The organism is Paenibacillus sp. FSL H8-0122, from assembly GCF_038005345.1.
GTDB lineage: Bacteria > Bacillota > Bacilli > Paenibacillales > Paenibacillaceae > Paenibacillus_AQ.
This window is the reverse complement of record NZ_JBBOTB010000001.1, coordinates 5,361,887-5,419,557: the sequence shown is the minus strand read 5'-3', so window position 1 is coordinate 5,419,557 and position 57,671 is coordinate 5,361,887. Positions and strand designations below refer to the sequence as shown.

The window sequence follows — 57,671 nt, the reverse complement described above, 5'->3', positions numbered from 1 at the left end:
TGGTTACGGATGGCTGTGTGCATATTCCGCGTGAACATCAGCATGAAGCTGAGGATGACAGCAGTAATCGGTTCCGCATGCACGCCGCTGGCGTTCGTCAGCTGAATTTCGCGTTCCTTCAGGGCTTCCAGCGGAAGCTTCTCTACTCCGGCGGACCAGGCTTGTACCCAGCGGAGCGGCGAGCCCTGGCGCAGCACGGTCTCCCGGATGCCTTTGCCCCAGCCGATAATAATCTCTGCGCCGGAGAGCAGCTCCAGATCAGGGTTCCTGGAATCTCCAAGGGTAAGGGTGTACTCTGGTGCAGCGGTGCGGATCAGCTCCTGTTGAGCAGAGGACAGCTGCTGCATACAAACGATGGATTTAGTCATGATGGTTCCCTCCTGTTCTACATTTCAGTAGAGAAATAGACGATAAGTATAGATAAGCATAACAAATCTGTCTGGAAAGGTGAAATTCGCATGAGCCAATTGGACCCGGAGCAAGAAGTGGAGCGCCTGTTCGTTGCGGTGCCGCTGCCTGATACGCTGCTTGAATATCTGAAGAATGAGTCTGCCCGTGTGTCGTCCGCACTTAAATTTGCCAGATGGACACATTTCAAAGATTTCCATATTACGCTTCAATTTCTTGGAGATACCCCCAGGGAAAATATTCCACCCCTATATGAGGCACTCCGGAAGGTTGCGCGTTCAAGTAAAGGCTTTCAATTAAAGCTCGGCGAATGGGGCACCTTCGGTCTTCCAGACTCGCCAAGAGTGCTCTGGACCGGGGTTTCCGGCGAATTGGAGCCGCTGAAGGAGCTGCAGCACAAGGTGGTTTCTGCGACCCTTCCCCTAGGCTACACTCCAGAGATGCGAACGTACAATCCCCATTTGACTGTAGCCCGCAAATATCGCGGAGAAGATCCGTTTACGCTGGAGCGGCTGGAAAATTTACGGATGGTGACCCCGCCTGCGGATCAATTACTTCCAGACATAGGCTGGACGGTAGATGCTTTTGTGGTGTATGCTACCAGGATGCATGCCATTCCTATGTATGAAATGACTGGAAAATTTTCATTTTTCTCAACATAAATCGACAAGAAAGTTTTCAAAGCTTCCATTTTCGGTTACATACAATAGGAATGTGCCGTAAAATAGGAGGTAAAACATGTTGATTTTCAAACAGAGCCGCTATATTGCGCTGCTGGTTGGTGTAATCCTAGTGTCTTTCTCAGCGATAAGTTTGATGAACCCCGAAGGAACTGCTGCTACCGGGGAGAATGTAATAGAAATGGGTAAGCTTAAGTCTGCAAGCCATCAATCGGTAGAGCAGCTTCTTCCGCAAGCCGCATCCGTCCTGCACAGGACAAGCCATTCAGCCGAAAATAGTACACCCATGCTATACACCACAGCTGCCAAACCGGTTCATACCTGGACCCGCACGGTGAGTGCAGGATGGTTAAGTCCCGAGAAGCTGCAGCGCAAGGACGCTGTCAAGCCTGCTTCTATTGTGACTAAGCCTAAGGTAACTGTGGTGAAAGCATCGCCGCCAGTGGCGCAAGCGCCCAAGATCGCGGCAACGGGGACGAAGAGTGTTAAACCAAGCAAGGCTGTAACTCAGCAACATCCCCCCGCAACATTGTTCTTCTCCCGGACCAAGCTACTACCCAAGGAGCAGCAAGCTGAAGCTACCTGGAGCTACGCCGTATCCGGAGAAGACCTGCATCTGCTGCAAAAAATCGTCATGGCAGAGGCAGAAGGCGAACCGTACAAGGGCAAGGTGGCAGTTGCCAACGTTGTTCTAAACCGGCTGCGGTCAGCCAATTTTCCCGACACAATCAGAGAAGTCATCTATCAGAAAAGGCAGTTCAGTCCTGTGGCCAACGGGCGTCTTAAACGCGTGAAGCCAAATGCGGACAGTATTAAGGCTGTAAACGCAGCACTTATGGGGGTCAAAGAGGTTACGGATGATACCTATTTCTTCCTGTCGCTGACGCTGGCGCAGGATCTGACCGTGCATCATTCACGGACACTCGCCAAGACCATCGGCAATCATACCTTTTATAAATAAAAGACCCGCTACACATCAGACGCTATACGTCTATTCTCTTACGGCCATATGTAATGCAAAAACCTCCAGCCCGCAGGATCTATGGGCTGGAGGTTCTTTGTGTTAGGGAATCAGGATAAGGGTTTAAGGTGTGACATAGACGGCTTCTTCGCTCCGTACCTTGGGCGGAGGGGCGCTCCACGCCTCAGAGAAGACCGCTTCCGCAGCTGGCTTGCCCAGCATCTTAAGAATGGTGGCGGCGCAGTGCTGCGGCTGCTGGAGGTCCGGAGAGGCCTTGCGCTTCTGAGGTCCTCCGAATCCGGCATATTCGCTCAGGAGCATGGAGAACCATTTGTCCACGACGCCCGGATTCAGCATCTCGGCCAGCCCCAGCTCGACGAAATACTGACTGTTCTTCTCTTCCTGGCCGGGGATGGCGTTATAGAACAGCATTGGAATGCCTTTGGCCTGACCTTCAGTGCAGGTCATTCCGCCAGGCTTCGTGATCAGCAGATCCGAGGCATCCATCAGCTTGTTAATCTCACTGCTGTAACCGAGAATCCTTACATTGGGATGGTTCAGCAGGGGGTTGGCCTTCATTTTGGCTATAGCCTTGTCGTTGCTGCCCATACAGAAGATCAGCTGGATCTCATTGATCCGGGCGGTGAGCGAGTTCATAATATCCTTGCCGAACATCAGGCCCCAGCCGCCGCCCATAATCAGCGCAGTCGGGATGTCGGCCAGCCCCAGCTCTTTGCGCAGCTTAGTCTTCCCCTGGGACTCCCAGAATTTCGGATGCACGGGAATCCCGGTCACCGTCACCAGCTCGGAGGGGACGCCGCGCCCCGTAAGAATGGATTTGACCCTTGAGGTCGATACCAGATATCGGTTGGCTTCCGCATTTACCCAGCTGCCGTGGGCATCATAATCTGTAATCAGCGTATAGAACGGTACATCAAGACCCTGGTGCTTCAGCCTGGAGATGACCGCAGCGGGAATCGGATGCGTGCAGATAATCAGATCCGGCCGCAGCTGTTCAATGACCTGAGAGGCATGCGTATAAAAAATCCGGTGAAGGGCCAGCTTGGTCAACCGGTTCAGTGATTTATGATATTGGGTCTTATACATCATGCCGACCAGCTTCGGCTGGCTGCTGACAGTTTTGCGGTAAGCGGAAAGAATCCAAGGAGCGACCGTAGGATTCAGGAATTTTCCGAGCTCGAAGACCCGGCACTGAACATCGGGGTTCAGCAGTCGTATTCCTTCAGCCAGAGCATAGGCTGCCCCTGTATGGCCCGTGCCGAAGCCTTCCGAAAACAGCAGTACTCTTTTCTTTCGCATAAGTTCACCTGCAACTTTCCATTATAGATAGGTTTGTTAGATAGCTTCATTAGTCCGTCTGCGGTTACTCGCGTAGATGCTTCTCCTAATATTATACTAGGGATTCTGCTTCTTTTCTCACATTATACAAATAAGACGTAAATAGAAAGTTAAAACACTGCAATAAAATAAAAAAATTTAGCAAAAGTATTGCAAAGGCATAGGCAAAGTGATAAAGTTGGTCTTGACCGAGTGACCGGATCAGTAAATTGGTCAGATCGGAAGTGGCAGACGATCCTTCAGGAAAGGGAGTGTATGAATGGCTGTGGTAGATCGAAGGCAGCAGGTGCTGCAGGCGGCGACGAAGTCTTTTTCATTATTCGGGTATAAGGCAACAACGATGGACCAGGTCGCCAAGATTGCCAATGTCGGCAAAGGGACGATTTACACCTTTTTTACGAACAAGGAACAGTTATTTGATGAAATCCTGCGGGACGTCATCATCGAGATGAAAATGATCGCCGAGCGGGAGATTAGGCGCGATAAGCCGTTTTTTGATAATCTGCACCGTGTGCTGGATGCCCTGCTGGAATTTCGAAGCGAACACGAGCTATTCATCAAGCTGTCTCAGGAGAGTCTGGACTTCGGAACGCCGCAGGCTGGTGAAGGACTCGACAAGATCGAGAGTGTGGTGCTTGAATATCTGGAACGGGAGGTGGAGCAGGCCATTCGTCAAGGGGAAATCAAACCCTGCGATCCCCAGATTGTGTCGGTGGTAATGTTCAGGCTATATATCGCGCTTACTGCTGAGCTGAGCAAGGTACATGTGCCGTTGACCAAAGAACAGATCAAGCATTATTTTCATCTGTTTTTGGCAGAAGGGCTGTCGCAGTAGAAGTTAAGTCCGGTATAGGGATGGCGTTTCACACTGCTGCGCTTTCCCTGATTGGGACCGGGCGGGCTGAGGCGGATGGTGCTGAGTTGGATCGTACTGAACAGGATAGACCCATTTTTTTTGCCTTTGATTGACCAAGTGGGGAAAACAGTCATTTGGTGTTACTGTAATATTCACGAAACTATCATTTCACAGCATGTCACCGTATTTTTCAAGAGAGAGCATATGATCATAAGGAGAGAACCAGAATGAAATCTTTATCCGTGTTTATGAAGGATCTTGGCGCGGTATTCAAGAATCCCAAGATGCGTATTTCCATGTTCGCCATTCTATTTATTCCTGTTCTGTACAGCGGATTGTTCCTGAAGGCATTCTGGGACCCTTACGGTAAAATGAACGAGCTTCCGGTAGCGGTTGTCAATCAGGATAAGGGTGCTGATTATGAAGGCACCAAGCTGACCGCCGGAGAGGATCTGGTCACGGAGCTGAAGAAGACGGACGGATTCAAGTGGAACTTCGTCAGCCGGGAGCAGGCGGAAGCCGGACTTGCGGATAATACCTATTATATGGCGATTGTGGTTCCGGAAGACTTCTCGGCCAAGGCAACTACACTGCTGGATGCAGATCCGCAGCCGGCCAAGATCATCTACGAGCCGAATGAAGGCTACAACTTCCTGGCAGGCCAGATTGGCGGCACGGCAGTGAAGGATATTAAGAGCAAGGTATCCGCCAAGATTACCGAAGCTTATACCAGTTCTGTATTTGATAAAATCACCAAAATCGCAAACGGTCTGGGCGAAGCCGGAGACGGTGCGACCAAGATCGCAGACGGCGCCACCAAGCTGGATGATGGCGCTCTGAAGCTGAAGGACAATCTGGTTGTCCTCACCGAAGGCACCGGCAAGCTGCTGGATGGTGTAGCGCCGCTTACGCAGGGCGTGAGTGATCTGAATAACGGTGCAGCCGCACTAAAAACCGGCAGCAGCACGCTGGCCGGAGGACTGCAGCAGTTATCCGCAGCGCATAAGCAGCTGCAGGAGGGTGTAACGCAGTCGGCAGCGGGCAGCAAGCAGCTGAATGCAGGGCTGCAGAAGACAGCAGCCGGAACGGCTTCGCTACAGGCCGGAACACAGTCGGCTGTAACCGGCACCGAGAAGCTGCAGACAGGTACGAAGGCTGTGGTGGACGGCAGCGCGAAGCTTGCGGCCGGATTAAGCTCCTCCGCCGAGGGCAGTGCGAAGCTTGAAGCCGGACTTACGGCTTCGAAGGACGGCAGTGCCAAGACAGCAGCCGGAGCCAAGGCTGTAGCTGACGGTCTGCAGGCGCTGGCGAAGTCGAATCCTCAGCTGGCGGCAAGCCCTGAGGTGCAGAAGCTGCTGGCAGCAAGCGCAGCAGTAGCTGCGGGCACGGCGCAGCTGGACCAGGGCCAGCAGCAGCTCCTTGACGGAGCTGCGGCCCTGAACAGCGGCCAGGAGCAGCTGCTGCAGGGAGCCAATCAGCTGCACAGCGGTTCACAGCAGCTGGATGCAGGTGTAGGCCAGCTGCATGACGGAGCGCAGAAGCTCTACGCAGGCAGTTCACAGCTGCTGGATGGCCAGAATCAGCTGGCAGCCGGAGCAGCTGCACTGGAGAACGGCGGCACGAAGCTGACAGCAGGCATGAAGCAGTTCGGCGCGAAGCTGGACGAAGCTGCAGCGGGCGGTGCGAAGCTGGCAGACGGCGGCCGGGCGCTTGAAGCCGGCACTACGAAGCTGCTGGCCGGAGCAGGCAAGCTGGGCAGCGGCCTTAGCTCGGTAGCCGATGGCTCGAAGAAGCTGAGTGACGGAGCAGGGCAGCTGAAGGATGGCCTGGATGAGCTGAAGACAGGCTCCGGTGAGCTGGCAAGCAAGCTGGGCGATGCGGCTTCACAGACCAAATCGGTGAACAAGACCGATGGGCTGGTATCCATGTTCGCCCAGCCGGTACAGATCGAAGAAGTGAAGGTGAACAAGGTGCCTAACTACGGCACCGGATTCGCTCCTTACTTCCTGTCCCTCGGATTGTTCGTAGGTGCTCTGATCTGTACGATTGTTATCCCTATGCGTGATTCCGAAGTCATTGGCGCCAGCCGGTTCAACCGGTTCATGAGCCGTACCCTTACGTTCTCCATGATGAGTGTGCTTCAGGCTCTGCTGGCTGTCCTGATTGTCTTGTATGGTCTGGGACTTGAAGTACAGAATGTACCTTTGTTCTACGCCTTCTCGTTCATTACCAGCCTGGCCTTCATGTGGATGATTCAAGCGATTGTTACCTGGCTGGATCAGCCGGGCCGCTTCGTAGTCATTCTGATTCTGATCTTCCAGTTGACTACAAGCGCAGGAACCTTCCCGCTGGAGCTGATTCCTAACTGGATGAAGTTCTTCAATCCGCTGCTGCCGATGACTTACAGTGTCAAAGGCTTCAAGGCAGTAATCTCTACGGGAGACTTCGGCTCCATGTGGGCCGATGCAGGAACGCTTGGTGCTTATGGAATAATATTCCTGGCGCTTACCTTCACCTACTTCATGACCCGTGACCGCGGCAATGAAGCGGTGCTGAAAAGTGAACAAGTTTTGACTGTATAAATCAACAATATTCTCTGTAAAACATACGAACCAAAAGCGCCCCCTCGGGGGCGCTTTTGGTTTATTCATAAATATAAATAGCTAAAGGAAGTGCCGTTTTCAGGGCGGGAAAATGATTGGAACGCTTTCAATGCATAAGCGCTTATTCGTCATTTATGCATAATTATGCATCATGCGGATTTTTTACGCTTTTATTCGCTAAAGCTGCACTGTAAAAGTATTTGTTAATCAAGCTCATAAAAAAGTTTAAATTGCGCTCATGTCAGCTCGATGATAAAATAATAACACCAATTCTGCCTGAATAATTATTAAGATTTTCCGCTGAAAAATTTTCCTGGAATTCCGTCTACTTTATAATAGAGAGGTTGCATGTGATGAGACACACTGAACTGCCCGGCAAACAGGGCCTGTATGATCCCCAGTTCGAAAAAGACGCTTGCGGCATGGGATTTGTCGCGCATATAAAAGGCAAGCCGTCCCATGATATTGTCAGCAATGCGCTGACTATGCTCTTCAATATGGAGCATCGGGGAGGCCAGGGAAGCGAGCCGAACTCTGGAGACGGAGCCGGTATTATGCTGCAGATTCCCCACCGTTTCTTCGCCGGCGAAGCTGCGAAGCTGGGCTTTGAGCTTCCGGAGCCGGGCCATTATGGCGTGGGCATGATCTTTCTGTCTCATAACGAGGAGATCCGCGCCCGCCACGAGGCGCTCCTGAGCGAGATTATCGCGGAAGAGGGTCAGCAGGTACTCGGTTACCGCGATGTCCCGACCTTTGACGAAATGCTCGGCAAGACGGCTAAGGCGGCTAAGCCTTATGTACGCCAGGTATTTATCGGCCGCTCGGAGGGAATCAAGGATGACCTGTCCTTCGAACGCAAGCTGTATGTGATCCGCAAACGGGCAGAGCTGGCGATCCGCTACGGCGGGGCAGAAGAGGGCGAATCCTTCTATGTGCCGAGTCTTTCCTGTAAGAAGATCGTATACAAAGGCATGCTCACTACCGTACAGGTCGGACAATTCTATCTCGACCTCCAGGAGGAGACGCTGGAATCAGCGATTGCGCTGGTCCACTCCCGCTTCAGCACCAACACCTTTCCGAGCTGGGAACGTGCCCACCCTTACCGCTTCATGATCCACAACGGTGAAATTAACACCCTTCGCGGCAATGTGAACTGGATGCATGCCCGCCAGTCGCTGTTCAAGAGCGAGAAGTTCGGAGAAGACATCAGCAAAGTTAAGCCGGTGGTAAATCCGGACGGCTCCGATACGGCCATGTTCGATAATACCTTTGAATTCCTCTACCTGAGCGGACGTTCCCTGCCCCACGTGGCGATGATGATGGTTCCTGAGCCTTGGAGCAATCATGACAGCATGGACGAGAAGAAGAAAGCCTTCTATGAATACCACAGCACCCTGATGGAACCGTGGGACGGGCCTGCCGCAATGGGCTTTACCGACGGTGTACAGATCGGGGCCATCCTCGACCGTAACGGCCTGCGTCCTGCGCGTTACTATGTTACCAAAGATGATCTGATTATTCTCTCCTCTGAAGCGGGTGTCCTCGACATTCCGGCAGAAGATGTTCTATACAAAGACCGGCTGAGACCGGGTCGCATGCTGCTCGTGGATACGAAGCAGGGCCGGATTATCTCGGACGAAGAGGTCAAGGCCGAGATCGCCTCCGAGCAGCCTTATCAAGAGTGGCTGGATGAGCATCTGATCGGTCTCGATCAGCTCCCGGATGCACCGGAGCTGCCGAATCCGAAGCATGATAATGTGCAGCAGCTGCAGCAGTCCTTCGGCTATACCTTCGAGGATCTGCGCAAGGTGCTGGAGCCTATGGCCTCCACAGGCGCCGAAGCTGTCGGCTCCATGGGTTACGATTCGCCGCTGGCCGTGTTATCAGACCGTCCACAGCGCCTGTACAATTACTTTAAGCAGATGTTCGCCCAGGTCACCAACCCGCCGATTGACGCCATCCGTGAAGAACTGGTAACGTCCACAGCGACTACGATCGGACCTGAACGCAACCTGCTGAAGGCAGAACCGGAGAGCTGCCGGCAGATCTCGCTGGATTCTCCAATTCTCTCGAACGAGGATTTCGCCAAAATCCGTCATGTCCGCCGTGCGGGCTTCAAGTCGATGTCCATTCCGATTCTCTTCCCGGCAGAGCTGGGGGCAGAGGGGCTGCGAATCGCGCTTGACCGGATGAATGAGGCGGCAGACCGCGTCATGGGCAAGGGCCATAATATCCTTATTCTGTCCGACCGGGGTGTAGACCGTGAGAATGCGGCAATTCCGGCGCTCCTGGCAGTCTCCAGCCTGCATCACCATCTAATCCGCTCCGGAACCCGTACCAAGGTCAGCATCCTGCTGGAATCCGGCGAACCGCGTGAAGTTCATCATTATGCGCTTCTGCTGGGTTATGGTGTAAGTGCGGTCAATCCTTACCTGGCCTTCGAGAGTCTCGATGACATGATCAGCCAAGGCCTGCTCCGCGGAATCTCGCATGAGAAGGCTGTGAAGAACTATATCAAGGCAGCTACGAAGAGCGTGGTCAAAATTCTGTCCAAAATGGGAATCTCCACGATTCAGTCCTATCGCGGGGCACAGATTTTTGAAGCAGTCGGGCTGAATTCCGAGTTCGTAGACCGTTACTTCACCTGGACGCCTTCGCGAATCGGCGGAATTGGCCTGGAGGAAGTGGCGCAAGAGGCGCTTGCCAGCCATTACCGCGCGTTCACCGACAAAGACGGCAACGATATGGTGCTGGATTCCGGCGGTGAATACCAGTGGCGCAGTGACGGGGAAGAGCATCTGTTCAACCCGCAGACCATTCATCTGCTTCAGCACTCCGTGCGCAGCGGTGATTATGAGATGTATAAGAAGTATGCAGCGCTCGTTCAGGGCGAAAGCGAGAAGCACCAGACGCTGCGCTCGATGCTGCAGTTCAAGAGCGTAGGTGCTCCGGTATCGCTGGACGAGGTAGAATCGGCTGAATCGATCATGAAACGCTTCAAGACCGGTGCCATGTCCTTCGGCTCGATCAGCAAGGAAGCACATGAGACGCTGGCTATTGCCATGAACCGTATCGGCGGCAAGAGCAACACCGGGGAAGGCGGAGAAGATCCGGCGCGCTTCCTTACGGACGCTAACGGCGATTCCCGCCGCAGTGCGATCAAGCAGGTGGCTTCGGGACGGTTCGGCGTTACCTCCAACTATCTGGTGAACGCCGACGAGATTCAGATCAAGATGGCGCAGGGCGCCAAGCCGGGTGAAGGCGGACAGCTTCCGGGCCGCAAGGTCTACCCTTGGGTTGCGGAGGTCCGCGGTTCAACGGCAGGCGTGGGACTGATCTCGCCGCCGCCGCATCACGATATCTATTCGATTGAGGATCTGGCAGAGTTGATCTATGATCTGAAGAATGCCAATCCGCGTGCCAGTATTAACGTGAAGCTCGTCTCTGAGGTTGGCGTGGGCACTATTGCCGCAGGTGTGGCGAAGGGCCGCGCTGATATTATCCTGATCAGTGGTTACGACGGCGGTACCGGCGCTTCGCCGATGAACTCCATCCGTCATGCCGGACTGCCTTGGGAGCTCGGCCTGGCGGAGACCCACCAGACGCTGATGCTGAACAATCTTCGCGACCGTGTCGTGCTGGAGACAGACGGCAAGATGCTCAGCGGGCGAGATCTCGCGGTAGCCGTTCTGCTGGGTGCTGAAGAATACGGCTTCGCTACTGCACCTCTGGTAGCCGTAGGCTGTATCATGATGCGTGTATGCCAGATGGACACCTGTCCGGTGGGCGTAGCGACCCAGAACCCTGAGCTTCGCAAGAACTTCATGGGTGATCCGCAGCATGTGGTGAACTTCATGACCTTCGTGGCACAGGATCTGCGTGAGATTATGGCCGAGCTGGGCTTCCGGACGATTGAAGAGATGGTCGGCCGTACCGATTGCCTGGATGCGGTTAAGGCATCTACACACTGGAAGAAGAAGGGCGTCGATCTGAGCAGCCTGCTGCACATTCCGGCCATGCCGGAAGGCAGTACACGCTTCCGCAGCAAGTTCCAGAACCACGGTCTGGAAGAGACCCTGGATATGACCCATCTGCTGGATATTGCTGCACCGGCGCTGGAATCCGGCACGGCAGTGGAAGCTTCCCTGCCGATCACGAACGTGAACCGTGCCGTGGGTACGATTCTCGGCAGTGAGCTGACGCGCAAATACGGCGCAGCCGGTCTACCGGACGATACAATTCGGCTGCATTTCACCGGATCGGCGGGACAGAGTCTGGGCGCCTTCGTGCCGAAGGGCATCACTATTACCGTTGAAGGCGACTCGAATGACTATGTCGGCAAAGGGCTGTCCGGCGGCAAGCTGATTATCCGGCCTTCGCGCAAGGCTACCTTCGCGGCAGAAGAGAATATCATCATCGGAAATACGGCGCTGTATGGAGCGACCGGCGGCGAAGCTTATGTGAGCGGCATTGCCGGCGAACGGTTCGCTGTCCGCAACTCCGGGGCGAATGTAGTCGTTGAAGGCGTGGGCGACCACGGCTGCGAATACATGACCGGCGGCCGTGTGGTTGTACTGGGTACAACAGGCCGTAACTTTGCAGCAGGGATGTCGGGCGGTATCGCTTATGTATACGACCCTGACAACACCTTCATCAAACGCTGTAACCTGGAGATGGTGCTGCTGGAGCGTGTAGAGGAAGCGGACGAAATCGCTGAGCTGCATGCTATGATCAGCCGTCATACCCAGCATACAGACAGTAATGCGGGCCGGGCAATTCTGGATTCATGGGATGAGGCCCTGCCGAGATTTGCCCGTGTCATTCCGAAGGATTACAAACGGATGCTGGAGCAGATCCGCAAGGTGGAGAGCAGCGGTTTGACCGGTGAAGCTGCACTGATGGCTGCTTTTGAAGCGAATATGCGTGAGCTTGCACGTGTTGGCGGTTAAGGTTTTACATTTCATAAGTGATGTGATTTGGCATTGACGGAGCATGTCGCTAATCAGGAGGCCACCTCTTTCCGTATGAGAAAGGGGTGGCCTCTTATGTTTTTCTTACAGGAAATTATGGTATCGTCTGAAGGTGATAAAGTATACATAGAATTGTGGAGGATACATGCTCCTTCATTTATCCGCAGGATGCTGGCGCTAGGGTGCTCGGGCCAATGTATGTGAAAAGCAGTATACATTGTGCTGACGAGAGGGTGAACGGAGCAAATGTATGCGAAAAACAGCATACATTGTGCTGGCGCGAGGGTGGACGGAGCAAATGTATGTGAAAAGCAGTATACATTGTGCTGATGCGAGGGTGAACGGGGGAAATGTATGTCAAAAACAGTATACATTGTGCTGACGCGAGGGTGGACGGAGCAAATGTATGCGAAAAACAGTACACATTCGGTACACGGGGCCCATGCTGGTCCAATGTAATCGGTTTTCCGATTACATTTCGCCCTCGCGCCCCGCGCTGCTCCAATGTAATCGGTTTTCCGATTACATTCCGCTCATACGCCCCGCGCTGGTCCAATGTAATCGGTTTTCCGATTACATACCGCCCTCGCGCCCCGTGCTGGTCCAATGTAATCGGTTTTCCGATTACATTTCGCCCTCGCGCCCCGTGCTGGTCCAATGTAATCGGTATTTCGATTACATTTCGCCCTCGCGCCCCGCGCTGGTCCAATGTAATCGGTTTTCCGATTACATTTCGCCCTCGCGCCTCGGGCTGGTCCAATGTAATCGGTATTTCGATTACATTTCGCCCTCGCGCCCCGCGCTGGTCCAATGTAATCGGTTTTCCGATTACATACCGCCCTCGCGCCCCGCGCTGGCCGATTATTGTGCTCTCACGAGGAGGATGGCCCGAATGTATGCCAAATACAGCATGCATGGCGCTATCCCGTTCATCCGGTAGGATAATTTCGTTTCAAATATAAGAATGTATATGTTTCACGCTACACATTATCCTTCTATTGCTCACCGAAACGATACCGTCCTTTAAAAGGACGGCAAAGCCGTCTCCACTTGCTTTCTATCCTTTCCCTGCATATCTTCCCTAATTTCAGGGAAAAGGGAAGGTGTGGTAAAATATATAAATGGTTGAAACAGGTTTTGGATTTAACAATAAAGTGTAAGTAACGAAGGTCCAAACATTTCCCGCAGTTACGATGGACACTTTAATTTTAATCTATACCCGTTTCACACCAAACCGACGAAAGGAAGTGAAGTTATGCCGAATACGGCAGAAGTGGTGAAGCCTGTAGCCAGCCTGATGGGGGTTACCAAAAAGATAGGCTCCAAAACGCTGATCAGCGACTTGACACTCGATATTCCACCCGGGCAAATCTTCGGATTCCTTGGGCCGAACGGAGCCGGTAAAACCACTACCATCCGTATGATGGTAGGACTGATCTCCATTAGCCGCGGGGATATCCTGATATGCGGCCGAAGCATCAAAGACCATTTTGAAGAGGCCATAGCCAACGTGGGGGCCATCGTAGAGAATCCTGAAATGTACAAGTTCCTAACCGGATACCAGAATCTTCGCCAGTACGCCCGCATGGTGCCCGGCGTGACCAAAGAGCGCATTAATGAAGTAGTGGAGCTGGTTGGCCTCAGCCAGCGGATTAATGACCGGGTCAAGACCTATTCCTTAGGGATGCGCCAGCGGCTCGGGGTGGCCCAGGCTCTGCTGCACCGGCCGAAGCTGCTGATTCTGGACGAGCCGACCAACGGACTGGACCCGCAGGGTATCCGCGAGCTGCGTGATTATCTGCGCAAGCTGTGTCAGAGCGAGGGGACAACCGTGTTTGTCTCCAGTCACCTTTTGTCCGAGATGGAGCTGATGTGCGATAGTGTGGCGATTATCCAGAACGGCCGCCTGATCGATGTGAAGCAGCTTAAGGCTGTCGGAGATGCAGCGGTACCGGTGAGCCAGACGTTCTTCGAGGTGGATAACCCTGAGGCTGCACTGGCTCAGATCGGCCAAGGTGTAATCATGGAAGGCGGAATTGCTGTGGATGCGGTGCGGGAGGAGATTGCCGAGCTGAATGCCAAGCTGGTAGCTGCCGGGATTAAGGTCTACAGCATCAAGGCGATGTCCCGTTCGCTTGAAGATCAATTCTTGGAAATTACAGGAGGTGAAGGCATTGGGTGAGTTCGCTTCTCTCATACATAATGAGAATATCAAAATATTCAGACGTCTGCGGACATGGATTATGCTGGTTCTTCTGGCACTGATGAGCGCGCTGTTTCCGGCGCTAATTCATTTCACCACGAACGGGAGTAATGTAGTCGGGCTATGGGACAGCTTCCGGACCACCGTAACCATCGCATTTTTCCTGAATACCATCTTCACAGCTCTGGTAGCTGCCGACTCCGTGGCGGGCGAATTCACCTGGGGAACGATTAAGCTGCTGCTGATCCGCCCATGGAGCCGCTCCAAGATTCTGCTCTCGAAATATATTTCGCTGGTTATCTTCAGCCTTGTCAGCACGGGAGTGCTAATCTTATTCGGCTATGGCTCCGCCTTCATTTTCTCTTCCGGGGCTGCAGGAATTACGGGGGACATGGTGATGGGCTGGGGGCAAGGGGAATATGTCTTCATGCTGATTCTGTGCAGCTACATTGAATTGTTCCTGACAGCAGCCATTGCCTTCATGATCTCCAGCGTATTCCGTTCCAGCGGCCTTGCGATTGTGCTGTCGCTGTCGATCATGTTCACCAAGGATATCTTTATCGCCATCTTCAACCCCGACCGGTATGAGTGGGCGAACTATCTGATTTTTGCCCATATGAATCTTAGCAATTATCTGGTGTCGGATACCGGTCCCGGGGGAGCGACGCTGGGGTTCGCGATTGCCGTCCTGGCTGTGTATTATGTTGTATTCATGGCGGTATCCTGGATTGTGTTCCGTAAAAGGGATGTAGCAGCGTAAGGCGCAAACTGGGGCTGGTCAATGCAGGCGTACAGGCTGAGCGCTTACGGCTCATGCACCCTCCAGCTTACTCTGCTTGCTCTCTCTGCGCTTGCCTGCAGTCTTCTTGGCAGTGACCGTATGCAGCCCGCCCGCTGTCTCAGGGGCGGGCTGTTCGGTCATGGCCACAGCTCCGTTCAGCAGGCTGCCTTCCGCAATGCTCAGAGAACCGGCGGCAATGTTACCATGCAGCTGTCCCGTTCCGGTGAGTATGAGCTTCCGCTGGGCGGTTACGTCTCCATAGACCTTTCCGGCGATAATGATCTCCTGCGCCTCGATGCTGGAGTGGACGGTGCCTTGCTCACCAACCGTCACAGTACCCTCACATAGAATCTCCCCGCTGAAATTCCCTTCAATCCGCAGGTTCGTATCGCAATGCACTTTCCCCTCAAGCGTGCCGCCATGTCCGATCAGCGAATCGGTTGACCTCAGCGAAGCACCCGGTTGACGTCTGTTCCACATTCCCGCATTCCTCCTTATAATCTTGAATCTATAAAGGCTTCACATAATTGAGCGGATTCACCGGCTTGTTCTGCTTCACGACCTGAAAATGCAGATGGGGTCCCGTGCTGCGCCCGGTGCTGCCCAGCATGCCGATCTGCTCCCCTTTGCCGACCCGCTCGCCGGGGGAGACCGTCATTTGGTTCAAATGCATGTACCAGGTCTCCAGTCCATTGTCATGCTTGATGATGATGTATTTGCCCCGGGCTCCCATTTGTTCTGCGGAGGTAACCACGCCGCCCAGTGCCGCGTATACCGCATCTCCGATATTTCCCGCAATATCAATCCCGGAATGATAAGCAGAGACGCCCTTAAAAGGATCAGAGCGGTAACCGAAGCTGGAGGTGATGACCTTCGAGCCGGTAGGCCACATCACGGCCCGTGCCAGCCGGGCTTGCTTCTCCTGGGCTTGTTTGGCCTGAAACTCCGCTCTTGTCTTGTGTGCCTTCTCAGCCTGTGTAATCGTGCTTGAGATACTGCCAATCATCTCATCCATGATGCTGCGGATCTCCTCGAAGTCGTCCTTTGTCTCCTCAACCAGCCGCTGCGGATCATTCTCGTAGACGGCGACATATTCACCGCCGACCTGCGGATTCGCAGGCAGGCTCAGTGCTGTAGCAGCAGCCCTGATCCGGAAGCTGACGGCAGGCGATACGGCGGCAGAGAGAGCTTCCGGCTGTTCCCGGATGAACGGGCCGGCGCTTAACCGGCTGATCTTGCCATAGCTTCCGGCGGCTGCGGTTCCTGCTCCGGTATCAGGCAAGTCCGCCACTACCGGCTGGCTGCCTATGACGGAAGCTGCGGAGGTTGATATATCCGCGCTGTAGGTCTTGGAGCCAGCATCTTCAGTGCGGGTAGCCTTACTAGAACTGCTACCGGCAGCGGAAGAGGTGGTCTCCTTGTTGATTAGTGACTGCAGCTGCTCTTCCAGCTCTGTGACACTCTTCAGCTTGTCTTTAATGCTCTCCGCTTCCTCCGAGAGCTCGCTTACCTGGCCGCGCAGCTGCTGCAATGCCTGATCCTTATCGGCAACCTTCAGCTCCATGCGGATATTGGTCAGCGATAAGGCGGCCGCTTCGGCCTCCAGCTCTGCGATGGACCGGGAGGCATGGATATGCATGGAGGTGACCAGACTGGAGAGGGACAGCGCGGCTGCGGCAGGCAGCGCCAGAGCGAAGGGCTTCGACATCTGCAGCTGCTTCACAGGCCGTCCGGCCTCACGCATAACGAGCAGCGTAATCTTTTCCTGACTTGGCTGACTCTTCATAACGTCTCCTTACTGCGGCCATAGCAGCCGCTGGGTATGAACTGACTGATACAATCTGTCGGGGTGCAGGGGGCTTATCCGATTCGTCCTACTACTCTATGTATTCCATAACTAAGGTGAACATGACAACGGTTTACTTGAATAAAGAAGGAGAGTTAAGGCAAAACCTGTAGTAAGCGCAGGCTTCTGCCGCCGCAGATTTCTCATGAAAGTTAGCAGGCGCCGTCTATGCCCGCAGAGATAGTAATAGTTCATTCAGTTGATCAGGAGGCCCGGAATGAGGATATTTGCCGTGATCTTATGTCTTTTTATTGTGCAGCTTGCCATTATTACCGCTTCCGAATTCCGCCGTCCGCAGCGGGCGCTTGCCTGGATATGTATTACCTTCTGTTGCCCGCCGCTGGGTCTGCTGTTCTACTATTTCCTGGGGCGCGATTACTGGCAGAGCCGCAAGCTCGTGAACCGGTGCGTCTCCCTGCTGCGGGAAATCCGTATTCATATTGCCGGCAAGATTCATCAGGTCAAGCAGGTGGAGGATACCGGCAACCCCGGATTTGAACACCGCTCTGAGCTGCTGCACCTGTTCTCTGAACTGGCGGACAGTCCGGTTACAAGCCGCAACCGGTGTGAAGTGCTGTCCAGCGCACAGGCAGCGTATAAGTCCATGCTGGAGGCGATGGAAGGAGCGCAGGAGCACATCCACATGGAATTTTATATTTTCCGGGAGGACGGGATCGGCAAGCAGTTCCAGGAGCTGATGATCCGCAAGGTACGCCAGGGGGTGAGGGTGCGCCTGCTGTGCGATGGCCTGGGAAGCCATAAACTAAGCCGGGGCTTTGTGAATACACTGAAGAACGCGGGGGTGCAGGTTTATTTTTTTCTGCCGCCGCTGACTGCACTGCCGGACCGCCGGTTCAACTACCGTAATCACCGGAAGATCCTGGTGGTGGACGGACTGACCGGATTCACCGGAGGCATGAACATCGGCGATGATTACCTGGGCAAAGATCCGAAAATGGGCTACTGGCGGGATACGCATCTGCGTCTCGAAGGGGATGCCGTCTATCAGCTGCAGTATGTATTTCTAAAGGACTGGCGGCTGGCGGCCGGTGATGCTCTTAGCCATCCGCGATTCTTTCCGGATCATGACTGTAGCGGAAGGGAAGCCGTGCAGATTGTCGCCAGCGGCCCCGATGCGGCCATAGATGCGACCCAGGAGATGTATTTTGCTTCCATCTGTGCCGCTAGACAACGTATCTGGATGACCTCGCCATATTTCATCCCCGACCCCGCGATATGCAGGGCGCTGAAGAATGCAGTTCTTAGCGGTTTGGACGTGAGGATCATTATCCCGTCGAAGCCGGATAACAAGCTGGTCTATTATGCCACGCTGTCGTATCTGGAGAATCTGCAGGACGCCGGCGTGAAGTTTTACCGCTATACCAGAGGGTTCATGCATGCCAAGGTCATGATTATCGACAGCCTGCTGGCCACCGTCGGCAGTGCCAATCTGGACATGCGCAGCTTCTATTCCAACTTCGAGCTGACGGCGGTGCTGTTCCGTCCGGAGACTATTACAGAGCTGGCTGAGGACTTCAGCAGAGATCTGAAGCAGAGTGAATTCATTGATCCGAAAAAATTCCGGGAGCGCAGCCGTAATGTCAAACGCATAGAAAGTCTGTGTCAGCTCTTATCTCCGCTATTATGACAGAAAAGATGGCCGAATCATCGATTATCGAAGGTTATATCAATTTACATGCGTTATTTGACTTTCCTTTATGATATAATGGAAATATAAGAAGAACAGGGGAGAAGGCACGACTGTACGTTCGCTTTCGTAAGCTTCTTAGATATACTATTTATAGGGGGAGTTCTATGACTGTAAGCCAACATATCTTTACGAGTGAAGAACAGAAGAAGACGCAGAAGTCTGGAGTGTTCAAGACGGCAAGACTGGCCCAGCGGATTGTGATGATTGTCATCGGAGCGGCCATGATGTCTGTTGCCCTTGAAATTTTTCTTGTTCCCAATAAGTTGATTGATGGCGGAATCACCGGTATTTCCATTATGTTGTCCCATATTTTCAATATACCGCTCGGTATTCTATTGACCCTGCTTAACCTGCCGTTCCTGGTTATCGGGTATAAGCAGATCGGGAAGACATTTGCCTTATCTACTCTATTTGCTGTAATTGTAATGTCCATCGGTACCCAGTTGCTCCATCCTGTTCATCCCATTACGGTTGAGCCGCTGCTCGCAGCAGTATTCGGAGGGGTAATCCTCGGCGTTGGGGTCGGGCTCGTTGTCCGTTATGGCGGATCGCTCGATGGTACTGAGATTGTAGCCATTCTGGTATCCAAGAGGCTTCCGTTCTCTGTAGGGGAAGTCGTTATGTTCTTCAACCTGTTCATTCTGTCCGGCGCAGGCTTTGTGTTCGGCTGGAATAATGCGATGTTCTCGCTTATTGCGTATTACATTGCTTTCAAACTGATTGATATTACACTTGAAGGTCTGGACCAGTCCAAGTCGGTATGGATTATCAGTGATAAATTCCGTGATATCGGCGAAGCTCTGACGGAGCGTCTGGGACGCGGAGTGACTTATCTTGATGGTGAGGGCGGATTCTCCGGCGATAACAAGAAGGTGATTTTTGTTGTCATTACCCGTCTGGAAGAAGCGAAGCTGAAGTCTATCGTAGAAGATTGGGATTCTGACGCGTTCATCGCGATCGGCAATATCCATGATGTTAAGGGCGGCCGCTTCAAGAAAAAAGCAATTCATTAGCATTAGCGTAACCGGTTCAGCCGGAACGCTTCGAAGGAAGGTATATTTACGAACGACAGAGTAACCCATACGGCGGTCCTGACTTGTTGCCCCGTATGCCCATATATAATAATACCTTCCGTCCTGATTCTGGACGCCAGATAAGCCCGCAGCCTGAGAATGGCATTTGCGGGCTTATTGCTGTCCTGAGGGCAGCTTGGCAATAATCGCTTCGACCGGCTGGGGAGGAACCTTGGCAATCAGATCTCCTAACCGGCTGAGACGCTCCTCTATATTCAGCAGGTTGAAATCTGTAGGCTTGACGCCCCGTTCAACCTCCTCCCACAGGAGGGGAGTGGAGACAGTAGCCAGCGGCCGGGCGCGCGGGGTGTAAGGGGCAGCGAGCGTTTTGCCGCCGTAATGCTGGAGATAATCGAAGTATATTTTGTCCCCGCGATGCTTCTTCAGGCGCTCCAGGGTGAAGAGATCGGGCCGCTTCTCGGTAACATAACGGCCTACGAAATGCCCGATCCGGCGCAGCTCATCGAAGGTCACCCCCGGCTTAACCGGAACAATGATCTGCACTCCCGTGGCTCCCGAGGTTTTGGGAACGGAGTCCAGTCCGAGCGATCTCAGCACCTCCCCTACCACAGCAGCAGCTTCCATAATCCGCGGTTCGACCTCAAGCGAAGGGTCCAGATCAATCATCCATTCACAGGGCAGAATACTGCCGGCATAATGGAGGGAGGGATGGAATTCGAGCGCAGCCAGATTGCCCAGCCAGAGCAGCTCCGGCAGGCCCTGCAGCACAATGTAGGTGATATCATCCTGCACCGCCGTACGGACGAATTCCGGCAGCGGTTCCGGGGCGTTCTTCTGATAAAAGGACATCCCGGGAACGCCATGGGGATAGCGGATCACCGTGAGCAGCCGGTCCTTGCAATAGCGCAGCAGGTAAGGCGAGAGGGCCGCCAGCTTTTGCAGATAGATCTGCTTGGTGATGCCCATCTCGGGCCAGAGCGGTTTGTCGGGATTGGTGATGCTGATTTGCTGTCCGTCTACGGTAATGGTTCCTTTAGCGGCCGCTGGCATGGCACATCCCTCCTTAGGCTTGTCTATGTCTGCGTAGTATTTGCCGCGCTGCCGGTTTTCAGTCGGGATTCCGGTCCGGGATAAGGGCAGTTCACACTTTTTTTGCGCAAAATGTCCCTATTGGCCGGGGCCGGTGCTTATAAGAGTGTTAGCTAAAAGAGAGGAGCGTTTTACGATTTTGGATGAAATGGAACACCTCGTTGTTCAGGTGCAAAACGGCGACGTGGAGCAGTACGGGCGGATCGTTGAGGCTGTTCAGCAGCCGGTGTACCGTTATTGCAGCCGTCTGCTAGGCAGCGGGGCAGAGGCGGAGGATGCCGTGCAGGAGATTCTGGTCAAAGCCTATCAAAATATCGGCCAGTATCGCCCGCTGGTCAGCTTCTCTTCATGGCTGTATAAAATCGCTTATCACCATTGCCTGGCGGTTATCCGCCAGCGCCAGCGGCAGAGCCGGGTGAGGCTGCTGCTGCAGCCGCAGAAATACGCGGAAAGCCCGGAGCAGCAGATGGACCGCTTCCTGTTCGATGAACCGCTCGCTGTAGCGCTTGCCCGGCTGAAGGCGGAGGAGCGGAACCTGCTGGTGCTGAGGATTTTTGAAGAGCAGAGCTTTGCCGAAATCGCCGTGATTCTGGGCAAAAATCAGGATGCGGTCAAAAAAAGATACCGGCGTACAATCGTTAAGCTCACCAGCCTGCTACAGGAGCAAAGAGAGGGGGAGGCAACACCATGGACGAGCACTTCACTGCTGAAGAAAAAAGGATAAGACGAATGGGCGCGGGCGAGGCTCCGGGCAGCATTGATGTCAAGTCATCCGTTATGGAGCGGGTACTTGCTATCCATGCACAGCGGCTTACGTCCGAGGGCGGCGGAAATTCACCGGGGCAAGCGTTGCCAGGAACGGTTACGCAGGCGCCTGTGATGATCAGGCAGCCACTACCTTCGCTGCGTCCTGCAGCACAGCGGGGCAGAAGGCTGGCCGCCGGACTCTGCGCAGTTGCGCTGCTGGGGCTGGCTGGGTTCAGCGTGCTCCGCAATATGACGGACCAGGAAACTACGGGGAAGGCGCTGCAGCCGGACTTTGCGGTCATCCGGCAGACGGAAGGGCAGCCACTGGCCCTTAAGGACAGCAGCGGCAGAATTGTGGCACAGGTGAAGAAGGCAGAACTGAAGGTCTACACACCGCCCTACATTGGCTCTAGCTCTGCCCGGGAACGTTTCTTTAAGCTAAGGGAGCAATATGAACAACAGGCGCAAGCAGATTTACAGCCGGGGGAGACAGCAGCTTATTATGTCAATGACAGTGAATTGATTGCATTGATGAACGGGCTGGGTTATGGGAAACCGTTATTTTTCACTAGCAGAACGGTTACCTATACCAACTACGCGCAGCTGTCAGCCGCCCGGGAGCAAACGGGCAAGTGGAGCTTTGCACTGCCGCCTGAGCGAATAGGCGGGTTACAGTTTGCCGGGGGCCGGCTGTTCGCCAAAACCCCCTCTGCGTTTGAGCCGGAGTATAGGCTGACACTGGAGGCATTGAAGGCCAAAACGGAAGCTGCTCCGGACGGGAATCCGCTGGCTGCAACTTTATGGCCCTTGGAGAAGCTCGCAAGCGCCGAGGTGATCTATCAGGATGGCAGCCAGCAGCTGAAGCTTCAGTTATTCTGGAATAACGCAGCAACCACCGGTCCTTCGCAAATTCACGTATCCCCCGGCCAAACGGCTGAACTATGGACCTACGAGGATAAGGAGCTGCTATTCATTCCGGGGACAAGCGCTGGAGAAGAGAACGGAAGTTCAGTAAGCAGATTGTATTGGTATGATAACGCCTACGGAGGGCTTGCTTTGATTACGGACCCGCCGGATAAGCGGCTGACCCGGGAGCAATGGGAGAGCATTGCCGCCGGTATGGTGCAGCGGTGAGGGGAACTGAGCGGGCATCAGGGCGTTAAAATAAAGGTGTTCCAGAAGCCGCAAAGGCTGAGGGACATCTTTTTTGTATGCGAAAAACCGAACACAATGATGTCCCTTTTTGGAGTCCGGCGGCATTATAGAAGTGCTGCAGCAACAACACATCCACTGCCGGAAGCCTTACTCCCCAATAGGCAGCTAGAACCCCCTCTGGCTTAAAGAACAAGAATGGGCGGGCAGTTCGACCTGAGCCTGAATCACAGGCTGGCGGAAGGTGCCGGAGGGATTCCATTCCAGAAAATGCAGCTTAAACACCAGCTCAGGCTTAATCCAAACGGAGCCTGAGCTTCGCTGCGGAAGGTCGGCAAACGGCATATGCTCTGTGACAAGTCCCGGAATTCGTCCGGTCAGTGTCCGCCAGTCCTGGACGGTCATTCTGCCTGCCCCGGCATGTCCGATATAATGTAGCCTGCCGGCATCATCATACAGGCCGAACAGCAGCGCATTGACGATTCCGTCCCGGAAGGTGACGCCCCCGGCGACAGCGGTGACATCGGAGATGATCTTGAGCTTCTGCCAGCGCTTGTCCTTGCCGCCCGGCGCATAGGTGCTATCGAGATCCTTGCAGACGATCCCCTCCAGACTCCCCTGCCGCGCGGCAGTAAGCAGTTGTGCAGGGTCCGGGTAGCTCGGCACCTGCTGCACATGGGGATGGGGCAGCAGCATCTCCTTCAGCAGCTCCTGCCGCCGGGACAGTGGTTCGTCCAGCAGCCAGATGCCATCACAATACAGCATATCAAAAACCATATATAGCACCGGAACCTGCGGCTGCACTGCCCGGATCGCCGCCTCATTCTTCAGGCTGTCCCGCCGCATGACCTCATGGAAGGAGGGCTTGCCGCCGCTGAGTGCAATGATCTCGCCATCCAGAATGAAGGAGCCGGCCCGGCAATAGCTCCCTGGTCCGGCCAGCTCAGGATATTGGAGCGTGCGCCGGTTGCCCCGGCGGTTAATCAGTTCGGCCTGGCGCCCATCGTAATAGGAGATCATCCGCACGCCGTCCCATTTGATCTGGGCGATCCACTGGTCCCCATCCGGAAGCACAGAGGCCAGTAAGGGCTCAAACGGAATGACGGGCTTAAGCTGAAGGGAACTGTCGAGTCTGGCAACGGGCGCAGACGCCCGGCCTCTAGGCACCGGTGCCCTTGCTCTTCGCGCTCCGGCGCTTCGGCTTCGGGGCGATCACCGGAATCGGTCCGGTGGCTTCATCTACGACCGGAGCGGCGGGTGTATCGGTTGAAGTCCCGGCGGCAGTAGCCTTGGCCGGACGTTTCTTCGTACCGGCGGCTGTCCGCGGCTTGGCCCCGCTGCCTCCCTTGGCGGGTCCGGGATCGGAAGGAATATGCTGCACAGCCTCGATACTGGCCTGCAGGGCGGCCATCAGATCGATAACATTGTTCTCCTGGCGGGCCGGAGCAATATGGAACTCTTCGCCTGCAATCTTATGTGTAATCAGATCAAGCATCCGCTGGCGGTAATCATCCGTATATTTGGCAGGCTCGAACGGGGTGGACAGCTGTGAGATCAGCAGCTTGGCCATGTCCAGCTCCTTGTCGTTCACGCTGCCCGGCTCCGGCAGGCCGGGAACCTGCGATACCGGACGGACCTCGTCCGGGTAATAGATCGTCTCAATCGCCAGACAGTCCGCCAGGACGCGGATGGCGGCCAGACTGCTTTTGGAGCGGATGGAGATCTTGGCAATACCGATCTTCCCGGTCTGACGCATCGCCTCCATCAGCAAACGGTAAGCATTGGCACCTGCCTGGTCTGGTGACAGATAATAGGTCTTCTGGAAATAAATCGGGTCAATCTCCGTCAAATCCACGAAATCCAGTATGGTGATGCTCTTGCTGCTCTCCTCGCTTAGCTGATCCAGCTCCTCCTTGTCGAACAGGACAAATTTTCCCTTCTCATATTCGTACCCCTTGCCGATCTCCTCCCAGGTGACCTCCTTGTCACAGACAGGACATTTACGTACATAAGACAGCGGACTGCCGCATTCTTTGTGGATGTAGCGCAGCGAGATGTCTTTATCCTCCGTAGCGGAGAACATCTTGACCGGAACATGCACAAGCCCGAAGCTGATGGGTCCTTTCCAAACGGTATGCATGAGAATCGCCTCCTGATGGGATGTGTTATGGCTTAGTATGGAACGGGATGGCTTTTTCTAGCCGGATGCATGTTTTGAGAGTCATGGGAAAAAATAAATGCTGCTCAGTTTGCACGACTCATTGCGAGAAGAGGAGGCATTATGAAGAAGGAGCAGTATCACTGGAGCGATGCCTTATCGAAGCAGGATATTCCGGCAGAGGCGGTCAATTGGGACAATATTATTGCCGACCCGGAAGCTGCCGGTCTGGACGAGGATGCAGGACTGCTGGATGCCAGTGCAACCATCGGGGAGCTTCCGGCGGAAGATGACGAGGAATAAGGAGGCAAGAAGAGAATGGATATAACACGTGCGAAGGATATTTACGCTTCCAAGGACAAGATCGCTGTGCATCTTGACGGTGAGCCGGTCTGGATTGAGCATGTAGATTCGGATAACGGTATGGCAACGGTTCAGGTAGGCTCCCGGCCGACGAATACACAGACTGTTGGTGTTGAGCGGCTGGAGGAGCAGGGGAAGTAGCGGGTCAGTACAATAAGTCTGGCAGGTATCTAGGCGAAATACTAATTGGAGCAGGCGTTCTCTTGGCGGTGATACCATCGCAGGAGTCTCCTGCTTTTTTTGTGGCCTGACCTCCTACACACGTTATGCTCAGGGCCAAGCGTGGAGCGCGAATGAGGTGTATGAGTGCACCCTGAATTCGTGGAAAGTGAGCGTGGGGCGGCTTACGGATACATGAAGCGAGGAATGGCGGACTGTAGTGCTCTTAATGGATTAGATCTCCTCATTTTGTGGATTCAAACGGACTCAGAGGCCGTTAAGTAACCTATTCGGTGTAACATTTGGCTCAAAATTCGAAGTTAACGGCACCTGAGTCCGCAACAAGCAGCAAAATGATATTTTAAGCCAAATAGCGGCTTCTGTGTCCGCTTAACTCCCAGCAGTCCACTTATCTGCCACCATGCTCATTCGTCACCTCACACATCGTCTTCTCGCTCATCCGCCACCATGCTCATCTGCACACACACCCTGCACTCCCCTCACCTGTCACCTCTTCAAGTCACCTTCCCTCACAGCTTCAACTGGCAACGGCCCCATAATTATAGCTGACACAGATATTGACGCCGGGAGTGGTGAGCCCCTATATTTGGGAGAAGAATTTTGACGAAAAGAGATGATGGAAGTGCGTCCGATATTGCTGGGTGTGTGCTCGGCGCTGTTTTTTGCGGTGACGTTTGTGCTGAACCGGAGGATGGAGCTTGCGGGAGGAAGCTGGGCGTGGAGCGCCTCGCTGCGGTACTTGTTCACGCTCCCGCTGCTGCTGGCGATTGTGGCCGGAAGAGGGAGGCTGAAGCCGCTGCTGGCTGCGATGAGAGAACGGCCCGGAGCCTGGCTGCTGTGGGGCACTGTCGGGTTCGGCCTGTTCTACGCGCCCATCTGCTTCGCCGCTGCCTATGCACCGGGCTGGCTGACAGCAGGAACGTGGCAGATCACAATTATCTCCGGTTCGCTGCTGGCTCCGTTCTTCGGAGAATGGGTTAGCGGACCGGGAGGACGAGTATACATAAGAGGTAAAATCCCGCTGCGCGGGCTGCTCCTCTCCCTGATTATTCTCGCCGGAGTAGCGCTGCTGCAAGTGGAGCAGGCGCGGCAGCTTGCCCCTTCCCAGGTCCTGCTGGGCATTGTCCCGGTCCTTATCGCTTCCTTCGCCTATCCGCTCGGCAACCGTAAGATGATGGAGCTGTGCGGCGGCCAACTGGATGTATTCCAGCGGATTCTTGGTATGACGCTTGCCAGCCTGCCCTTCTGGCTGGCTGTCTCTCTGTATGGTATGGCAGATACAGGCCTGCCCTCCTCCCCGCAAATAGGACAATCAGTCATTGTTGCACTCAGTTCGGGAGTTGTGGCTACGGTGCTGTTTTTCCGGGCTACCGATCTGGTCCGGGGCAGCATGAGCAGTCTGGCAGCCGTGGAAGCGACCCAGTCACTTGAGGTGCTGTTCGCCTTGCTGGGGGAGATGCTCTTACTGGACTCGCCGCTGCCATCCCTCCTGTCATGGGCGGGGATTGCGGTCATTATTGGTGGTATGATGCTGCATAGCCTGTTCTCCCGGCATCCGGGGAAGCCTGCGGCGGCTCCGGCGTTCTCAACGGACTGACAGGCTGTTGCGGTGCAAGTAGCATACCGATATAATTAAAAGTATTGTTAACTGTTAAGGGATCTTCATAAAGGTGGTAGTTGCAGCTTTGGATAATAATACACAAACGGTGTTCACAACCCGTTCATTCAGCCTTCAGGATACGGAGGCACTTGCCGCCGCCATTGCTGCCGCGTCATCGGCGGGGATGGTTATCGGACTTGACGGGGATCTAGGTGCAGGCAAAACAGCGTTCTCGCAGTGCTATGCACGCCACTTGGGTGTGGAAGGTATTGTGAATAGTCCTACTTTTACCATTATCAAAGAGTATGAAGGACGTCTGCCGCTGTATCATATGGATGTATACCGGATATCGCTGCAGGAAGCGGACGAGCTGGGACTGGAAGAGTATTTCTACGGTCAGGGTGTGAGTCTGGTGGAATGGAGCGGAATCATTACTGAACTGATGCCGCCGCGGCATCTCCATATAGAGCTGAAGACCGCCGGCCCGGAGGAACGGGAGATTACGGTGACCGGAATCGGAGAGCCTTACGGCGAAGTGTGCCGGATGCTGATCCAGAAGTGGGGTAAAGAAACATGACGAACTCGAATAATGAGCCGCGCAAGCGGTTTTTGGCGCTGGATACATCAACGGCAGTTCTGGGAGTGGCCGTGACTGGCGGCGGGGAGCTGTTGCATGAGATTAACGCTTCCGGGGAGCGGAACCATTCGGTTCATCTGCTGCCTATTATTGAGCAGGCACTTCAGGCGTCTGCCACTACAGCCGACAGAATCGGCGGAATCTCGGTCGGGATCGGCCCGGGCTCCTATACCGGAACACGGATTGCTGTGACTGCAGCCAAGACGCTGGCCTGGGCCTGGAACGTACCGGTTACCGGTGTATCCAGCCTGCATGCGCTGGCCTGGGGCGGATACCATGCGGCTTCTGCGCTGCAAGAGCAAGACGCTATAACTTTTGCGCCCGGCACGGCAGGAACAGACTGGATCATTCCGCTGATCGATGCCCGGCGGGGACAGGCATACACCGCTGTATTCGCGGCGGACGGGGACAAGCCGCCCCGGCGGCTGGCGCCGGATGCAATCCGGCTGATGGCCGACTGGGTGCAGGAGCTGGCGGTACGGCTGAAGGAAGCCGCAGCTGAGGGCAATCTGCCGGACACACTGTGGTTCGTAGGGGAGACGGCGCTGCACGGAAGTGCGGACATGCTGGCTCCGCTGATGGAAGCAGCCAACGTCCAGGCATTGCCTTATGAGCTGGAAGGACGCTGGACCGGATTTCTGGCGGAAGCGGGTCTCTACGAAGAGAGCGGAGATGTGCATACGCTGATTCCCAATTATACGCAGTTGTCGGAGGCGGAGGCGAATCTGCGCCGCAGCAGCGAAGGGAGCCTGAATACACGATGATCGAACCGGAACGTAGACCGGCTCAGGGGACTGAGCTTGTTTTTCGCCTGATGCGGCTGGAGGATGTGCCTGCGATTCTTGTGATTGAACGGGAGGCCTTCACCATGCCTTGGACAGAGGAAGCCTTCCGCAACGAGCTGACCCACAATCATTTTGCTAAATATATGGTAATGGAGCTGGCAGGGCATATTATCGGCTACGCGGGAATGTGGGCGATTGTCGATGAGGCGCATGTCACCAATATTGCACTGCTGGAGGCCTACCGGGGACGTAAATGGGGCGAGCGGCTGCTGGACGAGCTGATGAAGACGGCGGCTTATCTCGGCATGCAGTCGATCACGCTTGAAGTACGGGTCTCCAATGAGGTGGCCCAGAATTTATACCGCAAAAAAGGCTTCAAGCCTGCCGGTACCCGTAAGGGTTATTATTCGGACAACCGCGAGGATGCGCTCATCATGTGGGCCGATCTGCCGGAGTACGGGGAGCAAGCTGTAACGGAAGGAAGCGTGGACTTGAAATGAAGACAGACACGGGCGCAAGGGAGCCTGTATTGATTCTGGCGATTGAAACCAGCTGTGACGAGACGTCTGTAGCTGTAGTGAAGGACGGCTGTGAGGTGTTGTCCAACATCATCTCCAGCCAGATTGAGACCCACCGGGCATTCGGAGGTGTGGTGCCTGAAGTGGCCTCCCGCAAGCATGTCGAGGTGATTACGCTGGTCATTGAAGAGGCTTTAAGCGCGGCAGGCGTACGTCCGCAGGAGCTGACGGCAGTGGCGGTAACGCAGGGTCCGGGACTGGTGGGGGCGCTGCTGGTTGGAGTCGTGGCTGCCAAAAGCCTGGCGCTGGCCTGGGGCAAGCCGCTCATCGGCACACATCATATTGCCGGTCATATCTATGCCAACCGGCTGGTCAAGGAATTGAAGTATCCGGGTATGACGCTGGTGGTGTCAGGGGGGCATACAGAGCTGGTGCATATGGAGCGGGAAGGAAGCTTCCGGATCATCGGGCGCACCCGTGACGATGCCGTCGGCGAAGCGTACGACAAAGTGGCGCGGGCCCTGGGCTTCCCTTATCCGGGAGGGCCGCATGTGGACAAGCTGGCGCATGAAGCGGAGGAAGCCTTCGCTCTGCCGCGTGTGTGGCTGGAGCCGGGCTCGTATGACTTTAGCTTCAGCGGACTGAAGTCCGCGGTGCTGAACGCGGTGAATCAGAGCAAGATGAAGGGGCTTATGCCGGATGTCGCGGCTATTGCGCGCGGCTTCCAGGAATCCGTAGTTGAAGTGCTGGTCGAGAAGGCGATCCGTGCCGTCCGTGAATACCACGCGGAGCAGCTTCTGCTCTGCGGAGGGGTAGCGGCGAACAAGGGGCTGCGCGAAGCCCTGATCCGGCGCTGCGGAACAGAAGGGATTGAGCTGATTATCCCTCCACCCGTGTATTGTACGGATAATGCGGCGATGATTGGTGCCGCAGCTTATGTGAAATGGAGACATGAAGGCGGAATTCCACTGGATATGGTAGCTGATCCCGGTTATTCGCTGGAGAAATGGTCGGTATCTGCCTATTGACTTTTGCAGAAGCCGCCGGGTATAATCAGTTCAATTCAATCATCTTATATTTGAACAAACGCAAGGATCGGAAGCAGTAAGGTCACTCCGGGATAAGAGAGCTGCGGGAAGGTGCGACGCAGTCGATGGAGACCTGAACTCGTCCGGGAGCGGAGCGGTGGAAGCAGGGAGCTCTTTGAACAGGAGCGCTGGCCGGTACAGGATGTATCCGGCAACCTTAGGTACACCGTTACGGTTAACCTCCGTGAGAGGGTGGTCAGTCAAGGCTGGACGGAGTGGTAACATTCCGGGAACCTTGCAGACATGGAGTGGGTATCGCAGAACAGCTGGAAGATTAGCGGGTTCGGATATCAACAAGAGTGGTACCGCGACAGTGAACAGCCTGTCGTCTCTTGAATGAGACGGCAGGCTTTTTTTGTGCACATTTTGTGAGAAGGTTATAGGAATGACACGCAAGGATCGGGAGCAGTAGACGGCCAAGGTGAACAGAGAGCTGCGGGGAGGTGCGACGCAGACACCGGAGGCCGGCGAATCTCGCCCGTGAGCGGAGCGGCGGAAAGAGCTACAGGTACGCTGCTACGGATGTCCCCGTTACCGGACTATTCAGATCTTTAGAGCTTCCGTTAATCGGGGCTGCGAGTCTGATACTAAGCTGGACGCAGCCAGGACTTCTGACATCAGGGAGCCTATGCGTCAAAAAGAGTGGTACCGCGGAGGGCTGACCCCCCGTCTCTTTATAAGAGACGGGGGGTCTTTGTGCTTTTTAGGAGGCAGCCCTCCATGATATAAACCTAATTTGAGGAGGAATTACGATGATTATTCCGGTAAAGAAACGTATTCAGATTTTTGACACGACGCTGCGCGATGGGGAGCAGGCCCCGGGAGCCAGTCTTACCCCTGAGCAAAAGATTATTCTGGCCGGCAAGCTGGCGGACCTGGGAGTGGATGTCATGGAGCCGGGATTCCCTGTATCCAGCCCGGGGGATTTCGCTGCGGTGGAGACGATCTCCCGCAACATTCAGGGCGTGGAGATCTGCGGCTTCGCACGTGCAGTCAAGGGGGATATCGATGCTGCTGTACGGGCCACCCGGGATGCCGCGCGGCGGCGGATTCATCTGTTCATCTCCTCCTCCGACATCCACCTGCGCCATCAGCTGCGCATGAGCCGCCCTGAGGTTGTAGCAGTTGCCAGAGAGATGACCGCTTATGCCCGCCAGTTCTGCGATGTGGTAGAGTTCACTGCAATGGATGCTGCACGGACGGGCATCGACGATCTGATTGAGATGGTCGAAGCGGTGATTGAAGAGGGCGCTTCGATTATCAATCTGCCGGACACGGTAGGCTATGCGCTGCCGCAGGAATACGGGGAGATGTTCCGCCGTGTGCGGCTTGGAGCCCGGGGCGGCGACAAGGTCATCTACAGCGCCCACTGCCACAACGATCTGGGCCTCGCCGTAGCGAACAGCCTGGCGGCGATTGAAGGCGGCGCTACGCAGATTGAGGTTACGGTCAACGGAGTAGGTGAGCGGACCGGCAACTGTGCGCTGGAGGAGCTGGTCATGGCTCTGGAGACACGCAGAGACGCTATCGGCGCGGAGACCGGAATCGTGCTGGATAAGCTGTATGATACCTCGCGGATCATCAGCGGGGCGATGCATTTCCCGATTGCCTTCAACAAGCCGGTGGTCGGGCGTAATGCCTTCCAGCATGAATCCGGCATCCATCAGGACGGTCTGCTGAAGGACCGCAGCACCTACGAGATTATGGACCCGGAGCGGCTGGGCATCCCGCGCAGCATGATTATCCTCGGCAAGCATTCCGGCAGGCATGCGCTGAAGGACCGCGCCGCGAAGTACGGCATTGCCCTGGACTCGGCGGACCTGGACGCGCTCTACGCATCCTTCAAGGAGACGGCTGACCGCCAGAAGGCCGTCAGCGATGATGAGCTGCTGCGGATGGTCAGCAGCACCACAGGACAGCAGGCGCAGGTCTATGCGCTCGGCGAGGTCCAGGTCCTGGCCGGCAGCGCGCCGCGCCGCGTGGCTGCAGTGACGGTGCGCCATCTGCAGAGCGGCGCAGAGACGACCCAGACCAGCACCGGAGACGGTCCGCTGGAAGCAATCATTGCCGCTATAGGGCAAGGGATTGCCGAGGATATCCGCTTCGACGGGCTGGAGCTGCATTCCCTCGGCAGCGGCGGGAATGCCCAGGCCGAGGCCGCCGTCATGGTGGAGTGGAAGGACACCAAGTTCCGGGGCACGGCCATCCATCACGATATCGTGATGGCCGCAGGCATTGCTTACATCGCCGCCTGCAATGCGGCGCTGCTGTCGGAATCAGCGGTGCCCTCTCCCGGCTCGGCGGTGAACAGCTAGAGGCTAGAGACCAGAGACTAGAAACCAGAAACCAGAAACCAGGGACTAGAGCGATGTTGTCTCGCAGATTCAACGCTTCTCAAGGATGGACGCCTTTGCCATGTCACCGACATCGGCAGAGGCGTATTTGCTGTCCAGGGCTGGCAGGGCGGCGTATGGCCAAATGTATACGAAAAACCGAACACATTATATGCCGCGACGGCTGACGGGCGCATTGTAGTCGAAAAACCGACCACAATGCGCCGGATGAGGGTGCGCGAGCCAAATGTAGTCGGAAAACCGATCACAATGCGCCGGGTGAGGGTGCGCGAGCCAAATGTAATCGAAAAACCGACCACAATGCGCCGGATGAGGGTGCGCGAGCCAAATGTAGTCGGAAAACCGATCACAATGCGCCGGGTGAGGGTGCGCGAGCCAAATGTAATCGAAAAACCGACCACAATGCGCCGGATGAGGGTGCGCGAGCCAAATGTAGTCGGAAAACCGATCACAATGCGCCGGGTGAGGGTGCGCGAGCGAAATGTAGTCGGAAAACCGACCACAATGCGCCGGGTGAGGGTGCGCGAGCGAAATGTAATCGAAAAACCGACCACATTCGGCGTTGCGTGGGAGCGTGGGCCGGATGGCGGGCAAGTGGGCATTCATATCGCCTAAACCTAACATGATTTTTGCCCCGTGCGGCATTTGTCAACCTGTGGACAACGTTATCCACATATTCCGCACGAGTTGTGTAAAAACCGTGTAAAATCAGCAATAACGCCTTTTTTGCGAGCACCATAAACAAGAGGTTATGCTATGAAACAAAATTGTGAGAATTGTGGATAATGTGGATAATTCGGTGGATAAAAAGTCCTTGACAAGCAAAGTAGCCATTTTACGCATGAAAAAAGCCCCGAAGGGCTAATTTTAGATGATAGTTATGCACGGAAACTGTGGATGAGGCTGTGGATAACCAGATTTGAACAAATTGGAAACTGTTAAAATTTTTTTTGATGCGCCTTAACATTATTCCTCAGCCAGTTTCTCCCATTCGCTAAATAAATCTCCCAGCTCGCGTTTTTTGTCCTTAAGCTCACTTTCATGCTCCTGAAGCGCCATATAATCCTGATACACCTCAGGTTTAGTCATTTCATGTTCAATTCCCGAAATGGCTTCCTCCAGCTTCGCGATTTTCTCTTCCAGTTCGGAGATGCGGCGCAGGCGGTTCCGTTCCTCACGTTTAGCCTGCTTGTCCGCCTCATAGGAGAGGGAGCTGCCTTTCTCGGCGGATATCGCTTCAATGTCGGCACTCCTGGAGGACTTGGCGGCGGCAAGCTCGGCTTCCTCTTCGGCAATCGCTTTGAGCTCGAGCTTTTTCTCAATATAGTCGTCATAATTGCCCAAATACTGATCAATTCCGTCGGGGTGCAGCTCAAGTACCCGTTCAGCCATCTTGTTAAGGAAATAACGGTCATGGGAAATGAACAGCAGGGTGCCTTCAAAATCGATCAGGGCCGATTCGAGCACCTCGCGGCTGACGAGATCCAGATGGTTGGTAGGCTCATCGAGAATCAGCATATTGGCTCCGCGCAGCATCAGCTTGGACAGGGCCACCCGGGCCTTCTCACCGCCGCTCAGCGCAGCTACCTTCTTAAGTACATCCTCGCCGCTGAACAGGAAGTTGCCGAGAATCGTACGGATTCTGGCCTCCTCCAGCATCGGATATTCACTCCACAGCTCCTCCAGCACCGTATTGCGCGGATTCAGCCGGGTCTGCTCCTGGTCGTAGTAGGCGATCTTCACCTTGGTTCCCCAGTTCACGGTTCCGCGGGAAGGCTCGCGGGTGCCGGTCATGCATTGCAGCAGTGTAGACTTCCCGATCCCGTTCGGTCCGATCAGCGCCGCTGTCTCGCCGCGCCGCAGCTCGAAGGAGGCATTGCGGAAGAGCGGTGCAGCCTCAGGACTGAAAGAGACTGCGACCTCCCGGACTTGCAGCACTTCCTTGCCGGACATGAAGTCAGGCTCGAAGGAGAAGCTGGCCTTCTTCAGGTCGCCCAGCGGCTTGTCGATACGCTCCATCTTGTCGAGGGCCTTGCGGCGGCTCTGTGCCCGCTTGGTGGTGGAGGCCCGGACAATGTTGCGCTGCACGAAATCCTCCATCCGTGAAATTTCGTCCTGCTGCTTCTCATACTGCTTCATACGAATCTCGTATTCCGCAGCCTTCAGCTCCATATAGCGACTGTAGTTGCCTGTGTATCTGCGCGATTGGTGCCGCTCGATCTCCACGATGGTCGTCACCAGGCGGTCAAGGAAATACCGGTCATGGGATACGACCAGGATGCCGCCGGCGTAACCGCGCAGATAATCCTCCAGCCAGGTGAGGGTCTCGATGTCCAGATGGTTAGTCGGCTCATCGAGCATGAGCAGATCAGGCGCTTGAAGCAGGATGCGGGCCAGTGCCAGACGTGTCTTCTGGCCTCCGCTTAAGGTAGAGATTGGAGTATCCGGTGCGAACTCCCCGAAGCCCATCCCGTGCAGCACGCTGCGGATACGCGTATTGATCTCATAGCCGCCGTGATCCTTGAACCAGTCAGAGCGTCTGGCATAGCGCTCCAGCAGATCCTCATAACGCTTCGGATCTTCGGCAAGTGCCGGATCGGCGATGTCCGTCTCCAGCTGCCGCAGCTCGGCCTCTGCCTCCAGCAGCGGCGCAAATACCGCGAGCATCTCTTCCTGTATGGTGTTATCCGACTGCAGGCCGCTGTTCTGGGCCAGATAGCCAATCGTAGTCTCTTTAGACTTATGAATTTGTCCGCTGTCATAAGACATCTCACCCGCGAGAATCTGCAGAAAGGTCGATTTGCCTGCCCCGTTGACGCCAACCAGCCCGACTCTCTCCCTCTCGTTCACCATTAGGCTAATGCCGTCCAGCACGCTTTGTATACCGTATGATTTCGTAATTCCTGTCGCTTGAAGAAGCATTCTGATGAAACCTCCGCCCTTGCAAATTGGCCTCGGCGGCTTGCGCCCAGGCGATCGTCTAATCTTATTCTCCAGTTTACATGAAAAAGGTGGGGCGTGCGAGGTCCATTCTGCTAACAAGGGTAATGAATCAACCTTGGCGAACCGGTGAGAAGAGTGGTAAACTGAGCTTACAAACTATGATAAGCTAGGAACAAGTGAAGGAGGAGGCTGCCTATGCAGGAGCACAGCATGCAGCTTGCCGGGCGGAAGCACGAGCTTCGCACCGGGAATACCGCGCTCCGCGATGCCTTGCCCCTGGAGCAGCGGGAGCTGTTATCCGCCCGGGTGTGCGCCCATGCCTGGAGCTGGTTCTCGCAGGAAGGCGCAGCTTCACTGCTTGCGTATGCGCCGTTTCGCTCCGAGCTGGACTGCCGTCCGCTTCTTGCGGCGGCATGGGCGGAAGGGCATGAGGTGCTGCTTCCCCGCGTCAACCGGGAGAGCGGTGACTTAAGCCTTCACCAGGTAAGCTCCTGGGATGAGCTTGTCCCCGGAACCTACGGGATCATGGAGCCGCCGGCCGGGAGTGCTGCTCTTGCCGGCCCCCTCGCGCAAGCAGGACGGAGAAGCGGCTGGCCGGAAGTTATCTTCGTGCCAGGACTGGCCTTTGACCGGCGGGGCGGACGCCTCGGCTACGGACGAGGATATTATGACCGCCTGCACACCGCATTGGAGACAGGGGGCCCCGGTAAGGCTGCCAAGCCTATGTGGATTGGTCTGGCCTACGGCCTCCAGCTGGTACCGGAAGTACCGCTTGAGGAGCATGATGCCTTAATGGATCTGCTGATTACGGAGAACGGCATCTGGGATTGCCGGAAGGAGAGGGCTACATGGAATTAACTCATTTCAACGAGCAGGGCAGAGCCCGCATGGTGGATGTGAGCGACAAGGAAGTTACCAGGCGGACAGCGGCAGCCAGAAGCCAGGTGCATATGGCCCCGGAGACGCTGGACGCCATTAAGGCGGGAACGATCCGCAAGGGCGATGTGCTTGCGGTAGCTCAGGTTGCAGGAATCATGGCGGCGAAGCAGACCGCAAGCTGGATTCCCATGTGCCACCCGCTGCCGCTTACCGGAGTGGATATCCGCTTCATGGATAACAACAAAGATGAACTATATATAGAAGCAACCGTCAGCACTACCGGTAAGACCGGGGTGGAGATGGAGGCGCTCACTGCTGTATCGGCAGCGGCGCTGACCGTATATGATATGTGCAAGGCGCTGCAGAAGGACATGATTATCGGACCTACGATGCTGGTGTCCAAGAGCGGCGGCAAGAATGGGGATTACGCGCTGGAAGCAGAATAGAGCAGAAGCAGGGAATGATACAGCCGAAGGCGCAGCGGCAGCTGCTTCAGCAGCCGGATATACATAGTACATAGAGAGGGAGGGACAACCTATGGCGTGGAAAACAGCAATCCTGACGGCCAGCGATAAAGGGGCCAGGGGCGAACGGGAAGACACGAGCGCCCAGGTGATTCGGGAGCTGGTGGAGGAGGAGCTGGGCGGCGAGATCATTGAATACCGGATCGTGCCTGATGAGCAGGATGAGATTATTGCTGCACTGATTGAGCTTACGGATTATTTCCAGGCGGATCTGGTGCTGACAACCGGCGGAACCGATCTGGCCATCCGCGATGTTACGCCGGAGGCGACGCGGCGGGTCATTGAACGCGAAGTGCCCGGACTCTCCGAGGCGATGCGCAGTACGGTGATGCAGAAGAACCGCGCAGCTATGCTGTTCCGGGGAATCTGCGGCATCCGTGGAAGAACTCTGATTGTCAATCTGCCCGGTACCCCGAAGGGGGTACATGAGAATCTGGCGGCGATTATGGATCAGCTTCCGGAGGCTCTGTTAATGGTTACGGGACAATATCGCCAGTAATCGGACTTTGCTCTATTCACTTTTGTCTAAATCGTTCAGGATACACAATGGATGTGTGATATAAGTTATGGTATTATTATTTTATCGTTAACTATTGTCATGAACGGACAGAAGGATGGGAGGAAACCGGTATGTTAGGTGGTATTGGCACACCCGGAATTATCTTGTTGGTTATCTTGGCATTGCTGCTCTTCGGTCCCAATAAGCTTCCTGAGCTGGGGCGGGCAGTCGGACGTACCTTCCGTGAATTCAAGGACGGTGCACGGGAGATTGTGAACGAGCCGGAAGCGGCCAAGCGGGGCGATACAGTTGCTCCTGCGGCGGCGCAGACGGCTGCAGCAGAACTTCCGCAGGACCGCCGTCTGCCGGAATAATTTTAAGGTTCCCACGCAGGGGCGTCTTTCCCAGGTCTGCTTTTAGACCGGGGCGGCGCCCTTTTTTTGAAATAGAATTTATATGTTTCACGATATAACTTATCTATTGCTAATATGTCAATCCGGGTGGTGTCAGTCATGTCTCTGGAAGAGGAAGAAATGTCCCTCGTCGATCATCTGACGGAGCTGCGCAGACGTCTTATCTACGTGCTGATCGTGTTCGTAGCAGGACTTGTGCTCGGCTTATTCGTCGCCAAGCCAATCTATCTGTACCTGATCAGCGCCGATGCTGCGCAAGGCTTCGTCCTGCATGCGTTCTCCTTCTGGGATGGAATCGGGATGTATATGAAGATCGCTATGGCGGTCTCGCTGGTCTTCTCCGTGCCGTTTATCGCCTTCCAGCTATGGGCGTTCATCAGCCCCGGCCTGCGGCCTGTGGAGCGGAGCGCTGCCCTGCGTTATGTGCCTTATGTGTTTGTGTTGTTTATTGCCGGCATTGCTTTTGCCTATTACATAGTGTTCCCTATGGCCTTATCCTTCACCATCTCGATTACGCGGAATATGGGGCTTGAGGAGACCTACGGCATCGCCGAATACTTCGATTTCCTGTTCAGTCTGGTGATTCCGCTGGCCCTGCTCTTCGAGCTGCCGCTGATTGTCATGTTCCTGACCAAGCTCAGGGTGCTGAACCCGCTGCGTCTGCGCAAGATGCGCCGTTATGCCTATTTCGCGCTTGTGTTCATTGCTGTGGTCATTACACCGCCTGATTTCATCTCGGACTTTCTGGTGACGATTCCGCTGCTGGTGCTGTATGAATTCAGTGTGTTTCTGTCCGCATTCGTCTACCGCAGGCAGTTGGCTGAGGACGCTAAGCGGGAGGCGCGGTATGTGAAGGCAGATTAGTGGGAGGGGGGCATAATATGCCCCTTGCTGGATAGAATGTAGGAGAGTGCGGGCCGGACAAGCGCTGAAACCATAATTTTGGCAAAAACAAATACGATTTTGTGTAAAAGGACTTGAAATCCGTCTTCAAGTTGAGTATCATAAAAATTGTTGTTAGCACTACAGAGGGTTGAGTGCTAACGCTGCTGAAAAACCGGGATTGGCCGGAGCAACATTCCGTAAGGGATGCTGATGGCGCAGATCCCCGCAGCTCTATCTATGTTTTCAAAGCAAAACACATAATTTCAAAGGAGGCTATTTTTTCATGATTAAACCACTAGGTGAACGCGTATTGGTAGAACCAAGCGAGCAACAGGAAACCACTTCTTTCGGGATCGTGCTTCCGGACTCTTCCAAAGAGAAGCCGCAAGAAGGTACTATTATCGCTGTAGGCAGCGGAGCTTTGAAAGACGGAGTCCGTGTAGCGCTGGAAGTGAAAGAAGGCGACCGTGTGCTTTTCTCGAAATATGCCGGAACTGAAATCAAATACGAAGGCAAAGAATATCTGATTATGAAAGAAAGCGACATTCACGCTATTCTTGACTAGTCTTAAGCGTCGCTCATAAGTCAGATTTAGAGTACTTATACACAAGCTAAGATTACGTTCACAATAATATTAGGAGGTTAACTATACAATGGCAAAAGAAATTAAGTTCAGTGAAGATGCTCGCCGTGCAATGCTGCGCGGGGTTGATGCTTTGGCAAATGCAGTAAAGGTTACACTGGGTCCAAAAGGCCGTAACGTGGTGCTGGAGAAGAAATTCGGCAGCCCGCTGATCACCAATGACGGTGTGACTATCGCCAAGGAAATCGAACTGGAAGATGCCTTCGAGAACATGGGCGCACAGCTCGTTAAAGAAGTAGCTACCAAGACTAACGATGTAGCGGGTGACGGTACTACAACTGCAACGGTTCTGGCTCAGGCTATGATCCGCGAAGGTCTGAAGAACGTAACTGCAGGCGCTAACCCGATGGTTATGCGTAAAGGGATCGACAAAGCAGTGAAGGCTGCTGTCGCTGAACTGCAGAATATCGCTAAGCCGATTGTGGATTCCCAAGCGATCGCACAAGTAGCTGCAATCTCCGCTGCTGACGAAGAAGTGGGCCAACTGATTGCTGAAGCTATGGAAAAAGTCGGCAAAGACGGCGTTATCACCGTTGAAGAATCCCGCGGATTCCTGACAGAGCTTGAAGTGGTTGAAGGTATGCAGTTCGACCGTGGTTACATTTCCCCGTACATGATCACGGATACGGACAAAATGGAAGCCGTTCTGGAGAACCCGTACATCCTGATTACAGACAAGAAAATCAGCAGCACGCAAGAAATTCTTCCACTCTTGGAGAAGATCGTTCAACAGGCGCGTCCGCTGGTAATCATCGCTGAAGACATCGAAGGCGAAGCTCAGGCGATGCTGATTGTGAACAAGCTGCGCGGAACGTTCAATGCTGTAGCGGTTAAAGCTCCTGGGTTCGGCGACCGCCGTGAAGCTATGCTGCAGGATATCGCTGCTCTGACAGGCGGCCAAGTGATCACTGAGAAGCTTGGACTGGATCTGAAAAGCACTTCCATTGAGCAACTGGGTAACGCCCGTCAAGTGCGCGTAACCAAAGAAAACACTACAATTGTAGACGGAAGCGGCGACAAGGCGGACATCAATGCACGCGTTAGCCAAATCCGTTCCCAGCTGGAAGAAACCACTTCCGAGTTCGACAAAGAAAAACTGCAGGAGCGTCTGGCAAAATTGGCTGGCGGCGTAGCCGTTGTCAAAGTCGGTGCTGCTACTGAAACTGAACTGAAAGAGCGCAAGCTCCGCATCGAAGATGCCCTGAACGCAACCCGCGCTGCGGTTGAAGAAGGTATCGTATCCGGTGGGGGTACAGCTCTTGTGAACGTATATGCTGCTGTAGCTGCTGTTGTAGCTGAAGGCGACGAAAGAACTGGTGTGAACCTCGTGCTGCGCGCACTGGAAGAACCTGTCCGCACCATCGCTGCTAACGCAGGCCAGGAAGGCTCCGTTATCGTGGACCGCCTGAAAAAAGAAGCTATCGGCATCGGCTACAACGCTGCTACCGATGAGTGGGTAAACATGTTCGAAGCAGGGATCGTTGACCCTGCCAAGGTAACCCGTTATGCGCTGCAGAACGCAGCATCCGTAGCGGCTATGTTCCTGACCACTGAAGCGGTTATCGCTGACAAGCCAGAACCAGCCGCTGCTGGTGGCGGAATGCCAGATATGGGCGGCATGGGCGGTATGGGCGGCATGATGTAATAAGGGTGACAAACCCTTATGCATTAAGGGTTTCCTGAGAAGGAAACACCGTTTGACCACATGATGCAAAAATAAGAGGCTTCCTATGAGTTCATTGAACTTGTGGGAAGCCTCTTTTTCATAGCTCAAATCTTTTAATATTCTTCAATCTAATTCCTGATCTAAAAGAGGTTTTACTAAACGACGCACTTCGTCTGTTGAAGTGGTTTCCATTAATTGGTCTTTTAGTTCGTCTGCGCCTCTAAATCCACGAACATAGATTTTGAAATAACGAAGAAGTGGTCTAAATGAACGTGGCAAGGTTTCTGTTGAATATTTATCGTGAAGATCCAACTGTAAAAGAAGTAAACTGAGAAAATCCTTCGCGCTATGTTCTTTAGAGTCTTTCTCGAAAGCAAATGGATTAGTGAAAATGCCGCGGCCAATCATGATACCATCAACGCCGTATTGTTCAACTATTTTTAATCCTGTTGCGCGGTCCGGAATATCTCCATTAATGGTTAACAGCGTATTTGGGGCAATTTCATCGCGCAATTTTTTTATTTCAGGAATTAGTTCCCAGTGTGCAGCTACTTTACTCTTCTCTTTTTTGGTACGAAGGTGAATGGACAGATTCGCAATATCTTGTTTCAATATATGTCCTAACCAATCGCGCCACTCATCAATTTTAGAGTAACCTAATCTTGTTTTAACACTAACCGGCAATCCACCTGCTTTTGCTGCTTGAATAATTTCTGCTGCAACTTCAGGATGGCGTATTAATCCGGCCCCTTTTCCACTGGCTGCGGCGTTTTGTGCTGGGCATCCCATGTTTATATCGATACCACGAAAACCAAGTTTTTTCATATCAATACTCATCTGTTCAAAAAGTGCAGGTTTATTGCCCCAAATATGAGCGACAATCGGTTGCTCATCAGCTGTGAACATTAACCGGCCACCTACATTTTCTTTTCCAACAGGGTGACAATAATTTTCTGCACTTGTGAATTCCGTGAAAAATACGTCAGGTTTTGCAGCTTCACTAATGACGTGACGAAATACAATATCTGTGACGTCTTCCATTGGAGCTAATATAAAAAACGGTTTCGGTAAATCCAGCCAAAAGTTTGGTTCGTTACTCATATTATCTTCTCCTGTTGCAACATATAAAAACGATATAGTCTATAGCAAAGTCTTTTACCCATCATACATAGTATCATTATTTTTCGTTTGATGCACAATGGTGTGAACGACGGACACATTTGTGGTGTCTGCCAAAGTCGAGCGGCAAGCGCGAACTTAAAGATTTCTTTAACTTTCACACAGGGGTTAATCCGCCATGTAGAATTGTAGCTTAATAGGATTAATCAATTGAAGGGCCGGAACATGATGACAAAAATCAGAGGTTTTATCATTTTTTTAATCTTTCTTCTTGCAATAACTCCATCAACAGCAGCGGCACAAAGCTCCAGCTATGCAGAAGCGCTTAACCGCTTGGGATTGTTCAGTGGAACGGAGAATGGGTATGAGCTGTCGCGGGTGCCCACCAGAGCAGAAGCCCTTGTAATGATGCTGCGTCTGTGGGGGAAGGAGAAAGAGGTCCTGAAAAGCACCTACAAAAGTCCATTTACTGATACAGGGTGGGAAGGCCGCTACGTGTCGTATGCCTATACCAAGGGTGTAGTTAATGGAATAGATGAGTTTCGTTTTGGCGGTAACCGGCCCGTCTCGCTTAACCAGTATTGTTCAATGGTTTTAAGGGTGTTGGGATATTCAGAAACAAAGGGCGACTTCACTTATGGAACTGCGGTTTCTTTCGCCTCAATAGTTCTAGGATTAGACCTTACCCAAGAACGCGAATTCAACCGGGGAACGCTTGCAAAAATAAGCAGTTATGTTCTAAACACAAGACCCAAAAACCAGCTTGCCACGCTAGGTCAAACCCTTAGTACAGCAAATATTTTCACCACGCAAGCTTTAAACGAGGCAAGGGCACTTTGGGAGCAGGATAAAAGGTTGAATGGAACGACGATTTTAATCTATGCAGTAGGTTCTGACCTTGAATCACAGCAAGGCCGGCTAACCGATGACTTGGAAGAAATTTTGCGTGGTCAACCCAACCAAAATACGAAGATCCTGCTGCAAACAGGCGGAACGCTTAAATATCACAACAAATATATGACCGATGGAGCATCCGAACGCTTTGAAGTTAGTCGTGGACAGCTGCAAAAGCACGAAAGCCGCATCCAAACCGCCGCATCAGACCCTAGAACACTGAGGGATTTTCTTGTTTGGGGCAAAGCCGTTGCACCAAGTGAACGTTATATCCTGATTCTATGGGACCATGGGTATGGAACAATGGGCGGATTTGGCGCAGACGAGCTAAATGAACGAAAAACGATGAAGGTCTCGGAGCTTTCCCAAGCGATCGGTTCATCAGATATGTATTTCGACTTAATCGTCTTTGATGCCTGTCTTATGGGCACCGTTGAAACTGCCTATGCGCTTAGAGATCAGGGCAAATATCTCATAGCTTCTGAAGATTCAACCCCCGCAGCAGGCTTGTACTATACCACATGGATAGGTGCGCTAGAGCGAAACCCGCAGATCAGCACTGAAAGGATAGGACGTTTAATTTTAGACTCCTTTACCCTTCATTCAGGGATGGAAGCTAAGATGCAAACCACCCTATCAATGCTGAAGCTGTCTCAGGCGGAATCCTTGGTTAAGGCCATAGGAAATGCAAAATTTGATCGCTCACTATCAGACCTTGCAAACCACTCAGAGCTATTAGGCAAAAACGACGGGATATTCGATCAATATGATCTTATAGAGCTTATAGGCCAATCTTCAGAAGTCACTGCCGCCGCCCAAGCACTTGCCTTCGAAGTAAGAAATTCAGCAGGTTATAAAAACCGCAACGGTGTGGCTTTATATGTTCCTAGCAGAAAAATTGCACGCACACATGAAATGAAAGAAGAACTACAGGCTATGGGTCTAAGTTCAAAGTATATAGAAACGATTTTCTAACGAGGAGGTATTTTATGAAGAAGATTTTAAGCTTGATGCTGGTATTTTCGCTTCTCGCATCAGTAGCGCCTGTGTATGCGAATGTAGCAACAGAGTACAATTATGTGTTTGGTGTGAAAACAGGAGGCAACGAGAACGGCGGAACCGGCGATGATATTTATATGGGCGTAAGTACATATGAATCTGGAGTAAACTCTGATCAAGCAACAAATTTTGGCGGCGCTGCCGCTTGGTCTGATACACAACATACATTTAAATTGCAAAATACTCCACCGTGGAGAATGAACGAGCTCGTTTTTTGGCTGGTGGGCAGTGATGACTGGTACGGTGAGTCGGTAGTTCTGTGGCTTCCTCAAATTGGCGGAAACATAAATCCAACACAGACGAAGACCATTCCAATATACTCATGGACAAAAGACCAGGGTAGACTGTATCGTGACATTTCGGACGTAACCAAAAGAAAATTCACCGATATGGGTGACGTTGATAAGCATGGAGGAGAGTTCTATCTGGATGCGAATTCGTCAGGCTCTGAACGTGCAGAGTGGGACAACTATGTCAGAGATCAATATGGTCACTATGACATTATGCAATATGAGGATGCTCCTGTTGTCAGCTATAGCGTTTCGGACGACGCTGTGGGCAGGGATTGGCTGACATTCCAGGAACCGACAAAAACAAAAACGTTTGAGCTCAATATTGACCGCAAGAAGCTTCACGATCAGATGGTTGCCAAGGACAAAGCAGAGATTTCACTGACCTATAGAGTGGCGCTGCTTGCCCAGTCTACCAATGCTGAGAGCCTCGGGGGAACTTTTGCCCATACAAGCTCAGGAAATCCGGAAGTGAAAACCTATTTAACAACAAAGATAGGGCAAGCGGACTACTATTATAAAGATGTAACTTATACGTTCTATCGTAGCATATATAACCTCGGCAACCCCGATATCACTCAAACGGTTACCTATTCACCGAGCCAGGACAATCTGTATCTCAACCGTAAATTCACAGATGTTAATATCACGGTTGAAGCGGTGTCCATTCATAAAAAAACCATGACGCAAGAAATTAAAACGGAGCTGATCACCAACCTCCAAGCCACGCCTTCGTTATATATCGGGAACAACACGACAACACCGCTTGCCAGCCTAACCATGACCAAACTGGAGGGCGATGACGGCAAACCAAACGGCAAGCTTCAGTTCACTGGACAAGTCCGGCTGGATGTTAGCGCAGTGGAAAGCGAGGGTATAAGGCTTCAGCTTGACAACGTATCTACCCATCTAACGAAAAAAGGCCGGGCTCAGGCCTATTATTTAGAGAATCCAACTCCAGAATCACCGGCATCACAAAGTTTTTATTTTTCAACTCATAAAGTGGACACCAAAACCCCAACTGTAAGAGTGACCGACCAAACTGGAAATGACCTGGCGGGGGCAGATTCCATTCAAGGCAACATCAAAAAGCTGCATGGATTTTATATGGTTGCCAGCGAAACCCTCTATCCGGACGGAAATGTCGCCCACAGCGAGTCGAATCAAAACTATTTGAATTATGAGCTGTACAAGAAAACCGGTGATTCCTATGAACCGGCCGCGACAAGAATAACAAACTTTGACGGTACAGGAAACAGAGCAAAAGTTACCGCACCTATTAACACCCAGGTTATCAATGGCGTTAGCATAAAGCTAAGTCCAATTGTTCCAACGGAAGGCGAATTCAAGCTCCGGCTGTATGGATGGGATCAAGCCGACAATCCGCTGGGCGGAGAGGCCGGATTTGCAGAAATTGAGAATATCAAAATCGATAATCTGGCTCCACGGGTGACCGTAACCGAAACGGTACATCCGCAAGATGCACAGCTTCGCAAAAGAAATGACTATAGCTTTGAAATGAACGACCTTGAGCAAAGCAATAACGGCTGGTCAAGAACATATTATACCTTTATGAACGGGATCACAGCGCCACCTGACACGCCAATCCATCAAATTAAAGCTGCCTCCGCAGAAATGGCTTCAACGCAAGGCACATGGGCATTCGTAGACTCAGAGGGTGATAGCACAACTGCCATGCTATCTATTCCAAAAGGGGACAACTTTGAGGGAACTCTCTATTATTTCACAGTAGACTCACTGGGGAACGATTCTAGAAACGAGCAAGCCTCCAGATACTATAAAAAGCCTGTGAGTATTTTCAATGGAAATGTTGCTGACACACTGATTACGGAGGATTCCAGTCTTCCAAAGCCGCATTTTGACCTTAGCTTTGACGTAAGCAATCCAAACCTTGAAACGAGTTACCGGTGGATTTCTGATCCTGGCAATGACAACAGCTTTACACAAAAATTCAGAGTATACGAATCAAGCGATGATGTTGGTGCAGCTGAAAAAACGAATCTTAGCGGAACCAAAGTGCTGATGGACGGGAAATATATCCTTGAATATCGGGTGAAAAATAAACAGTCTGGTAACACTGCCGAATTCTCACAAGTATACACGTATGACGCCTATCCTCCAGAGATTAAATTTACCGTAGGAAGTCAGCACAATCTCTTTAAATCATCCCATCAGTTTAACGTGAAAGTGACAGACCGCAGTGAAATTGCCAGTGCATATTACTATGTATCCAAGCCGGACTCCGAGATCAGAATGGAGGGTATGCCGAACTATCCGCTGACACTGACACTGGACAGTGACAATATAGCACAGGTTAATCAGACCTTGACGTTAACAGGACTTCCATCAGGTGCGTACAGCATTGTTGTTGTGGCACAAGATCCGCATGGCAGAGTAAGCAAAAAGGTTTCCCCCTACTTTGGCATGAGGTCAGAAGCTGCGATCATTGACACATTGAACTTTACGGAGCCAAAGACTGTAAACGGAATGGGTACAACAACGGATGGAACCTATAGTATCTATGCTGTGTTGAATGAACCGCATGCAGCATGGACTTCTGATAGCGCATTGAAATATCAAAACCCGGTATATTATGCAACAACGGACGGCATGCCAACAGATAACGGCGTTTTAGTTCCTGAGTTCACAGCGAGCAACAATTCCGGCGGGAATTATGCATTTACACTCGACACACCGGTTCCGCTTCAAGAAGGTGTCAACACCATCTACGTCCAGTTTGGACTCATCAATGCTCCTGCGGACGACAGACCGGAGTTTTTAACAGAAGCGAGACCGCTCACCATTCTGTATGATAGCCAGGCACCAACCTTTGAATTGCCGGACTATAGCACCATTCAGCCAACCAACGCATCCGTGACAGCAACAATCATCGCAAGTGATGCTGGTACAGGGATTAGCAAACTGACCGTTGCACCAGAGGATGCAGACAAAATCACGGTTTCTCCATATACAGACGGTGCATTCACAGTAACGGTAAGCGAAAATATATCAACAAACCTGACCCTGTCTGACGAGCTTGGAAATCATGTTCTGGTTCCTATTTCCGTATCTAACATTGACCGGGCAGCTCCATCTGCGCTTGCTTCAAGTAGCATCGTGACCAAAGGAGCAAGACAAGATGGTGAGATTACAGTTGATGTCTCGGACAAGAACGATACAACCGTTTCCTTCGCGCTTATTCAAGACCCGGCAGACAACCATATTCTAACCGAAGCGGACTATGCTTTGTTTCAATCAAGCCAATCTGTGGAAATGCAGAGTAGTCCGGTCATCATTAATGGCGAAGGCAACAAACAGAAAACCTACAAAATTGACTTGAAGGGGCTTAGCGGAAGCTATGCCATTGGGGTCAAAGCCGCCGACACCGCAGGAAATGTGACTGAAAAAGTGTTCTTTGACGCAAAACTGGACCTGGTTGACGCGGCGGCGGCCATTGTAAGTGTCAGCGCAAACCCTAGAACCACAAAAACCACCGCAACGGTCAGCGTTTATTTTAATGTTCCAGTAACCGTAATGCCAAACGCACCTGTAGATGGAGACGTTGTGGGTGATATGGCAAGGTCGAACCTTCTGTATACAGGACTTTTAACAACCTCCGCTAACTATGTAATGGACTATGAGGTTGTTATCCAAAACAATAATAAAATCAGCCTCTATATTCAGGACGAGGTTGGAAGGGATAGCGTTCTAGAATTCACACCTGAGGTTGAATTTGTTACAGGCTTTGATACTAAAGGTTATGTAGAGAAAAATGGTCAAACGATCCAAAACGGCGGGTTCATATCCTTTAACCAAGGGGACAAGCTGTATTATATTGTAGTTCCAAATCCAAATTATGCCGGACAATATTTCTTTGTTGAACATGCTGTGTTATCTGGATTAGAACTCAATACAGAGCTAAGTGTTCCGGACCCTTCATTTACAGAAGAAGGAAGAACAGCTTATTCAAAGCTTGTATTTGAAGCGCTAAGAGACGGCAAAACAACAAAATCAGCTTATTTCGAGTCATACACGGCAGAAGGCATGGAAGCTGACCGGATGGAAGATGAATATGTTGCCATTACAGTGGTTGACGAAACTGCACCAGCTGCAAAAGTAGGCTATTCGATCACGGATTCTACCAACCAGAATGTTACCGCAACACTTTCTGTATATGACCCGGAAAGCGGGATTTTAAAACTTGAACGTTCGTATGACGGCATAAGCTTCAGCCCTATTGACTCTGTTGTTTCGCATACCGAAACCTTCGAGCAGAATGCAACGGTATATTTCAAAGTGACTAACAAAGCCGGAATAGCAACAGTACTGCCGGTCACAGTCTCGAATATTGATAAAACGCCAATTACGCAAGACACACACTACAAGGTTGAATACAGCTACGAGAACTATCTTGGGAACTGGGTTCCAATCACAGAAGGAAAAGCCTATAGAAGGGTTATGGCAACGCTCAAGTTTACCGGAGGCGGAAAAACGCTTGCGATGACAAACAACAACGCAGCCTTCTCAAGGACTCTAACGGAGGATAATCACACATTCACATTTGAATTTAAGGATCTTTCGGGCAACACAGGTTCTCATACGGTTAGCTATAACCATTACGACAATACGATTGGACAAACATCCTATGTGTTATCGAATACGGCCAAGACCAACAAAAATATCTTTGCAACGATCACTTTAACGGATGATTCAGGTGAAATCGCCTTTGCAGAGGTGAAGAAGGGCGATGTGGTCTATCCCTTCAAAGGGGAGCCGCTTGAGAATGAATATGTCGTAGAACTGGACAGCTCAGGAATTTACAATGTGACCGCCTATGACTACGCTGGAAACCGTTGGACGACGCCAATCACCGTCTCAAACATTAACAAAGTAGTGCCAACTGCAATCGCAAAAACGTACAGTACGCCACCAACCACCATTACTGCACAAAGCGTGAATGTGGAGTTGACACAGTTCAGTAAGGAGTTCAAAACGATAACAGTCACCGGTGTAGAACCTGCCGGAAGCCTAACTGCCAACGATATCGTACATATCCCCGGCACAAAAGCTGTCCGCTTTAGAAAAAATGGTACAGTGTCCATGTTCTTTGTTGACGATTATGGCAATGAAGGCCAGGAAGTAATTACCGTATCCAATATTGTGTCCACACCGCCGCAAATCAAAGCCACAGCCACATTAGCTGAAGATAAGCTGAGCGTGAATGTAACCTTTGACCAAATCCGTGACAGTGATGGCGTTCCGCTGGACATTCTTAGGAAACTAACAGACCTTACCGTTTCTTATCGTGGATATGAACATGTACTTCTGACTGAAGTGAAGGACGAAGCCGGTGATGTCCTGTCCTATAAAGAGGCAGTAATCAACGTTAAAACTAACGGGGAGCACGTCTTTCAAATTAGGGACCAAACAGGCATCACGCAAAAAATTCTCGTAACGGTTGAAGGAATTGAAGTAGGAGGCCCAAGGGTTAAGGAAGTCCGCTGGACATACAAATATCTCGAACAGAACCAAAGTGGCGAGTGGGTGGAAAAGGATCATCAAAACAAGATTGTTGTTGGTGTTGACACCTCTGGACAAGAAGAAGGATATGTTGTGGGAACCGACAAGAACCCGGCAACGAACCAGAATGTGAATGTCACAGTAATCACAGATAAAGATGCTAAATTCGTGGGCGGGAACGATCCGTGGGAACAAGAGAAGTCCATGAACTATAGAGACAATGGACTTTACAATTTTAACCTTGAAGGAAGAACAGGGACCTATACCTCGTATGGTGTTGACATTGGTCTAATCGACAAAACACCCCCTGTGCTAAAACTTAAAAATGGGGAAGAGCTCATCTTCATCGAAGGCATGACGCCTAAAAAAGATGCCTCCATTGCCTATGACAAGTCCAAGCTTCTGGACTTCGAAGCATCGGATATGGTTGCGGGTAAAAAGGTGGACCTGACGAACCGGGTCACCATAAGCTATGGATCAGGCGGACGGGTGTTTAACCCTGACAACATCTCGGCCAATGAATTTGTCCGCTCGAACCCGTACTATATCGACTATACGGTAAGAGATGATGCAGGGAATCAGACCACTATTCGCCGGACCGTTCGCCTGGTAGGTCTTTATGACACCATAGCCCTTGTGAACGGCGTGATGCCAGACAGCTCAAATGCTGCGTCCGTTCTTGGAAACAAGGTTGAAATTTCATTGAAGAATTTCTCCGGGATCTCGTATGCACGTTATGAAAAAGGGGTCTTAACACAAGGTCAGATGAAAACAAAAGGAACGGTCCTGCGGGAGAAAAGCGGAGTGTATACCCTCGATAATGTTACGAGCGGTTGGTACACCGTATATATCCAAACGGATAAACGCGACTATTTCAACATTCATGTATATGTCTCAAATCAAGGAGGGAAATAGGCAATGACGTTCTATAGAACAATGAAACGCAGCATAGCTGCAGCTATTATTCTATCCATGCTTTTCACCTTTGCAAGTTTCCCTGTTCATGCTGACGCCAGTAATGCGGATTATTCCATTGCGAACGAATTTATGAAATATTCAATTAATTCAAAAACGGGTGGCTTCTCCATCGAAACCATTGACGGTCATCCGCAAAAAGCGTTTGATAACAATCTTCCGCTTCTGTATAAGGAAGATGCGGCAAGGAGCAACGGAACATCCTTCACAACCGTTCGTATCGACGGAAAGGATTTTATTTTCGGTCAGGAATACGGCTGGTTCGGAATCGATACCAAGCTTCATGAACCTGTCGTTTCAGAGCAAAACAGGCTTTTAACCATTGCATGGGACATTAAGGGCTATACCATCACACAAAAGGTGTCCATTTCAATCGACCCTAACAATTCAAGGACGGGTAACATTGGTATCTCATATGATGTGAAAAATAACAATGCCACGGCCGGAACGGTGGGGATTCGGCTTCTTCTGGACAACGCGCTGGGTTCAGAGATCGACGCACCTTATGTGCTGGTTGACCCGTCGCAGCCGACAATCGTTGAAACCGAATATAGCGGTGACAACCTTCCGCAGCAAATCAGATATGTTGATTCCCTGTCGGCCTCGAACAAGACGGCTTATGCCCTCTTGTCCGGCTGGAGCGGCAACAAGGATGTCAACGTTGATAAAGTGATTGTCGGACACTGGATTAATCTTGCAAACACCAGATACGAGTACACACCAAACCCCAGTGTTGACTTTACTAATTATTCCAACCGGTACTTGGTTCCTGACACGGCAACGGCCTATTATTGGAATGAAAAATCCATTGAGCCGGGTCAAGTCAGAATTTCTGAAATGCTCTATGGGATCGGCAGCTTTGCTGAACAAACCCAAAAGGAGCATGTGTCTATAGGAATCCAAACCGAAAATGTATTGCTGGCAAACGACAAAAAAGGGTATGAGAACAATGGTGTTTTTAAAGCAAATGTAACCATCGACAATAGTGTCTCCGGAGCAAGAGAGCTTATAGAACCCTTTGTAAAGCTTAGTCTCGAAGAGGGGCTTGTGTTTGCAGCCACGAAGACACGGGAATACACGGTGAAGATTTCGGGCGGTCTTAACATTGGAACGGTGTTCAATATTCCGGATGTTGACATTATTGCAGAGACACAGTCTATGATCACGTCAAAACGGCTGGTCGTTTCGCTAAACGCCACAGAAATTATTGATGCTAATACCAATAAAGTGGTTGACTACAGTGCCAACACAAACATTTTGATTCCTGCAGTGGAAGGAAAGCTCCCGGAGGTTTCAATGAAGCATGTTTTCCCGGCGGCCGTTTATTATGAAGGCGACAAAAACCTTACCGTTTCTGGCGATATGAAGGTGTTGTCAGGGGCCCTCTCGGGAAGTGACGGATGGAGTCTGTACCTTGTTTCATCCTCAAGCGGTGAGGCTGCTCTGATTGACAAAAGAAAAATAAGCTTTATTGATGAAGGCCAAACACTTGCGTTCTCAACGAATCAGACGTTGGCGGTTGGAAAGTATGACATTGAATTCAGATTTACAAATCAACAGCTGATCGATGCCTTCGGTACCAAAATTAAAGCAGCCACTACAGTGGACGTTACCAGTAATTTAGCGGATAAAAGTGCAAGCTATGGTATTGTTTCGCTGGTCCGGTTCACAGATGCTGCAAACCACAGACAGTTATATGACTATATCAGTTTTACAAACGAAGATGTAATGAAGAAATTTATAGCCGGCGGCGTGAGCAAAGACGGCATTCTTCACAAAGGAATAGCCTTTAAAGAAGACGAAACAGAAATTCTGTTGACCCTTCGCGGAAAAATCAGACTTATGGATACAGGGACGGAAAAATATTACTCTGCCAGCTCGGCAGATGGCGACATTACCATCAACAGCATCTTGACCTATGACAGCACCGAAGCCCTTAAGATGACCGTTGACAGCAAGGGGGCCAAGCTGGAAGGCGATGGTACCGTCAAAGTGATCAACTCGATTAATATTTGGCATAATAAGTGGCATTTTGAAGCCAGCAATGGAACCAAATATACGCTGAACCGGGAGGCTGTTGCCGGGAAGACTGCTGAGGCCTTTGAACTTCAGCTCGGAGATGCCGGTTATATGCTGCAAAATATTGCAGGTTTTTTAATCAATATTAAATACGGTGTGATGACCCGGGACGATGATGATTTCGGAATTAGCTTTGGCGGAAGAATTTCAATGCCTTTAAAAGCTGCTGATCCATCGAAGGGTGAGGAGCATTATGATTATAAAGGCTCGCTCACAGCGGACGTTCAAGATGTTCTCTATGGAAGTAAAGACAGCGAGATTGGTTTTGTTGGCATTAACACAACACTCTCAGTAGCTCTGCCCAAAGATATATTAGGCCCGTTAGTAGGAAACGAAGCCGGTGTTAAAGCGGATATCACCATTAACACCATTGAAGATATTTATAGTATTGATGCCGGTGTTTCTGTTACCATGCTGGAAGTAGAAGGGTCATTGGCCCTCAAAAAGGTGCCTATTAACTCCGTGCCCAAAATGATGCTGGACAAGCTCACCTTCTTTTTGGCGCCATCCACAATGAAGGTTCCCGTGGTTGCACCTTATGTATTTATCACAGGCCTTGGCGGAGGAATCTCAAACCTTGCAGACACCGTTGCCGGAGAACCGGCAGGCGAACTTCCACCCCTTACCATCCATCTTCAAACAAGGCTATTAATTAATGCCATTATTGTAGGTGACTTTAAGCTGGATGCGAAGCTATCCGGTCTTGCCATAGAAGGCAGCGGCCACTTGGAGAAAGATGAAGAGGGAAGGCTGCTTAATATTCAAGCGGGAATGAATGTTCAATGGATCTCGCCGTTTCAGCTTAATGCCTTCGGCAGCATCAGTATTCATGCCGGAGCCATTCGTGGCGGGATCACGATTAAAATTACGGAAGATTATTTTTATGGTTATGTGTATGCAGGGCTGTTCATTCCAGACTCCATCCCGCTGCTCGGGGGCAAGGAGATCGCAGGCGTTGAGGCAGCCGTCTCCTCTGACTTTGTGGGTGCAAACTTTAAGGTCATTGGGGTGAAGCTGGGCTTTATCTATTATTGGAACGGTGACCTAAGCTTTGGCGGGTCCATCGACCTCTCTTCAAGAGGAGACGCCGTTCACTATGTTCACTCGGAAGCGCTGGACGAGAGCGGCAACCTTGTGCCTACCACCATGATCTATGGAACGAATATGAGAAGACTGAGTACGGAGGCCGTCGCTAAGACAAGGGCCGGGAATGGGGTTACCAAAGAGATTAACCCGGCAACAAAGGATGCACTTCTCTTTGAAATTCCACTTCGCGGTTTGATAAAGCCTTCTGCCTCAGAAATCAATGTCACCAATCCAAATGGCAAAAGATTGACCATGGTTGAAGACGATAACAAGGGCAACGGAAACTATCTTGTTCAATCTTTAGACGGCACGAATTATTTGTACATTTCAGTCACTGACCCCTCTCTGATTGTTGGGGGGAACTGGTCCGTTTCAGTTTCAACACCTGATGTTTATATTGACAACTTTGCAGTAAACAGTGTTGACTATATGCCCGAGCTGACAGGAGTTAGTGCTTCTACCAGCACCAATACAAGCCGTGAGCTTAACGTTTCCTGGACTACGGACAAGCAGGGCCAATATTCGGGTGCACTTAATGTCTATGTCACGAAGGACCCGTCCGTCATGAAAGCCATCGAATCTTCTAACATTCAAGATACTTCATCATTAATTAGTATCGGTAACCTGGAGTTAGATGAAATTGAATCAGGTTCTCATGTATTCACGCTTCCTGAGTCCTTCCCTGAAGGGAAATATCATGTGGTTGCCATGCTTGTGAACCATCAAGGCGGAATGAGCAAGGAAATCACTGCTTCAACCTTCACTTTTACCAATCCATTGCTCCCTCAAAACCCTAAATCTGTGTCTGCGGTCTACAGCGGTGACGGATATGTGAAGGTTAGCATAACGGGAAGTGACGACACTGCAACACATTATCTTGTGGCGATCCAAGACGAGGATGGGGATGAGGTCGAGAATTCCTTTGGTCAATTTAAAGTGGGCAGTGAGATCCTTCTCAAACCATTAGAAAGCCAAACCAACCGGCCTCTATTACAGGAAGGCAAGACTTATTTTGTTAAAGTGCAGGCGGTTAGAATTGTGGAGTCTGCTCTTACACAGGCGGAATATTACCGTTCAACCGAATTGGCATCATCGCCAGGCTTTGTTATGCCTTCAACGGATAAGCCTCAGCTTGTAAGCGTTGAGACAAACATTGACAGATCACAGGAGCTCTATTACTTAAACACTAACCAATTCAAGGCGACGTACACCTTCGACAGACCTGTGAAAATGACCTTAAATCTTAACACCGAAGATAAAAACACGCCTCAAGAATTTAAGAAGGTCTGGTCATTTGAAGAAAATCTTGAAGACGGCCAGCAGCTGGTTGACTTCATAGCGGTTGCTGAAAACCGTGACACCCTCCAAGGCAGCAGGTCATCAGGGGCTATTGGATTTACTGTTGATACAAAAGCACCTGCGTTACTCCTTGATGAAGATGTTCAAACCAGCCTTGACGGGGAAAACGTTGATAACACTGTCAGCAATCAGGTTGTTTTTGTTGGCGCAGACTCAAGCTACAGCTTCCGTGGTCTAACAGATCCATCCGCAACATTAACGTTAGACGGCACTTCAGACGGAATTGTTATCAGTCCGGACGGAACCTTCGTTGTCAATCGCAAGGCCTCAAGCGAGGACCCGAACCAAACCCTGATGCTTACAGCGGTTGATGATGCCGGTAACGAAACGGTTGTTCCAGTGTATCTTGTGAATCGTGTTCTGTCAGAGTATGAAGGCATCAAGCTAATCTCTGACCTGGAGGGCTCCGAGGATCAGCCTGATTCGATTGAGCTTGGCATAGGCGGGGCAACGGCGCTTTCGGTTAAAGCTCTCCGCACAGTTGACGGTACCGTTCTAAAGGCAGAAGACGTTGTGTGGGACGTTCTGTATAATCAGAACATCGTCAGACTCTCGCAAGACGGGACCATTGAAGCATTAGCTCCAGGCGAAACTGCCATCAAGGTTAGTTATAGACTGTCTGCCTTTGAAGGCCAGGACGGGAAGACGGTCTATAAAGAACTGTCAGACGTTATCAAAATCAAAGTAAAAGATTATGGTTACCGTTATGAAGTTCGTCAGACACAAGGGTTCTCGTTGTACAACATATACACTGAAATGAACATGGGCAAGGCAACGGTTGTGATTGGAGGCAACAAACAAACTCTGTTATATGACAATCTTAAGAAAGCATATATTGGTGCTTCAAAGGAGCTTGTCACAGGCGAGCAATTAACAGCCAAGCTTGGTTTTGAACCAACGGTGAAATCTCCTGTTCTTCTGCGTGGAGACACCGATGGCAGTGGTGCTATTGATAAAGTCGACGTTTTGGCAACATTGAATGCTATTTTAGACAATGTTTACAACGGTTTTAGTTCTGTAGAAAATTGGATGAGAGCTGATACAAACGGTAACGGCATTGTAGATATTGTAGATGCGCAGCTCACACTAATGGAGGCACTTAAAAGATGATCAAATACTTAAAAATCATTTTGTGCATCATGCTTCTAGGGGCTGCCCTACCCTCATATGCCTATGGCGCAAATGATGCTGCAGACCTTAGTTATCGTGTGGACATCACAGTAACGGACAGCTCAGGTTCCTTAAAATCATCATTTGAAGTTGGAGAAAAAATATTTGTTAAGCTAAGTCTTTCCTATACGGGTGCCGGAAGGGCGCCTGTATATGGCTTTCAAGGAAAGCTGCAGTTTGATTCTTATGTACTGGAAAATACCGGTGTGAATGTGGAAAAGGACATTTCAATGAAATATTCCGATGGTGCCATCAACTATGTCTATCTGGATATGACCGCCAAGGGAAAAGAGGATTCCATACTGAAAAATATTGGAACGGCTGTATTTCAAGCTAAGAACAGCGGCACGTTCAGCATCTCTTCAAGCGGCTTCATTCTAACGAACAAAGATGCGACACACCGGTACATTGAACCGGTTGAAGATGTGCAAATTATTGTGGGCGATGGAGTAAAGGACCCCTCAAAATCTCTATTATATGAAAACATTGTTGCTGCAAAAGCTTTACTTGCTTCAGTTACTATTGCGGATAATCCCAAAAACATCTACTATCCGGATCATTGGTATCCGACAAAATCCGCTCAAAAACTGAGAGAGGTGATTGCCGGGGCTGAGGCTGTTTTTAATAACAAGGATGCGCTGGCGTCGGAAATCACTGAAGCTATTGAAAAGCTTAGCATGGGTGTTTCCGATTTCGAGAACTCCAAAATTGTCGGCCCGAAACGTTGGGCTGCTCCGGCCGACAATACAACAGTCAATAACACCGCAGTTGATCTCTACTATTCCGTTAAAGCTTCTGTTAAAGGCGGAAATGGCAAAATTGCCGAGGGCTTTGAAGCTCAGACCATTCGTGCCACAACCTCTGCAACCATCAGAATGATTCCGGATGAAGGGTTTGAGACCGAATATATCTTTGTCAACGGTGACAAATTTATAGGCCATGACATTTACACCATTCCAGAGGTTAGCCGTGACACCATTGTGGTTGTAACCTTTGCTAAGAAAACTCCTTTTACAGATATAGCACATGACGATTGGTTCTATCCTTCTGTAAGGTATGTGTACAACAAAGGACTATTCACGGGAACCTCTGAAACGGAATTCTCACCCTCCGGGAAGATGAGCCGTGCCATGCTGGCCACTGTAATCTATCGTATGGAGAATAAACCGGATGTTACATTTGTGAGTGTATTCTCTGATGTTCTAAGTGGCCGCTGGTATTCAAATCCGGTGATTTGGGCCAATCAAAAGAACATTGTTAACGGGTATGATAAGGGTAAATTCGCTCCCAATGAGGCCATCACCCGTGAGCAAATTGCTGTTATGCTGCATAGATACGCAAAGGTTAAAGGTGTTGGCCTTCAAGCTAAAAATTCAAGCCTGAGCTTCAAAGATGCCAATCAAATTTCAGGCTATGCCAAAGAGTCCGTTGCTTGGGCTGTGTCCAAGGGCATTATGAAGGGCAACACGGATTTAACTATCAATCCTTCGGGTCTTGCTACCCGAGCGGAGGTTGCCACGATGCTCGAAAGGTTTAATGAGCTGAATTGAAATTTAAATGAATA

Annotated in this window: 41 protein-coding genes and 1 other annotated feature (1 of these 42 cut by a window edge); of the genes, 32 read left to right on the top strand and 9 right to left on the bottom strand. The window is 51.8% G+C overall.

The window, feature by feature from the left end; genetic code table 11:
- On the bottom strand, positions 1-368 hold the start of the coding sequence (locus tag NSS64_RS23415) for a D-2-hydroxyacid dehydrogenase (protein ID WP_341141700.1). Its footprint begins 589 nt before the window's first position; 368 of the gene's 957 nt are visible here — the first part of the coding sequence; it begins with the start codon at positions 366-368; its stop codon lies beyond the left edge, outside the window.
- Positions 369-458: 90 nt separating this feature from the next.
- Here NSS64_RS23415 and thpR point away from each other — a divergent pair, with 90 nt between their 5' ends.
- Positions 459-1,070 (top strand): RNA 2',3'-cyclic phosphodiesterase, encoded by a 612-nt coding sequence (gene thpR / locus NSS64_RS23410; RefSeq protein ID WP_341141699.1) that lies wholly within the window; start codon positions 459-461, stop codon positions 1,068-1,070.
- Positions 1,071-1,146: 76 nt separating this feature from the next.
- The gene (locus NSS64_RS23405; RefSeq protein ID WP_340991246.1) at positions 1,147-2,049 is read left to right on the top strand and encodes a cell wall hydrolase; all 903 of its coding nucleotides are present in this window, start codon (positions 1,147-1,149) and stop codon (positions 2,047-2,049) included.
- A 123-nt stretch (positions 2,050-2,172) separates the two neighbouring features.
- On the opposite strand, the gene NSS64_RS23400 is transcribed toward NSS64_RS23405, so the two are convergent.
- On the bottom strand, positions 2,173-3,369 hold the full coding sequence (locus NSS64_RS23400) for an MGDG synthase family glycosyltransferase (RefSeq protein WP_341141698.1): 1,197 nt from the start codon (positions 3,367-3,369) through the stop codon (positions 2,173-2,175).
- A gap of 298 nt (positions 3,370-3,667) precedes the next feature.
- Between NSS64_RS23400 and NSS64_RS23395 the strand changes: the two genes are divergently transcribed.
- From NSS64_RS23395 to NSS64_RS23375, 5 genes are all read left to right on the top strand, one after another.
- Complete coding sequence (locus NSS64_RS23395; RefSeq protein WP_036693681.1) at positions 3,668-4,243, top strand: TetR/AcrR family transcriptional regulator; 576 nt, start codon at positions 3,668-3,670, stop codon at positions 4,241-4,243.
- 248 nt (positions 4,244-4,491) lie between these two features.
- A complete protein-coding gene (locus tag NSS64_RS23390) occupies positions 4,492-6,846 on the top strand; it encodes a YhgE/Pip domain-containing protein (protein WP_341141697.1) in 2,355 nt (784 codons plus the stop codon).
- 374 nt (positions 6,847-7,220) lie between these two features.
- Positions 7,221-11,816: a glutamate synthase large subunit gene (gltB, locus tag NSS64_RS23385; protein ID WP_341141696.1), complete on the top strand. Its 4,596-nt coding sequence runs from the start codon at positions 7,221-7,223 to the stop codon at positions 11,814-11,816.
- Between the two features lie 1,276 nt (positions 11,817-13,092).
- Positions 13,093-14,019 (top strand): ABC transporter ATP-binding protein, encoded by a 927-nt coding sequence (locus NSS64_RS23380; RefSeq protein WP_341141695.1) that lies wholly within the window; start codon positions 13,093-13,095, stop codon positions 14,017-14,019.
- Positions 14,012-14,800 (top strand): ABC transporter permease, encoded by a 789-nt coding sequence (locus NSS64_RS23375; protein WP_341141694.1) that lies wholly within the window; start codon positions 14,012-14,014, stop codon positions 14,798-14,800. The genes NSS64_RS23380 and NSS64_RS23375 overlap by 8 nt, the downstream gene beginning before the upstream one ends.
- A gap of 51 nt (positions 14,801-14,851) precedes the next feature.
- Here the strand turns inward: NSS64_RS23375 and NSS64_RS23370 are convergent, their stop codons facing one another.
- The gene (locus NSS64_RS23370; protein WP_340991251.1) at positions 14,852-15,301 is read right to left on the bottom strand and encodes a bactofilin family protein; all 450 of its coding nucleotides are present in this window, start codon (positions 15,299-15,301) and stop codon (positions 14,852-14,854) included.
- A gap of 28 nt (positions 15,302-15,329) precedes the next feature.
- Positions 15,330-16,607, bottom strand: a complete 1,278-nt coding sequence (locus NSS64_RS23365) for a M23 family metallopeptidase (protein ID WP_341141693.1) — start codon at positions 16,605-16,607, stop codon at positions 15,330-15,332.
- A 277-nt stretch (positions 16,608-16,884) separates the two neighbouring features.
- Here NSS64_RS23365 and cls point away from each other — a divergent pair, with 277 nt between their 5' ends.
- Both cls and NSS64_RS23355 read left to right on the top strand, forming a co-directional pair.
- Entirely contained in the window at positions 16,885-18,315 is a 1,431-nt protein-coding gene (cls, locus tag NSS64_RS23360) for a cardiolipin synthase (protein WP_341141692.1), read from the top strand.
- A 167-nt stretch (positions 18,316-18,482) separates the two neighbouring features.
- Positions 18,483-19,391, top strand: a complete 909-nt coding sequence (locus NSS64_RS23355) for a YitT family protein (protein ID WP_340943755.1) — start codon at positions 18,483-18,485, stop codon at positions 19,389-19,391.
- 174 nt (positions 19,392-19,565) lie between these two features.
- Here the strand turns inward: NSS64_RS23355 and ligD are convergent, their stop codons facing one another.
- Positions 19,566-20,462, bottom strand: a complete 897-nt coding sequence (gene ligD / locus NSS64_RS23350; RefSeq protein WP_341141691.1) for a non-homologous end-joining DNA ligase — start codon at positions 20,460-20,462, stop codon at positions 19,566-19,568.
- A gap of 187 nt (positions 20,463-20,649) precedes the next feature.
- Between ligD and NSS64_RS23345 the strand changes: the two genes are divergently transcribed.
- Complete coding sequence (locus tag NSS64_RS23345; protein ID WP_341142886.1) at positions 20,650-21,225, top strand: RNA polymerase sigma factor; 576 nt, start codon at positions 20,650-20,652, stop codon at positions 21,223-21,225.
- A complete protein-coding gene (locus NSS64_RS23340) occupies positions 21,189-22,382 on the top strand; it encodes a hypothetical protein (RefSeq protein ID WP_341141690.1) in 1,194 nt (397 codons plus the stop codon). The genes NSS64_RS23345 and NSS64_RS23340 overlap by 37 nt, the downstream gene beginning before the upstream one ends.
- 186 nt (positions 22,383-22,568) lie before the next feature.
- On the opposite strand, the gene NSS64_RS23335 is transcribed toward NSS64_RS23340, so the two are convergent.
- Complete coding sequence (locus NSS64_RS23335) at positions 22,569-23,567, bottom strand: ATP-dependent DNA ligase (RefSeq protein ID WP_341141689.1); 999 nt, start codon at positions 23,565-23,567, stop codon at positions 22,569-22,571.
- Positions 23,560-24,540, bottom strand: a complete 981-nt coding sequence (gene ku, locus NSS64_RS23330) for a non-homologous end joining protein Ku (protein ID WP_341141688.1) — start codon at positions 24,538-24,540, stop codon at positions 23,560-23,562. Before ku ends, NSS64_RS23335 begins: the two co-directional genes overlap by 8 nt.
- 141 nt (positions 24,541-24,681) lie before the next feature.
- Between ku and NSS64_RS23325 the strand changes: the two genes are divergently transcribed.
- The 10 genes from NSS64_RS23325 (at position 24,682) to NSS64_RS23285 (ending at position 32,698) form a co-directional block, all read left to right on the top strand.
- Positions 24,682-24,861, top strand: coding sequence for a hypothetical protein (locus tag NSS64_RS23325; RefSeq protein WP_341141687.1), 180 nt, complete (start codon positions 24,682-24,684; stop codon positions 24,859-24,861).
- Positions 24,862-24,876: 15 nt separating this feature from the next.
- Entirely contained in the window at positions 24,877-25,062 is a 186-nt protein-coding gene (locus NSS64_RS23320; protein WP_209993287.1) for an H-type small acid-soluble spore protein, read from the top strand.
- Between the two features lie 661 nt (positions 25,063-25,723).
- Positions 25,724-26,698 carry a DMT family transporter gene (locus NSS64_RS23315; protein ID WP_341141686.1) on the top strand — a complete coding sequence of 325 codons (975 nt, stop codon included), beginning with the start codon at positions 25,724-25,726 and terminating at the stop codon, positions 26,696-26,698.
- Positions 26,699-26,786: 88 nt separating this feature from the next.
- A complete protein-coding gene (gene tsaE, locus NSS64_RS23310) occupies positions 26,787-27,278 on the top strand; it encodes a tRNA (adenosine(37)-N6)-threonylcarbamoyltransferase complex ATPase subunit type 1 TsaE (RefSeq protein ID WP_445667808.1) in 492 nt (163 codons plus the stop codon).
- Positions 27,275-28,102, top strand: a complete 828-nt coding sequence (gene tsaB / locus NSS64_RS23305; RefSeq protein ID WP_341141685.1) for a tRNA (adenosine(37)-N6)-threonylcarbamoyltransferase complex dimerization subunit type 1 TsaB — start codon at positions 27,275-27,277, stop codon at positions 28,100-28,102. Before tsaE ends, tsaB begins: the two co-directional genes overlap by 4 nt.
- Positions 28,099-28,623: a ribosomal protein S18-alanine N-acetyltransferase gene (rimI, locus tag NSS64_RS23300; protein WP_051477836.1), complete on the top strand. Its 525-nt coding sequence runs from the start codon at positions 28,099-28,101 to the stop codon at positions 28,621-28,623. The genes tsaB and rimI overlap by 4 nt, the downstream gene beginning before the upstream one ends.
- Positions 28,620-29,669, top strand: a complete 1,050-nt coding sequence (gene tsaD / locus NSS64_RS23295) for a tRNA (adenosine(37)-N6)-threonylcarbamoyltransferase complex transferase subunit TsaD (RefSeq protein ID WP_340943735.1) — start codon at positions 28,620-28,622, stop codon at positions 29,667-29,669. Before rimI ends, tsaD begins: the two co-directional genes overlap by 4 nt.
- A 111-nt stretch (positions 29,670-29,780) precedes the next feature.
- Positions 29,781-29,951, top strand: a complete 171-nt coding sequence (locus NSS64_RS32805) for a hypothetical protein (protein ID WP_445667807.1) — start codon at positions 29,781-29,783, stop codon at positions 29,949-29,951.
- A 164-nt stretch (positions 29,952-30,115) separates the two neighbouring features.
- Positions 30,116-30,406 (top strand) — a binding site (T-box leader).
- Positions 30,407-30,481: 75 nt separating this feature from the next.
- Positions 30,482-32,044, top strand: a complete 1,563-nt coding sequence (locus NSS64_RS23290) for a 2-isopropylmalate synthase (protein WP_341141684.1) — start codon at positions 30,482-30,484, stop codon at positions 32,042-32,044.
- Between the two features lie 252 nt (positions 32,045-32,296).
- The gene (locus NSS64_RS23285; protein WP_341141683.1) at positions 32,297-32,698 is read left to right on the top strand and encodes a hypothetical protein; all 402 of its coding nucleotides are present in this window, start codon (positions 32,297-32,299) and stop codon (positions 32,696-32,698) included.
- Positions 32,699-33,049: 351 nt separating this feature from the next.
- On the opposite strand, the gene NSS64_RS23280 is transcribed toward NSS64_RS23285, so the two are convergent.
- Positions 33,050-35,005, bottom strand: a complete 1,956-nt coding sequence (locus tag NSS64_RS23280; RefSeq protein WP_341141682.1) for an ABC-F family ATP-binding cassette domain-containing protein — start codon at positions 35,003-35,005, stop codon at positions 33,050-33,052.
- 216 nt (positions 35,006-35,221) lie between these two features.
- On the opposite strand from NSS64_RS23280, the gene NSS64_RS23275 reads away from it, so the two are divergent.
- The 7 genes from NSS64_RS23275 (at position 35,222) to groL (ending at position 40,514) form a co-directional block, all read left to right on the top strand.
- The gene (locus tag NSS64_RS23275; protein WP_341141681.1) at positions 35,222-35,884 is read left to right on the top strand and encodes a 5-formyltetrahydrofolate cyclo-ligase; all 663 of its coding nucleotides are present in this window, start codon (positions 35,222-35,224) and stop codon (positions 35,882-35,884) included.
- The gene (gene moaC, locus NSS64_RS23270; RefSeq protein ID WP_340943724.1) at positions 35,875-36,351 is read left to right on the top strand and encodes a cyclic pyranopterin monophosphate synthase MoaC; all 477 of its coding nucleotides are present in this window, start codon (positions 35,875-35,877) and stop codon (positions 36,349-36,351) included. Before NSS64_RS23275 ends, moaC begins: the two co-directional genes overlap by 10 nt.
- A gap of 91 nt (positions 36,352-36,442) precedes the next feature.
- Positions 36,443-36,928: a MogA/MoaB family molybdenum cofactor biosynthesis protein gene (locus NSS64_RS23265; protein WP_036693720.1), complete on the top strand. Its 486-nt coding sequence runs from the start codon at positions 36,443-36,445 to the stop codon at positions 36,926-36,928.
- A gap of 131 nt (positions 36,929-37,059) precedes the next feature.
- Complete coding sequence (gene tatA, locus NSS64_RS23260) at positions 37,060-37,302, top strand: twin-arginine translocase TatA/TatE family subunit (RefSeq protein ID WP_340943723.1); 243 nt, start codon at positions 37,060-37,062, stop codon at positions 37,300-37,302.
- Positions 37,303-37,440: 138 nt separating this feature from the next.
- Entirely contained in the window at positions 37,441-38,205 is a 765-nt protein-coding gene (gene tatC / locus NSS64_RS23255) for a twin-arginine translocase subunit TatC (RefSeq protein WP_340943721.1), read from the top strand.
- A gap of 304 nt (positions 38,206-38,509) precedes the next feature.
- Positions 38,510-38,791, top strand: coding sequence for a co-chaperone GroES (groES, locus tag NSS64_RS23250; RefSeq protein WP_036723192.1), 282 nt, complete (start codon positions 38,510-38,512; stop codon positions 38,789-38,791).
- 88 nt (positions 38,792-38,879) lie between these two features.
- A complete protein-coding gene (gene groL / locus NSS64_RS23245) occupies positions 38,880-40,514 on the top strand; it encodes a chaperonin GroEL (protein WP_036723193.1) in 1,635 nt (544 codons plus the stop codon).
- A gap of 144 nt (positions 40,515-40,658) precedes the next feature.
- Here the strand turns inward: groL and NSS64_RS23240 are convergent, their stop codons facing one another.
- Positions 40,659-41,636: a tRNA dihydrouridine synthase gene (locus NSS64_RS23240; protein WP_341141680.1), complete on the bottom strand. Its 978-nt coding sequence runs from the start codon at positions 41,634-41,636 to the stop codon at positions 40,659-40,661.
- A 243-nt stretch (positions 41,637-41,879) separates the two neighbouring features.
- On the opposite strand from NSS64_RS23240, the gene NSS64_RS23235 reads away from it, so the two are divergent.
- From NSS64_RS23235 to NSS64_RS23220, 4 genes are read left to right on the top strand one after another with little or no spacing between them, the layout of a single operon-like run.
- Positions 41,880-43,523 (top strand): clostripain-related cysteine peptidase, encoded by a 1,644-nt coding sequence (locus NSS64_RS23235; RefSeq protein WP_341141679.1) that lies wholly within the window; start codon positions 41,880-41,882, stop codon positions 43,521-43,523.
- A 14-nt stretch (positions 43,524-43,537) separates the two neighbouring features.
- Positions 43,538-50,353, top strand: coding sequence for a hypothetical protein (locus tag NSS64_RS23230; protein ID WP_341141678.1), 6,816 nt, complete (start codon positions 43,538-43,540; stop codon positions 50,351-50,353).
- A gap of 3 nt (positions 50,354-50,356) precedes the next feature.
- Positions 50,357-56,047 carry a hypothetical protein gene (locus tag NSS64_RS23225; protein ID WP_341141677.1) on the top strand — a complete coding sequence of 1,897 codons (5,691 nt, stop codon included), beginning with the start codon at positions 50,357-50,359 and terminating at the stop codon, positions 56,045-56,047.
- Positions 56,044-57,657: an S-layer homology domain-containing protein gene (locus NSS64_RS23220; protein WP_341141676.1), complete on the top strand. Its 1,614-nt coding sequence runs from the start codon at positions 56,044-56,046 to the stop codon at positions 57,655-57,657. The genes NSS64_RS23225 and NSS64_RS23220 overlap by 4 nt, the downstream gene beginning before the upstream one ends.
- Positions 57,658-57,671 lie beyond the last annotated feature (14 nt).

Coding starts and splice junctions, on each gene's coding strand:
- NSS64_RS23380 (WP_341141695.1), top strand. CDS start 13,093: ATGCCGAATACGGCAGAAGTGGTGAAGCCTGTAGCCAGCCTGATGGGG.
- NSS64_RS23395 (WP_036693681.1), top strand. CDS start 3,668: ATGGCTGTGGTAGATCGAAGGCAGCAGGTGCTGCAGGCGGCGACGAAG.
- NSS64_RS23370 (WP_340991251.1), bottom strand. CDS start 15,301: ATGTGGAACAGACGTCAACCGGGTGCTTCGCTGAGGTCAACCGATTCG.
- NSS64_RS23275 (WP_341141681.1), top strand. CDS start 35,222: ATGCAGGAGCACAGCATGCAGCTTGCCGGGCGGAAGCACGAGCTTCGC.
- NSS64_RS23265 (WP_036693720.1), top strand. CDS start 36,443: ATGGCGTGGAAAACAGCAATCCTGACGGCCAGCGATAAAGGGGCCAGG.
- tsaD (WP_340943735.1), top strand. CDS start 28,620: ATGAAGACAGACACGGGCGCAAGGGAGCCTGTATTGATTCTGGCGATT.
- NSS64_RS23355 (WP_340943755.1), top strand. CDS start 18,483: ATGACTGTAAGCCAACATATCTTTACGAGTGAAGAACAGAAGAAGACG.
- NSS64_RS23340 (WP_341141690.1), top strand. CDS start 21,189: ATGGACGAGCACTTCACTGCTGAAGAAAAAAGGATAAGACGAATGGGC.
- tatC (WP_340943721.1), top strand. CDS start 37,441: ATGTCTCTGGAAGAGGAAGAAATGTCCCTCGTCGATCATCTGACGGAG.
- ligD (WP_341141691.1), bottom strand. CDS start 20,462: ATGCCAGCGGCCGCTAAAGGAACCATTACCGTAGACGGACAGCAAATC.
- cls (WP_341141692.1), top strand. CDS start 16,885: ATGAGGATATTTGCCGTGATCTTATGTCTTTTTATTGTGCAGCTTGCC.
- NSS64_RS23235 (WP_341141679.1), top strand. CDS start 41,880: ATGATGACAAAAATCAGAGGTTTTATCATTTTTTTAATCTTTCTTCTT.
- gltB (WP_341141696.1), top strand. CDS start 7,221: ATGAGACACACTGAACTGCCCGGCAAACAGGGCCTGTATGATCCCCAG.
- NSS64_RS23400 (WP_341141698.1), bottom strand. CDS start 3,369: ATGCGAAAGAAAAGAGTACTGCTGTTTTCGGAAGGCTTCGGCACGGGC.
- groES (WP_036723192.1), top strand. CDS start 38,510: ATGATTAAACCACTAGGTGAACGCGTATTGGTAGAACCAAGCGAGCAA.
- ku (WP_341141688.1), bottom strand. CDS start 24,540: ATGCATACCGTTTGGAAAGGACCCATCAGCTTCGGGCTTGTGCATGTT.
- tatA (WP_340943723.1), top strand. CDS start 37,060: ATGTTAGGTGGTATTGGCACACCCGGAATTATCTTGTTGGTTATCTTG.
- rimI (WP_051477836.1), top strand. CDS start 28,099: ATGATCGAACCGGAACGTAGACCGGCTCAGGGGACTGAGCTTGTTTTT.
- NSS64_RS23280 (WP_341141682.1), bottom strand. CDS start 35,005: ATGCTTCTTCAAGCGACAGGAATTACGAAATCATACGGTATACAAAGC.
- NSS64_RS23390 (WP_341141697.1), top strand. CDS start 4,492: ATGAAATCTTTATCCGTGTTTATGAAGGATCTTGGCGCGGTATTCAAG.
- NSS64_RS23225 (WP_341141677.1), top strand. CDS start 50,357: ATGACGTTCTATAGAACAATGAAACGCAGCATAGCTGCAGCTATTATT.
- thpR (WP_341141699.1), top strand. CDS start 459: ATGAGCCAATTGGACCCGGAGCAAGAAGTGGAGCGCCTGTTCGTTGCG.
- NSS64_RS23345 (WP_341142886.1), top strand. CDS start 20,650: ATGGAACACCTCGTTGTTCAGGTGCAAAACGGCGACGTGGAGCAGTAC.
- NSS64_RS23320 (WP_209993287.1), top strand. CDS start 24,877: ATGGATATAACACGTGCGAAGGATATTTACGCTTCCAAGGACAAGATC.
- NSS64_RS23290 (WP_341141684.1), top strand. CDS start 30,482: ATGATTATTCCGGTAAAGAAACGTATTCAGATTTTTGACACGACGCTG.
- tsaB (WP_341141685.1), top strand. CDS start 27,275: ATGACGAACTCGAATAATGAGCCGCGCAAGCGGTTTTTGGCGCTGGAT.
- NSS64_RS23405 (WP_340991246.1), top strand. CDS start 1,147: ATGTTGATTTTCAAACAGAGCCGCTATATTGCGCTGCTGGTTGGTGTA.
- NSS64_RS23220 (WP_341141676.1), top strand. CDS start 56,044: ATGATCAAATACTTAAAAATCATTTTGTGCATCATGCTTCTAGGGGCT.
- moaC (WP_340943724.1), top strand. CDS start 35,875: ATGGAATTAACTCATTTCAACGAGCAGGGCAGAGCCCGCATGGTGGAT.
- groL (WP_036723193.1), top strand. CDS start 38,880: ATGGCAAAAGAAATTAAGTTCAGTGAAGATGCTCGCCGTGCAATGCTG.
- NSS64_RS23230 (WP_341141678.1), top strand. CDS start 43,538: ATGAAGAAGATTTTAAGCTTGATGCTGGTATTTTCGCTTCTCGCATCA.
- NSS64_RS23240 (WP_341141680.1), bottom strand. CDS start 41,636: ATGAGTAACGAACCAAACTTTTGGCTGGATTTACCGAAACCGTTTTTT.
- NSS64_RS23325 (WP_341141687.1), top strand. CDS start 24,682: ATGAAGAAGGAGCAGTATCACTGGAGCGATGCCTTATCGAAGCAGGAT.
- NSS64_RS23365 (WP_341141693.1), bottom strand. CDS start 16,607: ATGAAGAGTCAGCCAAGTCAGGAAAAGATTACGCTGCTCGTTATGCGT.